This is a genomic window from Paenarthrobacter sp. TE4293 (genome assembly GCF_050435325.1).
Taxonomy (GTDB): Bacteria; Actinomycetota; Actinomycetes; order Actinomycetales; family Micrococcaceae; genus Arthrobacter; species Arthrobacter nitroguajacolicus_C.
In genome coordinates this window covers 1-55,227 of record NZ_JBNJRY010000011.1, presented here as the reverse complement: position 1 = coordinate 55,227, position 55,227 = coordinate 1, and the positions used below count along the sequence as shown (strand labels likewise).

General features: G+C 65.2%; 56 protein-coding genes (1 of these 56 only partly in view). 38 read left to right on the top strand and 18 right to left on the bottom strand.

The features are described from left to right. Both pgm and QF015_RS19500 read right to left on the bottom strand, forming a co-directional pair. On the bottom strand, nt 1–1,138 hold the 5' portion of the coding sequence (pgm, locus tag QF015_RS19505) for a phosphoglucomutase (alpha-D-glucose-1,6-bisphosphate-dependent) (RefSeq protein WP_429390476.1). The gene continues 524 nt to the left of window position 1, outside the view; 1,138 of the gene's 1,662 nt are visible here — the first part of the coding sequence; the start codon lies at nt 1,136–1,138; its stop codon lies off the left edge, out of view. Between the two features lie 200 nt (nt 1,139–1,338). Further along, nucleotides 1,339–2,094 carry an SDR family NAD(P)-dependent oxidoreductase gene (locus QF015_RS19500; protein WP_310208417.1) on the bottom strand — a complete coding sequence of 252 codons (756 nt, stop codon included), beginning with the start codon at nt 2,092–2,094 and terminating at the stop codon, nt 1,339–1,341. A 218-nt stretch (nt 2,095–2,312) separates the two neighbouring features. Between QF015_RS19500 and QF015_RS19495 the strand changes: the two genes are divergently transcribed. Beyond that, entirely contained in the window at nt 2,313–2,987 is a 675-nt protein-coding gene (locus tag QF015_RS19495) for a DUF4190 domain-containing protein (protein ID WP_429390475.1), read from the top strand. 109 nt (nt 2,988–3,096) lie between these two features. Here the strand turns inward: QF015_RS19495 and QF015_RS19490 are convergent, their stop codons facing one another. The 3 genes from QF015_RS19490 to QF015_RS19480 are packed head-to-tail and all read right to left on the bottom strand — an operon-like array spanning nt 3,097 to nt 6,832. Then, nucleotides 3,097–4,596, bottom strand: a complete 1,500-nt coding sequence (locus QF015_RS19490) for a peptide MFS transporter (protein WP_310208423.1) — start codon at nt 4,594–4,596, stop codon at nt 3,097–3,099. Nucleotides 4,597–4,650: 54 nt separating this feature from the next. Beyond that, a complete protein-coding gene (locus QF015_RS19485; protein ID WP_429390474.1) occupies nt 4,651–6,096 on the bottom strand; it encodes an amidase in 1,446 nt (481 codons plus the stop codon). Continuing rightward, complete coding sequence (locus QF015_RS19480; RefSeq protein ID WP_429390473.1) at nt 6,089–6,832, bottom strand: Type 1 glutamine amidotransferase-like domain-containing protein; 744 nt, start codon at nt 6,830–6,832, stop codon at nt 6,089–6,091. The genes QF015_RS19485 and QF015_RS19480 overlap by 8 nt, the downstream gene beginning before the upstream one ends. Before the next feature lie 171 nt (nt 6,833–7,003). Here QF015_RS19480 and QF015_RS19475 point away from each other — a divergent pair, with 171 nt between their 5' ends. The 3 genes from QF015_RS19475 to QF015_RS19465 all read left to right on the top strand — a co-directional run bounded on the left by QF015_RS19475 (nt 7,004) and on the right by QF015_RS19465 (nt 8,635). Further along, nucleotides 7,004–7,330, top strand: a complete 327-nt coding sequence (locus tag QF015_RS19475; protein ID WP_017198239.1) for a rhodanese-like domain-containing protein — start codon at nt 7,004–7,006, stop codon at nt 7,328–7,330. A 37-nt stretch (nt 7,331–7,367) separates the two neighbouring features. After that, nucleotides 7,368–8,300, top strand: a complete 933-nt coding sequence (gene pheA, locus QF015_RS19470) for a prephenate dehydratase (protein WP_429390472.1) — start codon at nt 7,368–7,370, stop codon at nt 8,298–8,300. A 104-nt stretch (nt 8,301–8,404) separates the two neighbouring features. Further along, complete coding sequence (locus QF015_RS19465) at nt 8,405–8,635, top strand: hypothetical protein (RefSeq protein ID WP_310208434.1); 231 nt, start codon at nt 8,405–8,407, stop codon at nt 8,633–8,635. Here QF015_RS19465 and QF015_RS19460 read toward each other — a convergent pair. Continuing rightward, complete coding sequence (locus QF015_RS19460) at nt 8,632–9,693, bottom strand: diacylglycerol/lipid kinase family protein (protein ID WP_310208435.1); 1,062 nt, start codon at nt 9,691–9,693, stop codon at nt 8,632–8,634. The two genes, QF015_RS19465 and QF015_RS19460, sit on opposite strands and share 4 nt — an antisense overlap. Nucleotides 9,694–9,805: 112 nt before the next feature. Here QF015_RS19460 and serS point away from each other — a divergent pair, with 112 nt between their 5' ends. Continuing rightward, on the top strand, nt 9,806–11,086 hold the full coding sequence (gene serS, locus QF015_RS19455; protein ID WP_310208438.1) for a serine--tRNA ligase: 1,281 nt from the start codon (nt 9,806–9,808) through the stop codon (nt 11,084–11,086). Here the strand turns inward: serS and QF015_RS19450 are convergent. Then, entirely contained in the window at nt 11,083–11,820 is a 738-nt protein-coding gene (locus QF015_RS19450; RefSeq protein WP_429390471.1) for a class I SAM-dependent methyltransferase, read from the bottom strand. The two genes, serS and QF015_RS19450, sit on opposite strands and share 4 nt — an antisense overlap. 216 nt (nt 11,821–12,036) lie before the next feature. Between QF015_RS19450 and helR the strand changes: the two genes are divergently transcribed. The 4 genes from helR to QF015_RS19430 all read left to right on the top strand — a co-directional run bounded on the left by helR (nt 12,037) and on the right by QF015_RS19430 (nt 16,580). Beyond that, entirely contained in the window at nt 12,037–14,235 is a 2,199-nt protein-coding gene (gene helR, locus QF015_RS19445) for an RNA polymerase recycling motor ATPase HelR (protein WP_429390470.1), read from the top strand. Nucleotides 14,236–14,328: 93 nt separating this feature from the next. Beyond that, the gene (locus tag QF015_RS19440) at nt 14,329–15,174 is read left to right on the top strand and encodes an HAD family hydrolase (RefSeq protein WP_310208446.1); all 846 of its coding nucleotides are present in this window, start codon (nt 14,329–14,331) and stop codon (nt 15,172–15,174) included. 60 nt (nt 15,175–15,234) lie between these two features. After that, complete coding sequence (locus QF015_RS19435; RefSeq protein ID WP_310208448.1) at nt 15,235–16,107, top strand: helix-turn-helix domain-containing protein; 873 nt, start codon at nt 15,235–15,237, stop codon at nt 16,105–16,107. Nucleotides 16,108–16,184: 77 nt separating this feature from the next. Further along, the gene (locus QF015_RS19430) at nt 16,185–16,580 is read left to right on the top strand and encodes a DUF1761 domain-containing protein (protein WP_310208451.1); all 396 of its coding nucleotides are present in this window, start codon (nt 16,185–16,187) and stop codon (nt 16,578–16,580) included. A gap of 37 nt (nt 16,581–16,617) precedes the next feature. Here the strand turns inward: QF015_RS19430 and QF015_RS19425 are convergent, their stop codons facing one another. Continuing rightward, the gene (locus tag QF015_RS19425) at nt 16,618–17,358 is read right to left on the bottom strand and encodes a GAF and ANTAR domain-containing protein (protein WP_310208454.1); all 741 of its coding nucleotides are present in this window, start codon (nt 17,356–17,358) and stop codon (nt 16,618–16,620) included. Between the two features lie 140 nt (nt 17,359–17,498). Here QF015_RS19425 and QF015_RS19420 point away from each other — a divergent pair, with 140 nt between their 5' ends. Next, entirely contained in the window at nt 17,499–18,275 is a 777-nt protein-coding gene (locus QF015_RS19420) for a sigma-70 family RNA polymerase sigma factor (protein WP_310208457.1), read from the top strand. Between the two features lie 6 nt (nt 18,276–18,281). Here the strand turns inward: QF015_RS19420 and QF015_RS19415 are convergent, their stop codons facing one another. After that, nucleotides 18,282–19,232 (bottom strand): glycosyltransferase family 9 protein, encoded by a 951-nt coding sequence (locus QF015_RS19415; RefSeq protein WP_429390469.1) that lies wholly within the window; start codon nt 19,230–19,232, stop codon nt 18,282–18,284. Nucleotides 19,233–19,318: 86 nt separating this feature from the next. On the opposite strand from QF015_RS19415, the gene QF015_RS19410 reads away from it, so the two are divergent. From QF015_RS19410 to QF015_RS19380, 7 genes are all read left to right on the top strand, one after another. Beyond that, nucleotides 19,319–19,873: a D-glycero-alpha-D-manno-heptose-1,7-bisphosphate 7-phosphatase gene (locus QF015_RS19410; protein WP_310208464.1), complete on the top strand. Its 555-nt coding sequence runs from the start codon at nt 19,319–19,321 to the stop codon at nt 19,871–19,873. After that, nucleotides 19,870–20,958: a glycosyltransferase family 9 protein gene (locus QF015_RS19405; RefSeq protein ID WP_310208466.1), complete on the top strand. Its 1,089-nt coding sequence runs from the start codon at nt 19,870–19,872 to the stop codon at nt 20,956–20,958. Before QF015_RS19410 ends, QF015_RS19405 begins: the two co-directional genes overlap by 4 nt. Beyond that, nucleotides 20,955–22,040, top strand: a complete 1,086-nt coding sequence (locus QF015_RS19400) for a glycosyltransferase (protein WP_429390468.1) — start codon at nt 20,955–20,957, stop codon at nt 22,038–22,040. The genes QF015_RS19405 and QF015_RS19400 overlap by 4 nt, the downstream gene beginning before the upstream one ends. Continuing rightward, nucleotides 22,037–23,305, top strand: a complete 1,269-nt coding sequence (locus QF015_RS19395; protein WP_310208471.1) for a glycosyltransferase — start codon at nt 22,037–22,039, stop codon at nt 23,303–23,305. Before QF015_RS19400 ends, QF015_RS19395 begins: the two co-directional genes overlap by 4 nt. Before the next feature lie 110 nt (nt 23,306–23,415). Beyond that, nucleotides 23,416–24,039 carry a D-sedoheptulose-7-phosphate isomerase gene (locus QF015_RS19390; RefSeq protein WP_429390532.1) on the top strand — a complete coding sequence of 208 codons (624 nt, stop codon included), beginning with the start codon at nt 23,416–23,418 and terminating at the stop codon, nt 24,037–24,039. Next, nucleotides 24,036–25,460, top strand: coding sequence for a PfkB family carbohydrate kinase (locus QF015_RS19385; protein WP_429390467.1), 1,425 nt, complete (start codon nt 24,036–24,038; stop codon nt 25,458–25,460). The genes QF015_RS19390 and QF015_RS19385 overlap by 4 nt, the downstream gene beginning before the upstream one ends. 31 nt (nt 25,461–25,491) lie before the next feature. Next, nucleotides 25,492–26,187, top strand: a complete 696-nt coding sequence (locus QF015_RS19380; RefSeq protein ID WP_310208478.1) for an SDR family oxidoreductase — start codon at nt 25,492–25,494, stop codon at nt 26,185–26,187. Here QF015_RS19380 and QF015_RS19375 read toward each other — a convergent pair. After that, on the bottom strand, nt 26,153–27,328 hold the full coding sequence (locus tag QF015_RS19375; RefSeq protein ID WP_429390466.1) for a glycosyltransferase family 9 protein: 1,176 nt from the start codon (nt 27,326–27,328) through the stop codon (nt 26,153–26,155). The two genes, QF015_RS19380 and QF015_RS19375, sit on opposite strands and share 35 nt — an antisense overlap. A 112-nt stretch (nt 27,329–27,440) precedes the next feature. On the opposite strand from QF015_RS19375, the gene rfaE2 reads away from it, so the two are divergent. Together rfaE2 and QF015_RS19365 are read left to right on the top strand one after the other, a co-directional pair. Further along, nucleotides 27,441–29,009, top strand: a complete 1,569-nt coding sequence (rfaE2, locus tag QF015_RS19370; RefSeq protein ID WP_429390465.1) for a D-glycero-beta-D-manno-heptose 1-phosphate adenylyltransferase — start codon at nt 27,441–27,443, stop codon at nt 29,007–29,009. A 9-nt stretch (nt 29,010–29,018) separates the two neighbouring features. Continuing rightward, on the top strand, nt 29,019–30,053 hold the full coding sequence (locus QF015_RS19365) for an NAD-dependent epimerase/dehydratase family protein (RefSeq protein WP_310208487.1): 1,035 nt from the start codon (nt 29,019–29,021) through the stop codon (nt 30,051–30,053). Nucleotides 30,054–30,056: 3 nt separating this feature from the next. Here the strand turns inward: QF015_RS19365 and QF015_RS19360 are convergent, their stop codons facing one another. Continuing rightward, complete coding sequence (locus QF015_RS19360) at nt 30,057–31,139, bottom strand: FUSC family protein (protein WP_310208490.1); 1,083 nt, start codon at nt 31,137–31,139, stop codon at nt 30,057–30,059. Nucleotides 31,140–31,324: 185 nt separating this feature from the next. Between QF015_RS19360 and QF015_RS19355 the strand changes: the two genes are divergently transcribed. Genes QF015_RS19355 through QF015_RS19345 form a run of 3 tightly spaced genes read left to right on the top strand, consistent with a single transcriptional unit; the run spans nt 31,325 to nt 33,278 of the window. Next, the gene (locus QF015_RS19355) at nt 31,325–32,257 is read left to right on the top strand and encodes a hypothetical protein (RefSeq protein ID WP_310208492.1); all 933 of its coding nucleotides are present in this window, start codon (nt 31,325–31,327) and stop codon (nt 32,255–32,257) included. After that, a complete protein-coding gene (locus tag QF015_RS19350) occupies nt 32,254–32,685 on the top strand; it encodes a phage holin family protein (RefSeq protein WP_310208495.1) in 432 nt (143 codons plus the stop codon). The genes QF015_RS19355 and QF015_RS19350 overlap by 4 nt, the downstream gene beginning before the upstream one ends. Next, nucleotides 32,682–33,278, top strand: coding sequence for a DUF3618 domain-containing protein (locus QF015_RS19345; protein ID WP_310208499.1), 597 nt, complete (start codon nt 32,682–32,684; stop codon nt 33,276–33,278). The genes QF015_RS19350 and QF015_RS19345 overlap by 4 nt, the downstream gene beginning before the upstream one ends. 68 nt (nt 33,279–33,346) lie before the next feature. Here QF015_RS19345 and QF015_RS19340 read toward each other — a convergent pair whose 3' ends face one another. From QF015_RS19340 to QF015_RS19310, 7 genes are all read right to left on the bottom strand, one after another. Next, nucleotides 33,347–33,844, bottom strand: a complete 498-nt coding sequence (locus QF015_RS19340; protein ID WP_310208501.1) for a phage tail protein — start codon at nt 33,842–33,844, stop codon at nt 33,347–33,349. Between the two features lie 121 nt (nt 33,845–33,965). Further along, a complete protein-coding gene (locus tag QF015_RS19335) occupies nt 33,966–34,565 on the bottom strand; it encodes a hypothetical protein (RefSeq protein WP_310208504.1) in 600 nt (199 codons plus the stop codon). Nucleotides 34,566–34,636: 71 nt separating this feature from the next. After that, nucleotides 34,637–35,272 carry a hypothetical protein gene (locus tag QF015_RS19330; protein WP_429390464.1) on the bottom strand — a complete coding sequence of 212 codons (636 nt, stop codon included), beginning with the start codon at nt 35,270–35,272 and terminating at the stop codon, nt 34,637–34,639. Further along, nucleotides 35,259–35,894, bottom strand: coding sequence for a hypothetical protein (locus tag QF015_RS19325; protein WP_310208509.1), 636 nt, complete (start codon nt 35,892–35,894; stop codon nt 35,259–35,261). The genes QF015_RS19330 and QF015_RS19325 overlap by 14 nt, the downstream gene beginning before the upstream one ends. Before the next feature lie 46 nt (nt 35,895–35,940). Next, nucleotides 35,941–36,747 carry a hypothetical protein gene (locus tag QF015_RS19320; RefSeq protein WP_310208511.1) on the bottom strand — a complete coding sequence of 269 codons (807 nt, stop codon included), beginning with the start codon at nt 36,745–36,747 and terminating at the stop codon, nt 35,941–35,943. Next, a complete protein-coding gene (locus tag QF015_RS19315) occupies nt 36,744–37,724 on the bottom strand; it encodes a hypothetical protein (protein ID WP_310208516.1) in 981 nt (326 codons plus the stop codon). The genes QF015_RS19320 and QF015_RS19315 overlap by 4 nt, the downstream gene beginning before the upstream one ends. Nucleotides 37,725–37,925: 201 nt before the next feature. Next, complete coding sequence (locus QF015_RS19310; RefSeq protein ID WP_024818962.1) at nt 37,926–38,414, bottom strand: inorganic diphosphatase; 489 nt, start codon at nt 38,412–38,414, stop codon at nt 37,926–37,928. Between the two features lie 212 nt (nt 38,415–38,626). On the opposite strand from QF015_RS19310, the gene dacB reads away from it, so the two are divergent. From dacB to QF015_RS19230, 16 genes are all read left to right on the top strand, one after another. Next, entirely contained in the window at nt 38,627–40,069 is a 1,443-nt protein-coding gene (dacB, locus tag QF015_RS19305) for a D-alanyl-D-alanine carboxypeptidase/D-alanyl-D-alanine endopeptidase (RefSeq protein WP_429390531.1), read from the top strand. Nucleotides 40,070–40,130: 61 nt separating this feature from the next. Then, nucleotides 40,131–41,252 carry a zinc-dependent metalloprotease gene (locus tag QF015_RS19300; protein ID WP_310208519.1) on the top strand — a complete coding sequence of 374 codons (1,122 nt, stop codon included), beginning with the start codon at nt 40,131–40,133 and terminating at the stop codon, nt 41,250–41,252. Nucleotides 41,253–41,344: 92 nt separating this feature from the next. Beyond that, nucleotides 41,345–42,415 (top strand): tRNA lysidine(34) synthetase TilS, encoded by a 1,071-nt coding sequence (tilS, locus tag QF015_RS19295; RefSeq protein WP_429390530.1) that lies wholly within the window; start codon nt 41,345–41,347, stop codon nt 42,413–42,415. A 31-nt stretch (nt 42,416–42,446) separates the two neighbouring features. Further along, nucleotides 42,447–42,998, top strand: a complete 552-nt coding sequence (hpt, locus tag QF015_RS19290; RefSeq protein WP_011772910.1) for a hypoxanthine phosphoribosyltransferase — start codon at nt 42,447–42,449, stop codon at nt 42,996–42,998. Nucleotides 42,999–43,157: 159 nt separating this feature from the next. After that, on the top strand, nt 43,158–43,988 hold the full coding sequence (locus QF015_RS19285; RefSeq protein WP_429390463.1) for a hypothetical protein: 831 nt from the start codon (nt 43,158–43,160) through the stop codon (nt 43,986–43,988). Nucleotides 43,989–44,228: 240 nt separating this feature from the next. Then, complete coding sequence (ftsH, locus tag QF015_RS19280; RefSeq protein WP_310208526.1) at nt 44,229–46,298, top strand: ATP-dependent zinc metalloprotease FtsH; 2,070 nt, start codon at nt 44,229–44,231, stop codon at nt 46,296–46,298. Nucleotides 46,299–46,308: 10 nt separating this feature from the next. Beyond that, complete coding sequence (folE, locus tag QF015_RS19275) at nt 46,309–46,944, top strand: GTP cyclohydrolase I FolE (RefSeq protein ID WP_310208530.1); 636 nt, start codon at nt 46,309–46,311, stop codon at nt 46,942–46,944. Between the two features lie 5 nt (nt 46,945–46,949). Next, nucleotides 46,950–47,855 carry a dihydropteroate synthase gene (gene folP, locus QF015_RS19270; protein WP_429390462.1) on the top strand — a complete coding sequence of 302 codons (906 nt, stop codon included), beginning with the start codon at nt 46,950–46,952 and terminating at the stop codon, nt 47,853–47,855. A 12-nt stretch (nt 47,856–47,867) separates the two neighbouring features. Next, nucleotides 47,868–48,230: a dihydroneopterin aldolase gene (folB, locus tag QF015_RS19265; protein WP_310208537.1), complete on the top strand. Its 363-nt coding sequence runs from the start codon at nt 47,868–47,870 to the stop codon at nt 48,228–48,230. Beyond that, on the top strand, nt 48,224–48,763 hold the full coding sequence (folK, locus tag QF015_RS19260; RefSeq protein ID WP_310208615.1) for a 2-amino-4-hydroxy-6-hydroxymethyldihydropteridine diphosphokinase: 540 nt from the start codon (nt 48,224–48,226) through the stop codon (nt 48,761–48,763). The genes folB and folK overlap by 7 nt, the downstream gene beginning before the upstream one ends. 2 nt (nt 48,764–48,765) lie before the next feature. Continuing rightward, the gene (locus QF015_RS19255) at nt 48,766–49,287 is read left to right on the top strand and encodes a DUF3180 domain-containing protein (RefSeq protein ID WP_310208540.1); all 522 of its coding nucleotides are present in this window, start codon (nt 48,766–48,768) and stop codon (nt 49,285–49,287) included. Then, nucleotides 49,268–49,780, top strand: coding sequence for a PH domain-containing protein (locus tag QF015_RS19250; RefSeq protein ID WP_310208544.1), 513 nt, complete (start codon nt 49,268–49,270; stop codon nt 49,778–49,780). Before QF015_RS19255 ends, QF015_RS19250 begins: the two co-directional genes overlap by 20 nt. Continuing rightward, the gene (locus QF015_RS19245) at nt 49,777–51,369 is read left to right on the top strand and encodes a PH domain-containing protein (protein WP_429390461.1); all 1,593 of its coding nucleotides are present in this window, start codon (nt 49,777–49,779) and stop codon (nt 51,367–51,369) included. Before QF015_RS19250 ends, QF015_RS19245 begins: the two co-directional genes overlap by 4 nt. Further along, the gene (locus QF015_RS19240; protein WP_310208551.1) at nt 51,362–52,270 is read left to right on the top strand and encodes a Rossmann-like and DUF2520 domain-containing protein; all 909 of its coding nucleotides are present in this window, start codon (nt 51,362–51,364) and stop codon (nt 52,268–52,270) included. The genes QF015_RS19245 and QF015_RS19240 overlap by 8 nt, the downstream gene beginning before the upstream one ends. 5 nt (nt 52,271–52,275) lie before the next feature. Next, entirely contained in the window at nt 52,276–53,178 is a 903-nt protein-coding gene (gene panC, locus QF015_RS19235) for a pantoate--beta-alanine ligase (protein ID WP_310208553.1), read from the top strand. Nucleotides 53,179–53,284: 106 nt separating this feature from the next. Further along, nucleotides 53,285–54,787 carry a DHA2 family efflux MFS transporter permease subunit gene (locus QF015_RS19230; protein WP_429390460.1) on the top strand — a complete coding sequence of 501 codons (1,503 nt, stop codon included), beginning with the start codon at nt 53,285–53,287 and terminating at the stop codon, nt 54,785–54,787. Nucleotides 54,788–55,227: the final 440 nt, after the last annotated feature.

Genomic DNA, 55,227 nt, shown 5'->3' with positions numbered 1-55,227 from the left:
CGGGAACCTCAACCAGCTTGCGGCCAAGGCCTGCAGCAACACGGTCGATGATGGAGGACGAAACCAGCGTCTTGCCCACTACGGACCCAGGGTTCCAGCCATCACGGTTCCGGTACAGGTAATCGATGGCGACGGCGAGGTAGTGGTTCGGGTTCATCAGGCCGCCGTCCGGGGTGACAATGCCGTGGCGGTCGGCGTCGGCGTCGTTGCCTGTGGCGACATCGTAGGCAGCCGTACCATCGGCGCCCACCGACATCCGCTTGATGAGGGACGCCATGGCCGACGGCGACGAGCAGTCCATGCGGATCTTCTCGTCCCAGTCGAGGGTCATGAAGGCCCACTGCGGATCAACGGTGGGGTTGACCACGGTCAGGTTGAGCTGGTGGCGCTCGCCGATTTCGCCCCAGTAGTCCACGGATGCCCCACCCATGGGGTCGGCTCCGATGCGGACACCGGCGTTGCGGATGGCGTCGAGGTTCAGGACCGACGGGAGGTCGTCCACGTAGCTGCTGAGGAAGTCGAACTTCCCGGTGGTCTCGGCGTTCAGGGCGTCGTTCAACGGGATGCGCTTGACGCCGCGGAGGCCATTTTCCAGGAGTTGGTTGGCGCGGTCGGCAATCCATCCGGTGGCATCCGTGTCGGCCGGGCCGCCGTGCGGAGGGTTGTACTTGAAGCCGCCGTCGCCGGGAGGGTTATGGCTGGGGGTGACCACGATGCCGTCGGCCTGGGGAGTGCCCGGCGCGGCTTCGTTGTTGTACTTGAGGATCGCGTGGCTCAAGGCCGGCGTTGGAGTGTAGCCGTGGCGTGCGTCCACCAGTACAGTCACACCGTTGGCGGCGAGCACCTCCAAAGCGGAGTTCTGCGCCGGCTCGCTGAGGGCGTGGGTGTCACGGCCGATGAACAGCGGCCCGGTAATGCCCTGGCGTCCACGGTATTCAACGATTGCCTGCGTGATCGCGAGGATGTGCGGCTCGTTGAAGGACGCCTTCAAGCTGGATCCGCGGTGTCCTGACGTTCCAAACGCCACGCGTTGGGCGGGATCGCCCAAGTCCGGAGCTACGTCGAAATACGCGTCCAGCAGGGCTGTGATGTCAACAAGGTCCTGGGGAAGGGCAACTGTGCCCGCTCGGCTAGCCATGGGGTCCAGCATGCCAGACCATAAGGCCTGCTGACAGGAAATGTCCGCGATCCGGCCCCTGTGACGTCGAATCCCGGCGAACCAGCCCGCGATGACGCCGCGGTTCACCGGGAGTTCAGCGGCAGGTGATAGCCGAAAAACGCCCCCTCCCGGTCCAGGAACCGGGACGGAGCGAATTCATTCCCACCAGGTGCCGGGACCTAGACGGCAGTGTAGCCACCATCAACCAGCACGTACGAGCCTGTCATGAAGCTGGCCTTGTCGGAGAGGAGGAACGTGGTGACGTTCGCGATCTCATCGGCCTTGCCCAGCCGGCCCAGGGAGTGCTTGGCCTCAAGCCCGTTGATGACTTCCTTTGGTGCTGCGGCGAGCAGAGGGGTATCGATGTAGCCGGGTCCGATCGCGTTGACGCGGAGACCTTGCGCACCATATTCGGCCGCGGCGTTCTTGGTCAGGCCAACGACGCCATGCTTGGCGGCCGTATACGCGGCGTTGCCGGGAGCGGCAACAGCGCCATGGATCGAAGCCATGTTCACGATGGCACCTTCGGAGGCGCCGGCGGCCAGGATGGCCGGAATTTGATAGCGCATGCCGTAAAGGACACCGCTCAGGTTGATGGCGATGACGCGGTCCCAGTCGTCAATGTCGACTTCTCCCACGGGAGCGCTTGCCCCGCCGATGCCCGCGTTGTTCACGGCGTAGTTGAGGGCGCCGTACGTCTCCACGGCAAAGTCGACCGCCTTCTTGCTGTCCTCGGCCACGGCAGTGTTGGCCTGGAACGGAACTGCAGTGCCGCCGTCGGCCTTGATGTCGTTGGCCACGCGGGTGGCGGCGTCGAGGTTGACGTCAGCAACCACGACGTTGACGCCGTTCTTTGCGAGGTCCTTGCTGATCGCTTCCCCGAGCCCGGATCCGCCGCCCGTGACGAGCGCGGTCTTGCCTTCGAAGTTACCCATGATTCCTCCTTCGCGGGACGGATCCCGCCGATTTCTTTGGTGAGCGCTGTTTAAGTCGCTACATACATAAACCGAGTGGGACTCGGAAAAATTCCATGCTTATGCATGAATCTTCCGTGATGGGTCCCAGTCCCCATGTCCGCAGCCGCGCGCTACCTTCTATGGCACCCCGGACGGCGGTAGTGTTGGGATCAAAGACCACTTTCAGGGGGATTCCTATGTCAGATCAGCCATCCAAGGGCAACGAGGACAAGCCTGCGGGCTACGAACCGCCGCAGTATGTCCCGCCCGCGCAGTTCAGCCCACCCGAGTCGGCCGCGCCGGTCCAAAGCGCACCCGAGCCCGGAGCACCCGAGCAGGGCGCCAACGCCACCCAGCCGCTCCCGCCCTGTGAGCAAGGCACGCACGGGCACGACGCCTACACGCAGAATGCCCAAGGCCAGAACGACTTCTCCACGCAGCCGCAGCCGCCCACCAGCCAGGGTTCCTACACGCCGGGCGACTACAGCCAGCAGCCGCCGTCGCCGTACGGCCAGCCGCCCAGCCCGTACCAGCAGCAGGCGTTCAACCAGCAGCCCTATGGCCAGCAGCCATACGGCCAGCCCAACCCCTATGGCCAGCCGGCGTACTACGCCATGCAGGCGGAGCCCAAGGGCCTGAGTATCGCCAGCATGTGCTGTGGCATTGCGATCTACGTTGGCTTCGGCTTCTTCATCCTCCCGCAGATCGCCGCCGTGATTCTGGGCCACCTCGCCCTCAAGCGCGAACCCGCAGGCAAGGGGATGGCCATCGCCGGCCTGGTGATGGGGTACCTCGGCGTAGCGCTGACGTTGATCTTCGGCATCATCTTCTTCGCTGCGATCGGCGCCTCAAGAAGCAGCTACAACTACTAAGCAACCGCGTACGACGGCGACCCTTGCCTTCGGTGGGAATCCCACCGAAGGCAAGGGTCGCCGTCGTTTGCGTGGCGCCAGGCGCCTGGTTCGGCGTCAGCCGGGGCTGTTAGCGAACGCCGCCCATCAGCTTCTTGATCGCGGGCGATGCCGCAGCGAGGCCAACGGCCAGGACCACAGCCACGCCGCCGATTCCCAGGAAGTACGGGAGCTCGTCCTTGGGGTTGTACAGACCCGCGAGAATGCCCGCCAGGGTGGTGCCGAGGGAGACCGACAGGAAGAACAGGGCCACCATCTGGGTGTGGAAGGCCTTCGGGGCCAGCTTGGTGCTCACGGACAGGCCGATGGGGGACAGGAACAGTTCGGCCAGGGTGAACATGAACAGGATTCCCACCAGTGCCAGCAGCGGGGTCTTGCCTTCACCGGCCAGCGGGATGAACGCGAGGAAGGCCAGGCCCATGATGAACAGGCCGGCGGAGAACTTCAGCGGCGAACTCGGCTGCTTCGGGCCGAGCTTGGTCCACAGTGCGGCCATGACGCCGGCGAAGATGATGATGAACACCGGGTTGATGGACTGGACCCAGGCTGCGGGCATCTCCCAGCCGAACAGGTTGCGGTCCAGCTTTTCCTGGGAGTACACGGCGATGAACGTGAACTGCTGCTGGAACAGTGCCCAGAACCCGGCTGAAGCGATGAACAAGGGGATGAAAGCGACCACGCGCTTGCGCTCCACGCCAGTGACCAGCGGGCTGCGGAAGATCAGGAACAAGTAGATCACCGCGGCGCCGATGGCGGCATATGCCATGCTTCGGGCCAGGTTGTTGGCATTGACGATCCCCGTGCCGAGCAGGACGCCAATGACGATCAGGATGGCCAGGAAGATCAGGCCGTACTTGGTGCGGTCCTTCGCCGGAAGCGGGTTGGGAACGCGGTGCGCTTCCTCGGGGAGCCTTTTGCGGCCCAGCGAGTAGATGACCAGGCCGATGGCCATGCCCACAGCTGCGGCACCAAAGCCGATGTGGAAACCGTAGCTCGTCTGCAACCATCCAGTGACCAGCGGGCCGATGAGCCCACCGATGTTGATGCCCATGTAGAAGATGGAGAAGCCGGCGTCGCGGCGCTCGTCCTTCTCGCCGTAGAGGGTACCCACCAGGGCAGTCGCATTGGCCTTCAGGCCGCCTGAGCCGATGCCTACCAACACGAGGCCTGCGATCAGGCCTGGAATACCCGGCAGGAGCGCCAGTGCGATGTGGCCGGCCATGATCATGATGGCCGAGCCGAACAGGACCTTTTCGGAGCCGAACAGACGGTCGGCGAGCCAGGCGCCGAGGATCGTCGACAGGTAAACGCCGCCACCGTACGCGCCCACCAAGCCAGCGGCGAGCCCCTGGTCGATGGAGAGGCCGCCCTGCTCGGCGGTGAAGTACATGTAGTAGAGCAGGATTCCCTGCATGCCGTAGAAGGAGAATCGCTCCCACATTTCCACGGAGAAGAGGCTGGCCAACATCTTTGGGTGGCCGAAGAATGACGTATCGCCCGCTGGCTTGGCGGACTCAGCCGTGGTTTGAGGTGTGCTCATTTTCTTAATGCTGGCACTGACTGCGGGCATTGTCACATCGATGAATGCCCGGGGCAACCACTTTCCATATGTTAGACGGGCGGCTTAACGATCAAAGGAGACGTCCAGAGCCGCCGCCAATTGCAGAAGCTGCAGCTCAGAGCCTGCCCGCCCAATGAGTTGGATTCCCATCGGCAACCCTGCGGCAGTCGTGTGGACGGGAATACTGATCGCCGGAAGGCCGCACACGTTCACCATGGACGACCACGGGGCGTACTCGCACTGCCTCTTGTAGTCCTCGTCGGCGTCGCCGGCCCACTCGCTCGGCCACTGTTCCCCGCTGTGCCCGCCGCCCGTGAACCAGCCGATCGGCCGCGGCGTCTGCGCCAGCGTCGGCATGAGGATCACGTCCCAGGCGGAGTACTGCGTGACGGTGTCGTGCTCGAACTGGCGCAGGAAATGCAAGGCTTCGTTGACCTTCAGCGCGCTGCGCTGTTGTGCCCGACGCCGGAATGTCCGGGTGAGCGGGGTCAGCAGCGCCTCCCGCTGGGGTGCTATCCGGGCGCTCCCGACGCCGGCAGTCCAGGCCGTTGTGAACGCTTCGGGATAGCGGTTGTCGTAGCGGATCCCGGCCTCGGTCACGCTGTGGCCGGCCTTTTCGAGCAGGTTGGTCCCCAGCGTGAGGGCATCCAGCGCTTCTTCTTCGATCTGGAACGGGTACGCACCCGCCCAGGGGCTGTCCAGGCTGAGGCCGATTCGCAGGGGTTCCGGCGCCCGTCCGACATGGGTGAGGTAACCGCCGTCGGGCGCTTCATTCCGCGGGACCAGCGCGTCCATGAGCAGGGCCGCATCCGCAGCGGTCCGCGACAGGGGACCGGCAACCACCAGCTTGGCGGCGTCACCCGCGCCCGCACCCGACGGCACCACGCCCCGCCCCGGCTTCAGGCCGACCAGCCCACAGGCGCCGGCCGGAATCCGGATGGAGCCGCCGCCGTCGGTCCCTGGTGCGAACGGAACCAGGCCCGCAGCAACTGCGGCTGCGCTGCCGCCCGACGAGCCGCCGGAGCTTCGACCCAGGGAATAGGGATTGCGCGACGGCGGTGCGACGCGGTTTTCGCTGTACGCCGTGAGTCCGAACTCTGGAACCTGCGTCTTGCCCAGTGAGATGACACCGTGGGCCTTCAACGTCGCGGCGAGGGCGCCATCCTCCTGCGCCGCCTTGTGCTCCAAGGCCGCACTGCCGTGGGTAGTGGGCACGCCGGCAACGTCGGTGAGGTCCTTGAAGGCGGTGGGCATGCCGTGGAGGACGGGAAGTTCATCCAGGCGTCCCTCCCGGTTCAGCTTGGCGTGCAGCCCGTCCGCGGCTGCCGCGTCCTGCAGGGCCTGTTCCGCGGTGATCGTGACGAATGCGCCCAGCTGCTTGTTCCCGGCCTCGATCACGGACAGGAAGTGGGCGGTGGTCTCCCTGGCAGAGAGTTCGCCCGAAGCCAAGGCGTCACGGAGCTCAACTGCCGTCAACCGTGAAAGGTGGTGGAGGGAAGGATCAACCAAGGAAACGCGACTCCAACCGTTCTTCCACGGCTACAGCGTCCACGCTCTCGCCGGCGCCCGCCGTCACCCGGAAAGCAGCCTTGTTCTTCACCTCGGAGACCACCTCCACAAGTTCCGTGCCCCGGTACACCAGGCCGACGCCGTCGTCCGTGCAGTGCGTCTCGCCCAGCGTGCCGTTGGCGACCAGCTGATGGATGGCGGGCGCCCTACGCAGTTCTGAGTCGTAATGGACCCCGTTGCCGTAGGGGAGGAAGCCTAGGGCATTGGTGACGGGCCTCAGCTCCGGGCCGAAGGAATCGGTCACCCCGCCCTGATACCAGCAGATGGAGCCCGCGGAGACCCCGGCCAGCACCACGCCGCCCTCCCATGCCTTCCGCAAGATGCTGTCCAAGCCATGGGCGCGCCAGACGGCCAGCAGGTTCACCACGGAACCGCCATTGACCCACACCACGTCCTGCGCCAGGAGGTGGGCTTCCGGGTCCTCGATGTTGGGCATGGTGAAAAGGTTGAGATGGCTGAAGTCAAAGCCCGCTATGCGTGCGGCCTGGTCCATTTCCGCGGCCCACCAGCGCTGATCGCCGGACGCGGTGCCAACGTGTGTCACGCGGGGCGCGCGGCCGGTCACCCCTGACAATTCCACTGCGTAGTGCATCAGGTGGTTGAACTCGATCCTGGTGCGCTCGCCGGGCTTGTAGCCGCCGGATGTCGCCATAATGGTGGGTTGCCCAGCAGCCATGGGGTACTCCTATCGGGCCGACGGTGGGGGAGTGCTTGGGTCCCAGTCTTAGTGTCCCTGCGTCGGGAAGCAAGCGCGGGCTTCCCCTGAAGCTGCGGTGCCACCAAGTTACGGTGCCACGCCGCGGGGACTAGGCTGGATCCTGGACTTAATCGATGGGAAGGGACCGCCATGAGCGACTTCGATACCGTGCCTGTGGGCGACATTCCGGCCGACGCCAGCATTCTGGACGTCCGCGAGGACTACGAGTGGGTGGCCGGCCATGCCGAAGGTGCGCGCCATATCCCCATGGACCAGCTGCCGGCACGCCTGGACGAGCTTGATCCGGACGACGACCTCTTTGTCATCTGCCGCACCGGAGGCCGCTCCTTCCGCGCGGTCCAGTGGCTGGTGGGCCAGGGATATTCGGCAGTGAACGTAGCCGGCGGCATGGACATGTGGTTCGAGGCAGGAAAGCCGATGGTGTCGGACAACGGCCTGAAGCCCGTAGTCCTGTAGCTCAGCTTCCACGCAGATAACCGAGTAGGAATATTCGATGTCAGCAGTTACGTACACGTTCCTCGGCCCTGAGGGCACCTTCACCGAGGCTGCCCTCATGCAGGTTCCCGGTGCTGCTGACGCCACCAGGATTCCGTGCACCAACGTCAACACTGCGCTGGACAGGGTCCGGGTGGGCGAGGCCGACGCCGCCATGGTTCCCATCGAGAACTCGGTGGAGGGCGGGGTTACTGCCACGCTGGATGCCATCGCCACCGGGCAGGAACTCCGGATCATCCGTGAGGCCCTGGTTCCCATCACGTTCGTGCTCGTGGCGAGGCCCGGCGTCGGACTTTCCGACATCACACGCATCTCGACCCACGGGCACGCGTGGGCGCAATGCCGGCTGTGGGTGGACGAGCACCTCCCTGACGCCGATTACGTTCCGGGGTCGTCGACGGCGGCATCCGCCATGGGGCTGCTGGAGGACGATGCTCCCTATGATGCCGCCATCTGTGCACCGCTGATCGCCGCCGAACAACCCGGCCTGAACATCCTGGCCGAGAATATCGGCGACAACCCCGACGCCGTGACCCGGTTCATCCTGGTAAGTCGGCCCGGAGTTCTCCCGGACCGAACCGGCGCAGACAAAACCACTGTCGTGGTCCCGCTGCCTGAAGACCACCCCGGCGCGCTCATGGAAATCCTGGACCAGTTCGCGTCCCGCGGCGTGAACCTGAGCCGCATCGAATCGCGGCCCACCGGACAATACCTGGGCCACTACTTCTTCAGCATCGACGCCGACGGCCACGCCACGGATTCGCGGGTAGCCGACGCCCTTGCGGGCCTCCACCGGATCAGCCCTGCCACACGGTTCCTTGGCTCCTACGCCCGCGCCGACAAACAGCCGGCCGTGGTTGCCCCGCATACATCGGACGCCGCTTTCGCCTCGGCGCACGCGTGGGTTGATTCGATTCTCAAGGGCGTTTAGCGCTGTCCACAGGGAGAAACCCCTGCCCTTTCGCAGTGATGCTTCTGTGCGTATGCTTGCCTGATCCATAAACGATGGATGAATGCCAAACGAAGGGAGCGGTCATGACTGTCCACAGCGATGACAAAGACGGCCAGGGCATGATCGTCAATCCCAAGCCCTCAAGTGAAAACAAAGATGACTGGGACGGCGACGATGCTGATCGTGCGGATCGCCTGCGTTTCGAAGAAGAGCAAGCCATGATCAAGGAGCAGTCCGAAGCCCGTGCTGCCGCCAAAGCAGCGGCTGAAGAAGCTGAGAAGAACGCGGCCCAACCCGAAAAGGGCGCTGTCTAGGCGGTTTTGGCCTTCGGTACGCGGACCAGCAAGGACCCCGGCGCCACCTGCACGGTGACCGTCGTCGCCTCACCTGACGGGTCGCCGTCGAGCTGTGTTGCCATCGGTTCCTGGCTTCGGATGACGACTTTGCCTGAGCGGTAGAAGCTCATCATTGGCAGGTTGGCGTTGTGCTTGAAGAGGACCTTGGTGTACATGGCGAGCCAGCCGAAAGCGCTGCGGGGACTCATGACCACAATGTCCAACATGCCGTCGTCGATCATGGCCTGGGGGATGAAGTCGATGCCCCCGGGGATAAGTCCGCAGTTGGCAAAGAGCACGCTGCGGATCTTCCTGGCCTGCTCCGGTTGGTTATCCATGGTGATGGTGACGCGCTTGCGGCGGCCGGGGAGGTGGCGGACGCCGGCCTCGGTGTAGGCGAGCCAGCCGACGGTTTTCTTGAGGTCTTCCTTGGTATCGCCAACTACCTCTGCGTCCAGGCCCATGCCGGCGATGACAAGGAAAGTGTGCTCGGCAGACTCGCCCGTTATTTCGTTGTCGATGCCCATGGTGGCGGTGTCGATGAAGCGTTGGTGGCCGAACAGGGCGATCTGGATGCAGTCGGCGAGGTCCGTGACGTCAAGATCCACGTTGCGTGCCAGGAGGTTTCCGGTTCCCAAGGGAACGAGGCCCATCGCCACGTTCTTGTGCGCCAGGCACTCAGCCACGACGCGCACTGTACCGTCGCCCCCGCACGCCAGTACGACGTCGGCACCGTAGGCCAAAGCCTGGCGCGACTGCCCGTACCCGGGATCGTCCACGGTGGTTTCGAAAAATTTGGGGGTATCCCATCCAGCGAGGTCGCAGGCGTCAATGATGGCCTGCCGGGCTACGTCCGCGTTGTTCTTCACCGGGTTGAGGATGACTGCCACGCGCTGGTCCCCGGCGCCGGGCTTGTGGGTTTCCTCCCGAACCGCGCTCCTGATGTGCCGGGCTTTCAATCGGCGCACACCCCACCAACTGGAGACGGCAAACGCCACGCCCCCAGCGAGAATCACGTACAGGATCCAGTCGCTCATGGTGCTCCAACACTATCCTCCTGGGCAGCAGGCTAATGCCGGGTGGGCTGGGCTGCGGGGCTTTGGCGTCGGCAGCACCGGGAAATCGCGGGCGATTCGATACTCTTGTCTGGTGATCGACGTAAAAGACCTCAGCGAAAATCCGGACAAGTTCCGTGCCAGCCAGCGCGCCCGTGGCGCCGACGAGTCCGTTGTGGACGCGATCATCTCTGCTGACTCCGATCGCCGTGCTGCGCTGATCCGTCATGAAAGCCTCCGCGCCGAGCAGAACGCCTTCGGCAAGAAGGTGGCGCAAGCCAAGGGCGAGGAGAAGCAGGCGCTGCTGGCTGAGGTCAAGGAGCTGGCCAACTCGGTCAAGGCCGCTTCCGCTGAAGCCAACGCCGCCCAGGCGAAGCAGGAAGAGCTGCTGCGCGTTATCCCCAACCTTGTGGTGGACGGCGTCCCCGAGGGTGGCGAGGACGACTACGTGGTGGTCAAGACCGTGGGTACCCCGCGCGAGTTCAAGGATTTTGAGCCGAAGGACCACCTGGAAATCGGCGAACTGATCGGTGCGATCGATATGGAACGCGGCGCCAAGGTTTCCGGCTCGCGCTTCTACTTCCTCCGCGGAGTAGGTGCCCGCCTGGAGATGGCGCTGCTGCAGATGGCCATGGAACAGGCGATCGATGCCGGCTTCATTCCCATGATCACCCCCACTTTGGTGCGTCCCGAGACGATGCAGGGCACCGGTTTCGACGTCAAGCACGACGCCGAAATCTACCGTCTCGCTGAAGACGACCTTTACCTTGTGGGAACCTCGGAGGTTGCCCTCGCCGGCTACCACGCGGACGAGATCCTGGACCTTTCTGCCGGTCCCATCCGGTACGCCGGCCAGAGCTCCTGCTACCGCCGGGAGGCGGGTTCGCACGGCAAGGACACCCGCGGCATCATCCGCGTGCACCAGTTCAACAAGGTGGAGATGTTCATCTACACCACGGTTGAAGAAGCAGCCGCTGAGCACGAACGCCTCCTCGCCTGGGAAGAGGAGATGCTGGCCAAGTGCGAGCTTCCCTACCGTGTGATCGACACAGCCGCCGGCGACCTCGGCATGTCCGCGGCCCGCAAGTTCGACTGCGAAGCCTGGGTTCCGACGCAGAACGCCTACCGCGAGCTGACGTCGACCTCCAACTGCACCACGTTCCAAGCCCGCCGCCTCAACATCCGCGAACGTGTGATCAACGATGAAGGCGTTGCCAAGGGAACCCGCGCCGTGGCCACCCTGAACGGCACCCTGGCCACGACGCGCTGGATCGTTGCCATCCTCGAGCACCACCAGAACCCGGACGGCTCCGTCAACGTTCCCAAGGCACTGCAGAAGTACCTTGGCGGCCTTGAGGTTCTGCCGGTTCTTTAGCGGGGCTTGCGGGCAAGCACGATCAGTTCGCCTTGCCCGCTGCCCACGTCCTCGCCGGCCCAGCCACCGTACATGTGGTCCACGGTGAAACCGGCGAGGCGTAGTTCGTCACGCAGCTGTTCCTCCGTGCGGAAGGCCAACGCCGAGGTCTGCGCTTCATGGATGCCCGCGTCAACGACCCGGTGCTCTGTGAGCGTCACGAGCCCGCCGGTCATGGGAGCGCACTCCATCCACGTCTCCACCGCCGTGCCGTCGGGAAGCGTCTGCAGGCGCCGCGTCGCCGTGGGCGTCCAGTTTTCCCACGCTCGTGCAGAGGGGTCGCGGGTATCGAACGCCAAACGACCGCCGACTGCCAGTGCTCGGTGAACGTCGGCAAGCGTTCGCGACCAGTCGCCGTCGTCGGTGATCGCTTGAGCGACGTGCGCCGTCATGATCGCGACGTCAAATGTTTGTTCAGGGATCTGCGCGGACGTGCCGTCGATCCACGTCACGTCTTCTGCGCCAGGTTTCCGCCGGGCGGCCATCAGAGAGTTGGCGTCGGGGTCGATGCCGACAACGCGATGACCCGCGGCTGCAACGGCCAGGGTCATTCGGCCTGTGCCGCAGCCCAGATCCAGTACCCGGCTGGCTGGCTGCTCATTCACGAACGCCAGGAAGAAGTCGTCATCCGCAGCCCATTGGTTCGCGGCATCGTAGAGGGCTGCCAGCTGCGCGCCGGTCATCTGTGGAGACATCCGCCCACCCTACAAGTCCGGGCTGAGTTCAGCGGGAACTGCGCACGAACTGCGCACAAAATGGGCACAAAATGGGCACAAAATGGGCAAAAAAAGGAAGGGAATGATCCCTTCCATCTTCAATTTATAACGCACAGGGGGGCTTGCGGCAAGGCCCCCCAGGTGCCGAACAATTGATCCACGAACCCCACAGCCAAAGGAAAAGGGAGTCGTGTGATGCCCGAAATCAGCCCAACCAAAACCAGTGCCTTCGCTTTGCCTGAGCACCTCGCCCGCAAGGCTGATCCGACGCTGATCGGCAGCGACGAGCAGCAATTCGAAGCCATCGCCGCGAATCTCGCCGGATCAATCACGGAGCTGTCAGCCCGTCTTGATGCCACGCGGAAGCAGCCTGGTGGCCGTGGGCAGGCTGCCCTGGACCGGGACCAGGAGATCCACCGGCTGACGGCGCGCCTGCGGGCCCTGCGCCGCTTCGGGCTGGACCTTTGCCTGGGCCGGATGGTCACCACTGACAACGAGCCCGTCTATGTGGGAAGGCTGGGACTCAATGACAGCCAAGGACGCAGGCTTTTGATCGATTGGCGCTCGCCTGCGGCCGAGCCCTTCTTCGGAGCGACGCATGCGAACCCCATGGGTTTGCTGAGCCGCCGCAGATACCGCTGGACGCGGGGCCGGATCAGTGATTATTGGGACGAGGTGTTCACAGCCGACGGCTTGGAAGGGAACGCTGCGTTGGACGACCAGTCTGCGTTTATCGCCAGTCTGGGCGGCAGCCGGTCGGCTCGGATGCGGGATGTGCTGGGGACCATCCAGGCCGACCAGGACAGGATCATCCGCGCGGGCTCACGCGGGGCCCTGGTGGTCGACGGCGGCCCGGGCACCGGAAAGACGGTGGTCGCGTTGCACCGCACGGCATACTTGCTTTATTCGGATCCCCGGCTGAACCACCGCGGCAACCACCGAAAGAGTGATGTCCTGTTCATCGGCCCCCATCAGCCGTACCTCAATTACGTCGCTGACGTTCTCCCAAGTTTGGGTGAGGAGGGAGTGCAGACCTCCACGTTGAGGGACCTCGTCCCCGAAGGCGCCGCCGCCGTCGTCGAAAGTGATCCCGACGTGGTCCGGCTCAAGTCGGCTGTTGAGATGGTGAAAGCGATTGAGGTCGCCGTGAAATTCTACGAGGAGCCACCAGCCGAGGGTATGGAGGTGGAGACGCCCTATGCGGACGTGTGGCTCGGCAGCGACGATTGGGCGGAGGCTTTCGATGCCGCAGAGCCCGGCGCTCCGCACAACGAAGCCCGCGAGGACGTGTGGGAGGCACTGCTCGGAATTCTCGCGGACAAGTTGGACGGGTACGACGTTCCGGAGAGCCTTCTCCGCCGGGCTTGCATCCACAACGCGGAGTTGCGCGAAGCGTTCGCCAAGGCATGGCCGTTGCTCGATTATTCGGCGTTGGTGGCGGACCTCTGGCGGGTGCCGGCGTACCTGCGTCTCTGCGCACCGTGGCTGCAGCCCGACGAGGTAGCCGCGCTGCAGCGCGGGAACCCCGAAGCATGGACGACGGCGGATCTGCCACTTTTGGACGCAGCCCGCCACCGGCTGGGGGATCCCGGGGCGTCACAACCCAGGAGGAAGCAGCAGGCAACGCTGGCCGCTGAACGGGAGCTCATGGACCGTGTGGTGGAGGACCTGATAGCAGCGGATGACTCCGAAAACCTGGAAATGTACATGCTGCGTGGCGATGACATGCGGGACAAGCTCGTGGACCGGGATGCGCTCCCTGTCATCGATCCGGACGTCCTTGCCGGTCCGTTCGCGCACATTGTGGTGGACGAGGCCCAAGAGCTGAGCGACGCTGAATGGCACATGCTGCTGCTCCGCTGTCCTTCGCGGAGTTTCACGGTGGTAGGGGACCGTGCACAAGCCAGGCACGGGTTCGCCGAGCCGTGGGAGGAACGCCTGGAACGTGTGGGCTTGGGCAACGTGACGCTGGCGGGCCTCAGTATCAACTACCGCACGCCGGAAGAGGTCATGGCCGAAGCTGAGCCTGTGATCAGGGCAGTGCTGCCGGACGCCAACGTGCCCACTTCGGTGCGCAGCAGTGGCATTCCCGTCGTCCACGGAGAAGCGAAGGAACTCGCCTCCATCCTGGATAGCTGGCTCGCCGGCAACCCGGAGGGCACGGCCTGCGTCATCGGCCGGCCGGACGCGATCGCAACGAGGCCCGCGCTGGAAAGGGTCAGCTGGCTCACCCCGGAATTGTCCAAGGGCTTGGAGTTCGACCTCGTGATCCTGCTGGACCCGGAGGAGTTCAACGCGCGTGGTGAAGGCAATGGCATCGAAGGGGCCGTGGACCGCTATGTCGCCATGACCCGGTCCACTCGGGAACTGGTCATCCTGCGCAGCACCACCTGATCAGCCCGCCAGGATGACTGTTCACCGTCCGTTAAGCCGCCGCTGTGGCGCCGGTCCTAGTTCAGCGTCGGAGGTGTCTGCTCTACTGTATGCATGACTATTTTGACTGATACTCCAGTTGCTGGCATCGATGACCAGCCAAACAACAACAACAATCTCATGGTCGCCTTGGACGTTGACGGCACCCTGGTCGACCACGATGGCCACATGTCACCGGCCGTTCGCTCCGCTGCGCAAGCCGTGGTTGCCAGCGGCCATGACGTCATGATCGCCACCGGCAGGTCCCTCAACGCAACCCTCCCGATCATCGAGCAGATCGGCCTCGAGCGGGGCTACGCGGTGTGCTGCAATGGCGGCGTGACACTGCGCCTGGATCCCGCTCTGGACAAGGGCTACGAGATCATTCACAAGGCCACGTTCGATCCTGCGCCGGCCCTGAGGGCGCTGCGGGAGCGGCTGCCCAACGCCAAGTACGCACTGGAGGACGAGGACGGCAACTTCCTCTCCACCGAGCGCTTCCAGGATGCCAGCTTCGGCGTGGAGTCCATTGGCGTCGATTTCCAGACCATGTTGGATGCTACAGCGGTCCGCGTGGTGGTCTTCAGCAGCGAGAACACCTCGGATGAATTCAATGAAGCCATCAACCACATCGGTCTTTCCGGCGTGACGTACTCGGTGGGCTGGACAGCCTGGCTGGATATCGCGGCTGAGGGCGTCACCAAGGCCAGCGCCCTTGAGGCCCTGCGCCGGAAGCTTGGTACGGACCAGGCCAACACCGTGGCAGTAGGCGATGGTCGCAACGACATTGAGATGCTCACCTGGGCCGGCCGCGGCGTGGCCATGGGCCAGGCCCCCGACGAGGTGCTCGCCGTTGCGGATGAGGTCACCGCGTCAGTGCTCGACGACGGCGCCGCCTTGGTTTTGCGCGGCCTGCTGTAACAGCCACACGCCACAGGCAGGCAGCACCGCAGGATTCGCGGTGCTGCCTAGACTGGGGCTGTGTTCTACGAAGAGTGCCCGGCGCCTCCCGGGCTGCAGCCGTTTGTCACCGAGCTGTGGTTCGTCCGCGCCCGGCCGCAGGCCCGGTACGAGAAGATTCTCCCCGGACCGTCGGCACACCTGATTCTGAACCTGTCGGATCCTTATCGTCTGATCCGCCCGCCGGAAACCGGCATTGACACCACTCCGCCGGAAAATGGCAGTGAGCGCCGGAGCAGCTCCACCGACGTTTCCATCGGCTTTTACGCGGGTCTGCAGCGCAGTTACGTCATCAGTGAAAACCCGGACCAGCTTTTCAACGTCGGTGCCCGCCTGACTCCCTACGGCCTCGCGGCGTTCACCAGCCGGCCGCCGTCGGAATTTCAGAACCGGGTAGTGGACGCCGAGGGCATTTTTCCGGGCTTTTCGGAACTGCGCCCGCAGCTGATTGACGCCGAACCCCACCAGGCCTTCGCAGCCTTGACAGCGTTCCTGCAAGGGCAGCTCAGGGCGGGTTACACAGCGGATCTCCGGACAGTGCAGGCCGTGCAAACCCTTGCCAAGGATGACGTTGAAATCAGCGTGCTGGCAGCAGAACTGGGTTTCAGTGCGTCGACGCTGGAGCGGATCATGATGCGGGATTGTGGAACCACCGCCAAGGCATACTCGGATGTGTGCCGGTTCAACAGGCTGGTGAACCAAGCGGCAGCCCTTCCCGCAGGTTCCGTGCCGGGCAGTGAGCTCCTGCACTTGGCCGACTACTACGACCAGCCGCACCTGATCCGGTCCTTCCGGCGGTTCAGCGGTTTCACGCCGTCGGAGTACCTTCAGGTGGTGCAGAGTTACGGCGCGGAGTACGCCACGTTTGTCCCCTTGGCGGAAGTCTCCAGCTAGCCTGCGGGTTTTTTACAAGACCACAGCCAGGGCCCGGGCTTACCCTCCCATCAGGAACAGCGTTGGAGAGGACACCCATGGACGTTCAGATCAACTGGCTGGCGGTGCTGGTGGCCGCCGTGGCAACGTTCGTCGTCGGCGGATTGTGGTACTCGCTCCTGTTCGCCAAACCGTGGCAGAGGGCGGCCGGGGTCAGCGATGAGCAGTTGAGGACCGGTACGGCGCGCGTCTTTGTGGGTTCGTTCATCCTTGCAGTGGTGATGGCCGTCTTCCTGGCTGCTTTTATTGGCCGGGGAGGGTCCGCGTTCGGGACCCTGGCCGGCTTGGCCGCGGGCGTGGGGTGGGTGGCAACGGCCATGGGCGTCAACTACTTGTTCGAGCGGCGCAGCCTGACGCTGTTTGCCATCAACGGCAGCTACAACGTGGTCGCCTTCACGGCGATGGGCGCCATCATCGGCGCGATGCAGGGCTAGCGCGCCGCCGCAACGGCGTCTGCTTGAAGACCAGCACCTACTTGAAGACCGTCTGGATCGGCCCTCCGCCGGCGGAGTCAACGATGGCTTGGGCCACCACCCTCAGCTTGACGTTCCGGTTGCTGGACGCCTTTTTGATGAGTTCAATGGCCTCTTCCTGGGTGCACCGGTTCTGGGCGATGATGATGCCGGTGGCGACGTCGATCACGGTCCGTGATTCCATGGCTGCCCGCAGGTTCGCGGCGGTTTGGCTGTGCTGTGCGATCAGGACAGCCAGGCGCAGGCCCTTGGATGCCTGCTGAACGTAGTCGTTGGCCCGCTGCACGGCTGCTTGGTCGAAGGCGTTCGGTTTCTCGGAGTAGAGGTTCAGCCCTGCCCTGGCGGAGTCATCGGTCAGGGGGAAAGGCACGGCAAGAACCGAACGGATGCCATTCTCGGTGACGATCTTGTTGTACTCCGGCCAGGTGTTGTCCTTGGCGAAGTCGGGGATGTGTACCTGGGTGCCTTGCCGGCAAGAGTGCAGGCAGGGTCCGTCCGCAAAGTTGTATTGAAGCTCGTCCAGCATCAACGCGCGCTCACCACTGCTGGCCACTGTGCTGGCCGACCGCGGTCTCAGCAGGGTGATGCCGCAATAGACCTCGTTGGCAGGGCTGCTGAATATGGCGGCAGAGTGTCGGGCCAACTCGGCGAGAAACGCTTCGACGTCCGGCGTATCAAGCAAGAGATCTTGAATGTCCCCGGTCACTTCGAGCGATTCGGTGCGTTGCGCGTCTTCCATCTGGATCTCCGATCCCTGGTTAAGGATTCGTTTCGAGCCTAACCCCGCAGACCCGTTGAAAGCTAATAGTAAGTGTGCTTCTCTTTTTAAGGAGTCTTGCCGTGGGCTCACCAATCACCCGGTCAGAGGATTGAAGCACCATGGGACAGACCCACCAACTCGACCTCCGCAGCAGGACCGCCGCATGCAAACCGGAAGGGAGCATTCGGCAGAGTTTCCAGGACAGCCTTGTCCTGGACCATCTCAATCTGGCCAAGTCCATCGCAGCCAGGTATTCCGCCCACACCCACGACCTCGACGACGTCAGGCAGGTCGCGTACATGGGCCTGATCAAGGCATCGCGCGGCTATGACGAGTCCAAAGGCGTCAGTTTCCCCGCCTACGCCGCTCCGACCATCGCCGGTGAGGTCAAGAGGTACCTTCGCGACCATTGCTGGGTTGTCCGCCCGCCGCGGACCATCCAGGACGTCCGGCGCCAAGTGTTGGCGCGGACGGAGGAAATGACCCAAACCCTGCAGCGGACACCCACGCCGGAGGAAGTGGCCGAGGATCTCTGCTTGGAGCCCTGCCAGGTGCGCGAAGCGTTGATGGCAGGTACCAGCAAGCGCCCGGATTCCCTGGATGCTCCCGCATCCGATGGCCGCGACGGCCTGCAAGGCACCCTTTCCGCATTCGGCTGCCCCACCGAGCGGCTCGAGGACGTGCTTGCGCTCCGCAACGCCATACGCGACCTGAGCCCGGAAGACCGCCACCTTCTCTACAGGCGCTACTACCGGGAAGAAACCCAGACCACCATCGCGGAGGCTCTGGGGATGTCCCAAATGCAGGTATCGCGCAAGCTTTCCAAGATCCTGGTCTCACTCCAAACCCAGTTGCTGGACGAAGAAGCCCTCCTGCAGGACGGGACGGCCCCCTGATAAGAGCTAGCAGCCAAGCCGCTCCGCAGCTTCCAGAACGTCGCGGACACTGACGGCTAAAAGCGCCGGATCAGGATCGGCGGAAAAGACGTCGCCACGGCGGAGTTCGACGGCGGTAAGCACCACGTGCGGTCCCGGCGGCGGCCCCCATTCTTCGGCGGGCGCGGGCCCGAACAGCACCACCGACGGACGCCCATAAGCCGACGCCAGATGCGCCGCGCCGGTGTCGGCGGAGATCACCAGCCGGGCTTCCGCTATGGTGGCCGCGAACTCGGCGAGACCCTGGCGCCCGGCCAGCAACCCGTCGTCGAGGTTTGCTCCTTGGAGTTTGGCCGAGGCGGCAGTCTCCTCGGCGCGGGCACGCTCGGACGAGCCTCCGGTCAGGACTACCTGGTGGCCGGTCGCCGCCAGGTGGGCGGCAACGTCCGCGAACCTCTCCACCGGCCACAACCTGCTGCCGTAGGCGGCACCCACATGGATGACGGTGGCACCGGGACGCGGCGATCGGACGGCGGGAGGGTTCAACCGGTAGTCCAGGGGATCGGCTTCGACGCCGTGCCAGGTGAGCAGCCGCGTCCATCGCTCGCGTTCCGGGATGCCAGTGATCCATGCAGGCCCATCGATACCGGGCGACCCATGAGCAATGACTCTGTTGGCCTGTAATTCCTCGATCCGCAAGCGGCTTTCGGGGCCGTTGCCGTGCAGGTTCACGGCGATGTCCACGGCTCCGCGCGGCACGGTCAAAGGATCGTCGAGTCCCGGAGTGGGCAGGTGGTGGATACCGCCCACCAGCTCCAGGGCTTCGGCAATCCACCCAGGCGCGGCGTACAGGATCCGGTGTTCGGGGAAAGCCCGGCGCAGGCCGCGAAGGGCAGGAACTGCGACCAGCAGGTCTCCGAGCTTCAAGGCGCGCAGGGCCAGTACCAAGGGTTGATCGGTATGTTCAGCTGTGTCCACGGTGGCCTCCCGCTAGGAGTCTAGCGGCACGAAACTTCTCACTGCCGCACTGTTTAGCGTCCGGAGAACTGGGGAACGTTGCGGGTATGGGAGGAACCGTAACGTTGAAGGCGGTCCTGTTTGACCGCGATGGAACGCTCGTCGTTGACGTGCCCTACAACGGCGATCCGCAGCTGGTGCGGCCCATGGACGGCGCGTTGGAGGCCCTGCAGAAAGTACGCCGGGCCGGCCTTGCCACCGGGGTAGCCAGCAACCAGTCGGGCGTCGCGCGCGGACTGCTGACGCTGGACCAAGTCAGCGCGGTCAACCACCGCGTGGAGCAGTTGCTGGGGCCGTTCGATGTGTGGGAGGTCTGCCCTCATGGGCCGGCAGACGGTTGCACGTGCCGCAAGCCCGCACCCGGCTTGATTCTCGGAGCATGCAGCACCCTGGGACTGGCACCGGCCCAAGTGGCCTATGTTGGCGATATCGGTGCGGACATGGAAGCGGCCGCAGCGGCAGGTGCGCGGGCCGTGATGGTGCCGACCCACGTGACGCGGCAAGAGGAAATTGACGCTGCCGAGGTGGTGGCCGAGGACCTGGTCCACGCGGTGGAGCTTCTTCTCAACGAGGAAAGAGTACGACAGGAAGCCGCTGTATGAGCCGCGTCCTGGTGGCCCGCTTGGACAGCATGGGCGACGTCCTCTTGTCAGGACCGGCCCTGCGCGCGGTCGCGAACGGAGACCGAGCCGACGGAAGCCGGCCCAACGACGTCGTACTGCTCTGTGGTCCCGAGGGGACAAGCGCTGCGGAGATGCTGCCCGGAGTTACCGAGGTCTACACGTGGGCTTGCCCGTGGATCGTCAACCCGGCGCCGCCGGCGAGCGAAAACATGACCCGCCGCCTGATCGACTTTGTCCGCAGCTCCCGCATTACCGAAGCGGTCATCCTCACGTCCTTCCATCAATCCCCCCTTCCGCTGGCACTGCTCCTGCGCTTGGCCGGCGTCACCAAGATCACGGGTGCGTCAACGGACTACGCGGGCTCTCTCCTGGACGTCCGGCTCAAACCCGGCGAGGACTTCCCGGAGGACCAGCCCGAAGTGGTCCGTGCCCTCACCATCGCCGAGGCCGGCGGGTATGTCCTGGCCAACGGCGACGACGGCAAACTGCGCATCACGCCGGGGCCGGACCCGGACCGGGTGGCCGATGAACTCGCCGGGCAGGGCCCGTACATCGTGGTCCATCCGGGGGCCGCAGCCCCCGCCAGGGCCTGGCCCGCGCTTCACCACGCGGCCACGGTGGAACTGCTTGAAGCGTACGGGCACCGGGTGGTGGTCACGGGTGGGCCCGGGGAGACGTCCCTCACGGCAACTGTGGCAGGCCCATCGGCCAGGAACCTGGGTGGTGGAACCAACCTCCGGACGCTGGCAGCGGTACTTGCCGGTGCCGCCGTCGTGGTAACCGGAAACACGGGTCCCGCCCATCTGGCGGCAGCGGTGGGGACGCCGGTGGTCTGCCTGTTCGCCCCGGTTGTTCCGGCCATCCGCTGGGCACCTTACGGCGTCCCGTTGGAGCTTCTCGGTGACCAGGAAGCAGGCTGCCGGAACACCCGGGCCCGTGTTTGTCCTGTTCCTGGCCATCCCTGCCTGAGCACGGTCACGCCGGAACAGGTTGTCGAAGCTGTCGAAAGGCTCTTGGGAGGCGTCTCCTCCTTGTCCACCCGTCGAAAGGTTTGGAAACCATGAGAATCTTGGTGTGGCACGTCCACGGCGGATGGATGGAGGCGTTCGTCCGCGGCCGGCATGAATACTTGCTTCCAACGTCGTCCGACGGCGGTGCCTGGGGTTTGGGACGCGGTGGCCGTGCGTGGCCTGCCGCCGCGCAGGAAGTGGACCTGGACACCCTGGACCCGGACAGCGTCGATGCCGTAGTCCTCCAGCGGCCGGAGGAGATCGCAGCTGTCGCCCGAACACTGGGGCGCAGGCCGGGAATCGACCTTCCGGCCGTCTACGTCGAGCACAACACCCCCAAGGGCGATGTCCCCTTTTCCCTGCATCCTTTGGCTGACCAGGGCACCATCCCGGTGGTCCACGTGACGCATTTCAACCAGCTCTTCTGGGACACAGGCTCAGCGACCACCACGGTGATCGAGCACGGCATTCCCGATCCCGGACACCTGTACACCGGTGAACTGGAAGAGATGGGCGTGGTGGTCAACGAACCTGTCCGGCGTGGACGTGTCACCGGAACCGACCTCCTGCCAGGCTTCGCCGGAGTAGGTCCGTTGCGGGTGTTTGGCATGGGGACGGAAGCCTTGCCCGGGGCGCTGAACCTCAGTGGCTACGGCCTCAGCGAGGAACGGCTGCATATTGCCGGGGACGTGCAGGCACCAAAACTGCACCAGGAACTGTCCCGCTGCCGCTTGTACCTGCATCCGCTGCGGTGGACCTCGCTGGGGTTGGCGCTGCTGGAAGCGATGCATCTGGGCATGCCCGTCCTTGCCCTGGCCACCACCGAGGCAGGCCGCGCCATCCCGCACGGTGCGGGCCTGGTCTCCAACGACGTCGACGATCTCCAGAGGTTCGCCCGGCGGCTGCTGGACGATCCCGATGATGCCTATGCGATGGGGATCATCGCACGCGAAGCCGCCCTGCAGCGCTACGGACTCGGCACGTTCCTGAGGGCCTGGGATGAACTCCTGGCCGACCTGCCCCAGGGCGCACGCGGTGGCAGCCGTCAACAACCCGGCACGGCAGACGCGCGCCAGACCCCGGATGCCAGCCATGACACAGAGACCCGCCAGGACACAGAGAGGACGCACCCATGAAAATCTCCATGGTCTCCGAACATGCCAGCCCGCTGGCTGCGCTGGGAGGCGTTGACGCCGGCGGACAGAACGTCCACGTGGCCGCGCTGTCATCCAGCCTGGCCGAGCGCGGGCATCAAGTCACTGTGTACACGCGTCGTGACGATCCGGACCTTCCCGCAAAGGTGCAGGTCGGCCCGGCACTGACCGTGGTTCACGTCGATGCTGGTCCGGCCCGGCGTATCCCCAAGGACCAGTTGCTGCCGTACATGGGTGAACTGGCGGACGGGATCTGTGCTGACTGGGCCACGCAGCTCCCCGACGTGGTCCATGCGCACTTTTGGATGTCCGGCCTCGCTGCCATCCAGGCTTCCCGGCGCGCCGGAGCTTCCGACCCCGTGCCGGTCGTCCAGACCTTCCACGCCCTGGGTTCCGTGAAGCGCCGCCACCAAGGGGCGGCAGACACCAGCCCGCCGGCCAGGGAATGGCTGGAACCCTGGGTGGGCCGCACAGCTGACTGGATCATCGCAACGTGCCCCGATGAGGTCTTCGAGCTCAAGGCCCTGGGCATCAGCCGGTCAAAAATCTCCATTGCCCCCTGCGGCGTGGACCTCACCCTGTTTCCCGGAACGTCCGACGCCGAACCGAAGTCCCGGACGCATCGCATCCTGAGCGTGGGACGCCTTGTGCAACGGAAAGGTGTGGACCTGGTCATCCAGGCCCTCCCGCTCCTCGCGGAGGCGGGCTTCAACGACGTCGAGTTGTTGATCGTCGGTGGTTCCGGCGATGCCCTGACACTCGAGGAAGACCCCGAAGCCCAGCGGCTCCACGCACTGGCCAAGGAACTCGGTGTGGAGGACAAAGTGACCATGCGCGGGCAGGTACCCCGCGATGCGATGCCCGGCATTTTCCGCAGCTCCGATGCCGTGGTCTGCGCCCCGTGGTACGAGCCGTTCGGCATTGTGCCGCTGGAAGCGATGGCCTGCGGAGTGCCCGTGGTGGCCGCCGCCGTGGGCGGACTCCGGGAGACCGTCGTCGATCAGAAAACAGGGCTCCACGTCCCGCCGCGTGATCCGGAGGCGCTCGCCGAAGCGCTCGGAAAGCTGCTGGGGGACCCGGACCTGCGCGCCGAGATGGGACGTGCCGGATCGCGCCGGGCACGCTCCCGCTATTCCTGGGAACGCATCGCCGCGGACACGGAAAAGGCCTATCGGTCCGTCCTGTCGGCCGGACTGTCACGGCAAGCCGGCGAACGCCTGGAACCCTTGGAAGGAACGGCGCTGTGAACATCAAAGGCGTGATCATCAACGGCCGTGCGGCAAGCGGGTCCGCCGTCCCGGCCCAAGTCCCGCCCGGAGTTCCGCCGACAGTGCCGGACACCGTTCCGGCGCGCTGGATTCCGGACGCTGGCGACCCCGCCCACACCACCGCGGTGAACACCCACCTGGACAATGTCCTCCCTGCCTTGGAGTCACTGCGCGCACAGTCCGGCCGCCTGTCCTCGTGGGGAACCGAACTGGCCACCAGGCTCCTGTCCGGCCAACGCCTGCTGGCCGCGGGCAACGGCGGCTCCGCTGCGGAAGCGCAGCACCTGACAGCCGAACTCGTGGGCAGGTTCGACGAGGAACGTGCGCCCTTCTCCGCCATTTCGCTGCACGCCGAGTCCTCCGCCGTCACCGCACTGTCCAACGACTACGGCTACGAGGAAGTCTTCGCCCGGCAAGTCAGGGCCCATGGCCGTTCCGGTGACGTGCTCATCCTTTTGTCCACCAGTGGCCGGAGTCCCAACCTGCTCAAAGCAGTCCGTGCAGCGCGGGAACGCGGCATCGCTACCTGGGCCCTCACGGGCGCCGGCCCCAACCCCCTTGCCGAGGCCTGCGATCAAGCCGTCACCGTCGACGCCATCCCGGCCAACGCGCAGGAAGGCCACCTCATTGCCGTCCACGCCGTATGCCGCGCTTTTGACGCCGAGGTCGCCCGGCGCGCAGGTTCAGGCCCCTGTGGAGGAGGCCAACCATGAGGATCACGGTGGTAGGAGACGTCCTCCTCGACGTCGACATCAACGGGTCCGCCACCCGGCTCAGCCCCGATGCGCCCGTGCCGGTGGTGGACGTAGGTGAGATCCGCCGTCGAGCCGGTGGCGCCGGACTGGTGGCTACCGTGCTGGCCCGGGACGGCCACAGCGTTTCGCTGGTCACCGCACTATCGGACGACGACGGCGCCAATCACCTCAGGCGCGCCCTGTCCGGGGTGTCCGTGCTCGCTGGAGCCCCGCTCGCCCCCACGCCCACCAAGACCCGGGTGCGGATCGGGACACATCCGATGGTCCGGTTCGACGAAGGGTGCGCTCCCGCTCCCGTTCCCTTGAGCACAGGGGAGATGCTCGCTGCCATTGCTTCGGCGGAAGCCATTGTGGTGGCTGACTACGGCCGGGGGATCACGGCCAACACCGATATCCGCGTCGCGATCGCCGAGGCAGTACGCCGCGTCCCCGTGGTGTGGGACCCGCATCCGGCCGGCTCCGAGCCTGTGGAGGGGGTCGCCGTCGTGACGCCCAACCTCGCCGAGGCCCTGGCGGCGGCGAAAGCGGCCGGGCTGGAAGCAACGCCAACGGAGGGTGGGAAAGCCGGAGCGTTCCTGCTGGAGAAGTGGCAGAGCAAAGCCGTGCTGGTCACCAGGGGAGAGGACGGTGCCCTCCTGTTCACGGCGGACACCGCGGTACAGGACATCCCGGCCCCCTCCACCAACGTCAGTGATCCATGCGGCGCCGGTGATCGCCTGGCCGGGAGCCTTGCCGTGCACTTGGGCCGCGGGCTCGACCACGCACAGGCAGCAGCCCGGGCCGTGGAGGATGCGTCCGCGTTCCTGGCCCAAGGAGGAGCCGCGGCGTTGGCTGACCCGCCGGAGGTGGGTGACGCAGCAGAGGCGGGGCCCGTCGTCGAGCTTAAAGGACTGGAACTGGTGGGCCTCCAAGACAGTGATCTTGACCCGGACGGCATCCAGTTGGCCAAGGCCGTGCGGGCCAGCGGCGGGACCGTCGTGGCCACCGGGGGCTGTTTCGACCTCCTGCACGCCGGGCACGCCAGGACCCTTGCAGCGGCGCGCAGCATGGGCGACTGCCTCATTGTCTGCCTGAACTCCGATGAATCCGTCCGGCGGCTGAAGGGCATGCACCGGCCGATCGTCAGCGCGGAGGACCGGGCCGAGCTGCTGCTGGCGCTCGAATGCGTCGATGCCGTGGTGCTCTTCGGCGAGGACACCCCCGAGTCCTGCCTGGCTGAAATCCGGCCCGATATCTGGGTCAAGGGCGGCGACTACGCCCCTGAAGACCTGCCGGAGGCCCGCTTGCTTGCGGGCTGGGGAGGGCGCTGCGTGACTGTGCCCTTCCATCCGGCACGCTCCACCAGCGGCTTGGCTGCAGCACTGGCCAAAGTCAGCTGACAATCAGCAGTGATCAACCGAAAGGAACCGCATGAACACGCAAACACCCGGCCGCGTCATCGTTACCGGAGGCGGCTCCGGCCTCGGAGCCGCGATTGTTGAGGCCATCCGCGACGCCGGAGGCACCCCCTTCGTCTTCGACCGCGACGTCAGCAGTGTCTCCGGCGCCAAGGCCCTGGAGGTGGACGTCTCCAACCGCGAAGCCGTGGAAACTGCCATCAAGGAGGCCGCCGACAGCCTGGGCGGCCTGGATGGAGTGGTCACCGCCGCAGGCATCGACCGCTGCGGCAAGCTGGGCGACGTGCCCGCCGAGGAATGGGAAAAGGTCATCGGAGTGAACCTTTTCGGCACCGTTTCGGTGGTCCGCGCGGCGCTGCCATACCTCAAGGAATCCCGCGGCCGGGCCGTCACCATCGCGTCCACGCTGGGGTTGAGGGCCCTGCCGGATGCCACCGCCTACTGCGCCTCGAAGTTCGGTGTCATCGGCTTCAGCCGTGCATTGGCTGCCGAAACCGGCGGCGTGATCGGCGTCACCACCATCATCCCGGGCGGTATGAAGACGCACTTCTTTGACGACAGGGATGAGCAGTACAAGCCGCAGGACGATTCCAAGCTCAACGATCCCGCCAACGTGGCACAGGCAGTGGTGTTCGCTCTCTCGCAGCCGTTCGGCAGCGAAGTCCGCGAGCTCCTTATCTGCCCCGCAGAAGAAGGCTCGTGGCCGTAAGGTCCAGCACGTCCTGAACAACGTCGGCCACGGCGATGCCCTCGATGAGGGTGTCGTCGTGGCCGCAGTGCGGTGCCGTCCAGCCAACTTGGGTGACGTCGGCTCCGCAGCGCGGACAACTGGTCACCCATGACATGTGGATGCGGTGCAGGCTCCGGCCCCGCGGACCGGCGTTCAGGACGTTTCCCACCCAAAAGATCCCGACTGTCGGGGTTCCCAGCGCCTGTGCCAGATGCCGCGGGCCGCTGTCGCTGGCCAGCATTACGGATGCCTCGTCCAGCAACGCCGCCAGGTCCCCGATATCGAGCTCACCGGCCACGGAGCGCACGGCCTCCCTGTGTGCTTCGGGGAGCAGGCGGCCGGCCAGTTCCGTGACCTCCTGCGCCAGGGCCTTCTCCGCGCGGTCACCCACGACCAGCACCTGCGCCCCCTCGCGCGCGACGCCCGCCGCAGCTTCGGCAAAGTACGACGCCGGCCATCGCCGTCGCGGATCGGTGGCACCGGGGTGGACCACCACCAGAGAGGTCCGACGACGGTCCCTGAGGCCCGCAATATTCTGCTGGTGGTCCGGGCCCGGACGCAAGGGAGGTGGGATGATGGCCGGCGCCCCGGCAAGCCCGGCAACCTCCATCCAACGGTCCGGCTCGTTCTGGTAGTAGACGTAGTCAAGCGTGCGTTCCAGTGGCTCCGCATCCTTGGTGCACGTTCCCACGGTGTGCTTGGCGCCCAAGCGCAGCAGGAAAGGATTGGAGAACCGGCCACCGCCGTGCATCTGCACGCCGAGATCGAACTCCCTGGCCTGCATCGCCTCGAAGAATGCCTCCTGTGCCGCCACATCCTCCGCGTCGTCGTCGAAGCGCTCGCCGTTGCGCGGACCATCGTGGACGCCGCGCGCCACCGGAAGCAGCTCCACCAAGTCAACCGGACCTTCGGTCGCAGCCACCACAGCCCTGTGGACCGGTGTGCCCAGGAGCGTGATCGTGGCCTCGGGATAGGCCCGCTTCAGGGCATGAAGGGCCGGGTAGGTGTAAATCAGGTCACCCAACCCGCCGCCCCTGAGGACTGCGATCCGCTTCACGTTGCTGAACTTTTCCAGCACGGGCCCCACGCCGGGAAACAGGTCCATCGGCGAATTCTCCATGGATGGTTCCTTTCGTCAGCGACGAGGAAAATTGCGGCAAGCGGCGTGTGAAGCGCGCGCCGCGGGGTACCTGAGGGGAACAGGAAACTGTCACCCAACCGGAAGGTACCCCATGGCACGCCTCCCCAATCACGAAGGCCTGGCCAATCAAGAAGGACTGGCTGACTGGGTGCCCGGCCGCTTGGCCGAGGAACGCCCTGTGGTGACGGTCATCGGCGATTCCATCCTGGACGGCTGGTGGGAGGGAACCATTGAGCGGTTCTGCCGCGAAGCTCCAGCCCCCGTGGTCCAGGTGCAGCGGCGCGACTTCGCCCCGGGCGGTGCCGCCAACACCGCCATGAACCTCGCCGCCATGGGAGCAGAGGTACGCTTCGTTTCCCTGATTGGAGAGGACCCGGCTGGCCGTACGCTCCTCGGGCAGCTCCGGTCCACGGGTGTGGACGTCTCGCACGTGGTCGCGCACTCCGCGATGACCACCACTACCAAATACCGCGTCAGCAGCGGGGGACAGGTGATGCTCCGCCTGGACGATGCCGCCACGGAAATACCGGACGCGGGCCTTCAGGAGATGGCGGCCGCCGTGCCCGAAGCAATCCGCGGTTCAGCTGCCGTGGTGCTCTGCGATTATGCGGCGGGTGCCTTGGAAGGCCCGGTCCGCAACTCGATCCTCCGCCATTTAGGGCCCCGGGGCGATACGACGGACTCCCCGGACTCCGGCCCGTCGAGGCAGGACACCCTGGTAGTAGTCGACGCGCACCATCCCGGCCGTTGGGCTGAGCTCAGGCCCGACCTGGCCACCCCGAATGCGCAGGAAGCGGCACGGCTTCTTGGCGCGGAGTTTCCCGGCGGTGCCGCCCGGTGCCCCTTCGTGGAAGCCCACGGGGATCAACTGCTCAGCGCCTCAGGTGCGGGCGCCGTCGTCGTGACCTTGGACCGCGAGGGAACGTTGACCATTCGTCGGAAGGCGCCCCAGGACGTGGCCACGCACCGAACGTGGGCCCGGCCGGAAGCGGAGAAACAGGCCTCGGGCGCAGGCGACACCTTCGTAGCGGCCCTGACACTGGCTCGAAGTGCTGGACTGCCGTTGACCACCAGCGTGGACCTGGCCCAAGCAGCAGCGGACGTGGTGGTCCACAGGCCGGGAACCTCGGTGTGCACCACCGAGGAATTGGCGAAGCACCTCCGCGGTTTCGCCGACACGGCCCTGACTGCCACCGAACTGGCCCAGCACGTGGACGAACATCGCCGGGCGGGCCGCAGGATTGTGCTGACCAATGGTTGCTTCGACGTCCTGCACCGCGGCCATACCCGGTACCTCAACCAGGCCAAGCAATTGGGCGACGTCCTGGTGGTGGCACTGAACAGCGACTCTTCAGTGCGGCAACTCAAGGGGCCGGAACGGCCGGTCAACCATGAGGCCGACCGTGCCGCGGTGATTGCAGCCCTCAGTTGCGTGGACCACGTCACGGTGTTTGACACCCCCACCCCCATTCCGCTGATCGAACTCCTCAGACCCGACGTCTACGCCAAGGGTGGCGATTACACTCCGGAGATGCTCCAGGAAACCGAAGCGGTGGAACGCTGCGGCGGCACCGTCACCATCCTGGATTACGTGCCCGAACACTCCACCACAGCCGTACTGGAACGCATCCGCTCCACGGGCGAAACCCCGAAGTCCTAAGGAGGAGCCATGCGAATCGTGGTCACAGGTGCCACCGGCCATGTCGGTACCGAAGTGCTGAAGCGGCTCCAAGCCGCCAGGTCGGGGGACGGAGCCCACCTGGAACTGGTGGGGGTCGTCCGCCGCGAACCGGACCAGGATGCCGCCCCCTATCACGGTGTTGAATGGCACACCCTGGACATCGGCGCCCTGGAGGACCAGCCGGCGTTGGAAACGGCCATGGCCGGGGCGGACGCAGTAGTGCATTTGGCCTGGCTCATCCAGCCGAACCACAACCGTGAGTTGCTTCGCCGGACCAACGTCGCCGGGACGGCCCACGTCCTGGCCGCCGCCCAAAAAGCCGGCGTTGGGCATATCGTGTGCGCGTCCTCGGTGGGAGCCTACTCGCCGGCGCCGAAGGAGCAACGCACCAAGGAGGGCTGGCCCGCGGCGGGTGTCCGCACCTCGCATTACAGCGCGGACAAAGCCGCGCAGGAGAGGATCCTGGACAGTTTCGCCAAGGAGAACCCGGACATCGTGGTGGCCCGTTTGCGCCCTGCCCTCACGTTCAGTGCCGGGGCCGGCAGCGAGGTTGGCCGGTACTTCCTGGGCCGGGTCCTGCCGCGGTTGGTTCCGCGCAGACCGTGGCTGCCCTTGCTGGCCCTCCCCAAGGAACTGGTGTTCCAGGCCGTGCATGCCGAAGACGTCGCCGATGCCTATTGGCGTGTCCTGGAGCGAAAGGCGGAAGGCGCCTTCAACATTGCCGCGGAGCCCGTTATCGATCCCAATGCGCTGGCGTGGATTTTCAGGGCAAGGCGGTTGTTGCCGTTCCCGCTTCCGGTGCTTCGCGCCGTCGTCGAGGTCAGTTGGCGACTCCGGCTCCAGGTGACGGACGGCGGGTGGGTGGACATGGCAGCCAATGCACCCATCATGGATACGTCCCGGGCGCACAGCCTGCTGGGATGGTCGCCGAAGCACTCTTCGCTGGAATCGCTGGCTGAAATGCTGGAGGGAATCGGAGCGGGGAAGGGCCGGAAGGCCTCGCCTCCGCTCGAACCGCGATGATCCCTATTCGGCGGACAACACCACGGTAAGGATCCGCCGGAGGCTCATGGCCACCGAGGCCGGAGCGGTCACCGGCGACTGGTCGGCAGCGGCCCCGGCTACGGCATCGCTGAGTGCCGTGATGCTGTCCTTCGCCTGCGCCAGGCGGCTGGCAAGCTCGCCGGACTCTGCGTCCCGCCAGTGGTCCACTACGGCTGCGGCCGCCTGCAACGCGTCGGCCAGGGACCCCACCACAGCATCTGGGATGACCGTCCCCGCGCCCTCTTCCCAGATGGCACTGGCCAGGACGTCGGTGATGTCCTGGACGTGGAAAGTGAGCCGTTCAAGGGTCCGCAACCCGGCAAGGTCGCCGGGCAGCCGGGACGCCCGACGGCGGGACCGGGGGTTCGCTTTGGCGCTTAGTTCAGCCTGGTGCACCGCAGTGCGGACGGCTGCCGCCGTCAGCGACAGTTCGTCGCTGCGGCTGGCCCACGCCTCGTGATTGGGCGGCCAGGACTCTTCCATGGCCGCGGCCATGTCCTTGAGTTGGCGCGATAACGCGCCCTGATGGCCGGCGATGGCAGGGTCGATGTCGTCAAGGTGCAGGGGCGGAAAGACCAGCCAGTTCACGGCGAAGCCCACGGCGACCCCCAAGGCCATCTGGAGAACGTAGGCAAAGGAGAAGCCTTCCGCGTTCGAGTCTCCGAGCACCAGGACGAACAGGGCTGCCATGGGAATCCATTCGGATGCCGTCCCCAGCCGGGGCAGGCCGCCAATGAGCACACCCAACCCCACCACCAGGGCAACAGCAAAGGCGGTCGGCTCGGCCACGGTGGTGATGGCGAAGGCCATGCCGATCCCCAGGACCAGGCCGCCGAGGCTTTGGAGCCCGTGTTTGGCGGAGTCTGCAACGGTGGGGTGCATGCTCACCAGTGCGCCCAGCGGTGCGTAGTACGGGTAGGCGGCGGCGGGGCCGGGCATGAAGGGCGCGAGATACCACGCCAGTCCGGCCGCGACGGCAGTCTTGGCGGCGAAGAGAAGGCGGTGGCGGGTGACGGTTTTTCGAAGCGCGGGAATCAGCCGTCGCCTGGTGGGCAGTTGGCTCATCAGTCCAACGTTCGCAGGTCCTACCCCCTGCTGTCGAGCGACAGGGGCTGAACGTGAGCAGGGACATCAAATCCTTCGATGAGGTGATTAGATCCCCGGCAACCGGGTACACACCCATTGATAGTAACGATGCTTACTATCCCGGCTGCTGTCCGCAGCCTGCCAACTGTGGAAAGAGAGCGATAATGACTGAGAGCAAATCGCCGCAGGACGGAAGCTTCGCGGCACCAACCACCGGTGCCCATGCTGGCACCGAACCGTTCACGGGAAACTACCTGGACTCGGCCGATGTTGAGACCCAAACTGCCGGCACCACCGGAATCAGCGGAACCCCCACTGGTTCAGGAACGGATTCCGCCAGCTCCGGCAAGGTGGATACCGCCAAGGAGGAAGCCGCAGGAGTGGCTGGCGCGGTAAGCGACGCCGCAGGTGGCGTTGTGGACACCGCAAAGACCGAGGCCGGGCACGTGGCCCACGAGGTCAAGGTCAATGCCCGCCAACTCCTCACGCAGACCAAGGGTGAGCTGGCCGATCAGGCGCAGGCACAGCAGCAGCGTGTTGCCGAGGGCTTGCGGTCCATTTCGGACGAACTCTCCACCATGGCTAACTCCACTGAAAACGGTGGCGTGGCCACGGACCTGGTCCAGCAGGCAGCCCAGCGCTCCTCCTCTGTTGCCCAGTGGTTGGAAGGCCGGGACCCCGGTTCGCTGCTGGAAGAAGTCAAGGGCTTTGCGCGCCGTAAGCCGGGAACCTTCCTGCTGTTGGCTGCTGGAGCCGGTGTCCTCGCAGGTCGTCTCGGCCGGGGTATGGCAGGCGCCGCCTCCGACTCGGCCTCTGCAAGCGGCACTCCGGCCGCCACTGAAACGCCTCGCGCTGTTTACTACCCGACGCAGGGTGGCGCAGTGACTCCTCCGCCAGTGGACCTCCCCGGACCGACGGCTACCACCGCCGGATACGGCTCGGCCACCACCACCGGATACGACGCCGGTACGACCGGCGGCTACGACGGATCCACGCTCCCTTACCCGGAGACCGATGCCGGCGGAGTCAAGGCCCAAGGTGATCCGCTTGCTGGACCGCTTGATCCCGATGACCCACAGTATGGAGGTCCCCGATGAGCAGTCCCGCCGATCTACCCCCCACAGAAGCCCATGTGAAGGCGGAAACCCTTCCCCTTGGCGAGCTCCTCAGCGACCTGACGCGCGACGTTTCCACGTTGATGCGCCAGGAAGTCGAGCTGGCCAAAGCTGAACTGAAGGAGTCCGCCACCAAGGCCGGTAAGGGTGCGGGAATGTTGGGCGGTGCTGCATACGCCGGCCACATCACCGTGCTGTTCCTGTCCATCGCCCTGTGGTGGGCGGTGGGCCAGCTTATCGGCCTGGGATGGTCCGCTCTTGTTGTCGCGGTCATCTGGGGCATCGTCGCTGCGGTTCTGGCTGCCAAGGGCCGTAAGGAACTCAACACCATCAAGGGCATGCCGCAGACCGCTGAGACGGTCAAAGAAATACCCCCCGCTTTGAAACCGAACACTGAGGAGACACGATGACGCAGAACCCCGACGCCCTGCGCGCCGATATCGAAGAAACTCGCCGGCGGCTCAGTACCAATGTTGATGCCGTGGCGGACAAGGTCACGCCTTCGCACATCGTCAATCGCAGGGTGGACAAGATCAAGACCGCCGTGTTTGGCGCCCGCGATGACGTGAGCAACGCTGCAGGCAACGCTGCACACCGGACCGGGGATACCGTCTCCGGTATCGCCGGCAATGTCTCCGATGCCGTCTCCGACCTTGGCGACGCACCCCAGGTCATCACCCGCAAGGCCCAAGGCAGCCCGATCGCGGCGGGCCTGATCGCGTTCGGAGCCGGCTTGCTGGTGTCCTCGCTGTTCCCCGCGTCGGAAAAGGAACGCGAAGCTGCCCAGGCGGTCAAGGACGCAGCCCAGCCCTTGACCGACGAGCTGAGCCACGCCGCCCAGGAAGTTGCAGAGCACTTGCGCGAGCCAGCCCAGGACGCACTGCAGAACGTCAAGGACAGCGCCACGGACGCAGCGGCCACGGTGAAGGAAGAAGGCCAGGCAGCAGCGGCAGACGTTCAGGACCGCGCGGGCACGGCCAAGGACAACATCAGCAACCAGTAGTTACCCGCTGACCCAACTGAGTCGCAGAAGATGCTCTTTTGAACCCTCAAAAGAGCGTTAACTGCGACTCAGTTGGGTGAGGGCTGCGTTTCGGCGGGCGTTGGTGGGTACTCACCCTTGATCACGAAGTAGGAGCCGCGGATCACCCCGGCGAGCTTGGATTTCTGGCGGGCGAACTTGAACTTTGATTCCAACTCGGCGGGGACATCCATCCCGTCGGCCAGCTTCAAACCGACGGCCCTCTTCCCCTCGTCGAGGCTGTACATCACGTTGATCGACAGCCCTGATTCGTAGAATACGTACGCCATGTGAAGGTCTTCGACCTGGAACGCGGTGGCTTCCAGGGGGCGGGATCCGATGACGATGTCGCGTTCTTCCCGGAGAATGCGGCTCACACGGTCCACGACGGCGGGAACCTCTTCCGCCGGGCTGACCGAGAAAACGTGCTTGTATTTGTTGCGGAAATAGCGGGCTTCGTTGGCGCGCAGTCCAGCGGCGGCTTCGGCCACAGGAGAGGATTCCAGGCCGACGGTAGAGACTGTCTCGAAGTCAACGGTGTACGGCATGGGCTCTCCTGGTCAGACGGACAGGCGGACAGGCGGTCAGGCACATCAGACCCGGACGGACCCGGTCTGACGTGGTGGACCCATGCTAACGCGGGCGGAGGCCCCGGCAATGCGTAACGGCTTAGCGGACCTCGAGGATCAAATGCAGCAAACGGGCCGCGGCCGGACGTGCTGCGTGTTCCTCGGCCCATTGCGCGCGGGCCAGCGCCTTGCTGACCGCCTGCGTGGTGATGCCGAGTTCTTGGGCCACGGCCTTTTGCTGGCCGCGGACGCCCGGCGTGAGCAGGTCAAGTACGCGCCATTCCGCCGCGCTGCGATGCTGCACGATGTGGCCCAGCAACCGCAAGACGGCCTCGGCCTCTGAAGCCAGTGCTGTCAGCGGCCCGTCCACCGCTACGGGGATCCGCTCTTTGCCGTTGCGGAGCCGGTCAACAGCCCGGCGCGCATACACCAGGCCGTGGCCCGAGGCGTCCTTCACCAGGTTGGGTAGTGGTTCATTGATGGGGCCCACGCCGATTCCCACGTACCACTGGCTGGAGCGGAGGGCGATCAGCGCAGTCTCCACGGCTTGGTGGCCCGATTCCACGATGCCCTGCACCTCATCCTCAACCGAGCGGTCAAAGTCGAGCCGCGCAGGAATGTGCCGCAGGTCCTTGAGCAGCTGCGGCACAAGGTCGCCGTCGCGGCGACTGTCGCGTTGGTTGATGGTGAGAGTGAACATAGTGGATCACATGCTACCGGCTGGTAGACGGTCTGCAAGGGCCATATCTGCCCTTGCTTGAGTCGGGCTGGTCAGTCGAGGGCCGTTCGCCCGGTCAGCACGACGGCGGGCAGGGCGCCTGCCGCTGCCCGCGCGGCACCAGGCGTTCCGGCGTCATTCATGGCCCCGTGGATGGCAAGTACCAAGGGGGCAGGATCATGGTCCGAGGCGAAGACCCAGAAGGAGTCGCGCGCCTGGAAAACCAAGGCGTTGCGGCCTCCGGCGCCCAGGGAGACCTTCCGGCGTGCCACCAGGCGGCGGTCGGGATCGGTGCCGTCAGCTGTGGTCACGGCTTTGATGGACCCTGGCGCAATGTCGGCCCACGGGATCACCAGGAGGGTACGTTTCTGCGAATACTTGGCAACGATTCCACCATCAAAGACCAGCAAATTCCGGAAGCTGCCCACCAAGGTCATGGACCAGAGCACCACGCCCGTCACCATGCTGGTGAGCACAAAGAATGCGGGGTCGTTGAAGTGCCCGGCTTCCCGGGTGGAACGGATGGGGCTGACAAACTCGGCAATGGTCCCGTAGATGAAACCCGCCGCCAGGCAGGGGAGCAGGACTTTCCAGAAAATGCGCCGCGACGATGCTACGTAACGGAGTCGCCCCAAATGAGGTGCGAGCCTGCGCTCAGTACGGCGAACCAGCCAGTTACGGCCGTGCATCCGGGCGCTGGCCGTAGAGGTTGGGCAGGTCCTGCCGTTCAGCAGCGGCAGCTTGCTCGGCTGCCACGGCTTTGGGATCCGGAACCGGTGCCTGGCCGTGCGCAATCCCCGAGCGGCGGTCAATGGCAGCGAACTTGGGATCCCACGTGTCGTCCCCGCCGCCACTCAAGGCCGAGGCAATGACCATCACGACGAAAAACGGGAAGAAGGACCAGCAGATGGCGCGCCATCCGCCCAACCAGGCACCCGCCGTCGTGCCGTCCTTGATCCGGACGGAGCGCATCCCGGCGGCGGCGTCGCCAACGCTGCCGGCAGTACCCCAGATCATTCCGTAGACGAACAGGCCCACGAACCACAGGACCACGTAGAGGGTCAGCCACAAACCGTCGTTGAAGCCGAGGGCAGAGCCGCTGTTCATCATGGATTCTCGGACAACTGCCGCAATCGCAGCCAGGATGACGTAGCCCACCAGGAAAACCACTGCATCCAGGACCCGGCCCCAGAAGTGGGCGCTTCCGGACGCCTTGACGAAGTACGCGCCGGTGTCGGGATGGCGCCGCACGGGGCGGCCGTTGACAGCGTCAACCAAGCCAGTGCCGGTGGTGTTCTTAGAGGTGCTCATGAGGGGCTTTCAGCTCGACGGCGGTGTGCGGCTTGGGTGCGGACGATCAGGCCAGCCCGGCCAGGCCGCCAAGGACGCGGGCCAACGATGGTGCGGACGTTTCCTGCAGCTCGAACGATACGGAACCGCTCTGCTCCGATGGGATGGTGTCCGTGGAACCTTCGACCCGCGGGGTCAGCACGTGAACGCCTGAGGGGCCGGTGTACACGGTGACCGTGGGGAACTCGTTGGTGTTGGAATTGAAGGCCACCACGTTGCTCGCGGCTTCCGTGTCGGCCAGGGCAGTAGCCGCGTGGGCCTCGAACTGCGCTTCGGTATAAAGGGCCGGTTCCGTGTCGCGGGCGGCGGCCTGTTTCGGGTCCACGAACTCGCTCAGCCGCGGAACCAGCTGATCGCGGGTGACCACGGTGAAGCCGTGCAGGCCGCTTTCGTCCACTTCTTCCAGCAGGACGCCGTCATCGTGAAGGTAGCCGTAAAGCCAGCGCTTGCCGGTGGAGACCGTTCGCTCCACGGAGACAACGCTGCTGCCACTGCGGCGCAACGTCAAGGCGCCCGTGATTTCCTCGGTGGCGTGCAGGCGGGACGGCTCGGTCTCGCCCTCGAAAACCACCGGGTACACGATTTCCTTGGCGAGCAGCCCCCGCAAGGCAACAGCGCACAGGAGTTCTTTGTTGTCCGGCTGCGTCGAAAGCCACGGCAGGGCCACGAGCTGTTCGTGCTGAACGCCGTCCAGGGCCACAACTTCTTCATCGGTCAGCGTGGGCAAAGGAGCCCCGACTGCGCTGGCCTTTGCCAGGACCTTGGCTGCGGCCTCAACGTCCCGCTGGGTCCATTTCATGGTGCTGGTGGTCATCCGAATATCCCTCCGACAAAGTTTCCGACTGACTTGGCGGCGTCACTGACCCCGTCTGCCACCTTACTGCCTACGTCCTTGGCGAATCCTGCCACTTCCTTGGCACCGTCAGCGATGTAGCTGCCGGGGTTGCGGGCGAAGTTGCTGATGGAGTCCCAGTTGTCGGCCACGAGGTTGCCCAGCGCCCAGGCGCCTGCCACGATGCCTGCGCCGATCACGATGGGAGCGCCGATCGGCCCCAGCAGGGCTGCGCCGCCGGCCGTCATGAGCATGATGCTGCCAACGCCGCCAACCACGGACAAGCCGCCGGCGACACGGTCGCCAGTGCCGCGCCAGCCGTCGTGTTCGGGGCTGATCATGTCGCTGATGCCGCCCACAATGTTGAGCGGTGCCGCCAACGCGCCGGCCACGCGGAGGCCCTTGGAGAACTTGCTGGCGTCCTGGAACGCCTGGCTGTAGGGGATGTTGGCCTTGAGGTCGGTGAGGACGTCCGTGACTTTCTCACCGTTCCGCAGCGCGGTCATGGCGTCCCGGACAACAGTCCCGCCGGCCCGCCAGTTGGTGAGGACCTCGCGGGTCTTCACCCACTCCGCGTTGCCGAGCTTGAGGTATTTGTAAGCCGTCCACAGCGGAGCGGCCAATCCCTTGACGCCCATTGCCGTGTCATAGACATCCTTGAGGACGCCGACAGAAGAGCCTGAGCCATCATTGTGGCTGGCGAATTCCTGCTGGTTGGCGTGCTTCTTCAGCTGGCTCGCGTTCTCGCGCAGCATCGTGGCGGCCTTGACCAGGCTCTGCCGGTGCTGGGAGTTCCAGTCGCCCTTGAAGACGGTAGCGTCCCTGCCCTGCCACGCTGTTGTGGAATTGATGGCATTGGACAACTGCGCGCTCTCCAGGTTGATGGCGTCGGCGGCTTTGCCCATCACGCCAGCCAGACTGCGAAGCTGCGCGATGTCCGCGCCGTAGAACCCAGCCATATGAACCCCCTGTGTAAGGCATCGAAAAGTCTCGTCCCAGCCTAAGCGGACCTTCCCAAAGCCGCGATGGGGAGACATGCCCATGTGCGCACCATGGGCAAGGAGAATTTAAAGCACGACGGCGGCCGGTGCGGTTCGCAGGGAACCGCGCCGGCCGCCGTCGGGCGTCAGTGCACCGCACGTGACGCGCAAGGCAAAGCCTTAGTGTGCTGCCGGAACGTAGCGCTTGATGGAAGCTTCCAGCTCGGCTTCGGCAGCGGCGCGGTCGCCCCAGCCCTCGGCCTTGACCCACTTGCCGGGCTCCAGGTCCTTGTAGCGCGTGAAGAAGTGCTCGATTTCCTTGATCAGGAATTCGCTGACGTCGCTGACTTCCTGGATGTGGTCGAAGCGTGCGTCAACGGGGACGCACAGGACCTTGGCGTCTCCGCCGCCGTCGTCGGTCATGTTGAAGACGCCGATGGGGCGGGATTCAACGATGACGCCCGGGTGGAGATCGAAGTCCTGCAGGAGCACCAGTGCGTCCAGCGGGTCGCCGTCTTCGCCCAGGGTGTTCTCGAAGAAGCCGTAGTGCGTGGGGTACTGCATGGAGGTGAACAGGACGCGGTCCAGGCGGACACGGCCGGTTTCGTGGTCAACTTCGTACTTGACGCGCGATCCCTTGGGGATCTCGATGGTCACGTCGTGCTTCATGGAATGCTCCTTGACGGGTGTGGGTGGGGCGTCGCTCCGCCGAAGCGGCCGTCACGGGTGACGGTGCCTCAGGCAGGCTGCTCAGCCCGGGGCTGGCGGCAGGCAAAAGTACAGCCGGTGCCGCCGACTACTATTGAGGATATAGCGAGAGACCCGGGTTTCTTGAACCGGCGGGGACATTTCAGGACTGACAGGACCAAGCAACTTCCATGATGGGCGTTAAAAACGGGGGCGCCCGCAGGGTATCGGCGGCATGGCGGCGCTTGAAGTGGCCGGCCCTGTTGGCCGGTGTCCTGGTGTGCCTCGCGGCCGTTGTAGTGGTCGGAATGGTGCCCGGCCTGCTGACGGTCCCCAAGCCTTCGCCTTCAGTTCCCGCCTGGCAGCAGGAACCTGACCGTTTGGCCGATGCCGGCGGCGTGCTTCCCTTGGACGCCAACGCCCCGATCCCTCTCCCTGCGGAGGTTTCCCGGCTGCTCGATTCCACGCTGAAACCGGCCGGCGGCGGGAGCATCAGCGGCGTGGTGATGGACGCCTCCACCGGCAAAATCCTCTTTGACCGCGAGGCCGCTGCAAACCGGATCCCGGCGTCGAACATGAAGCTGCTGACCGCCGTCGCCGCGTTGAAAGCACTTGGTCCGGAGTCCCGCTTCACTACACGGGTGCTCGCAGGCGACGATCCCTCCGCAGTGGTGCTGACCGGGGGAGGGGACGTGCTGCTGGGCGCTTCCGCGTCCGATCCCGCCGCCGTCATGGGCCGGGCGGGGCTGGCCTCGTTGGCTGCCGACACCGCGGCGTCCTTGGCTGCGGCCGGGGTGAAGGGGCCCATCACGGTGCGCGTTGATGACTCACTCTTCAGCGGCGCGCCCCTTAATCCCGCGTGGAGCCTGGACGACGTCGCCGCCGGGGAAACAGCGCCCTTGTTCTCCCTGGCGATGAACTCCGGTCGCTACAACCCTGACGTTCTTACCGGGCCCAGGCCCCAGGAATCCGCCGTCACCACCGCACAGGCTTTCGCTGGGCAGCTGGCGGCTGCCGGCGTCGCGGTGAGTCCCGGCGTCGAACGTGGCAAGGGCGTCCCCGCCAAAGTGCTGGCCACCGCCGAGTCCGCCACCGTCAGCGAACAAGTGGACCTCATGCTGGAGTCCTCGGACAACTTCCTCGCCGAAGCGCTGGGCCGGATGACCGCCCTGGCGAGCGGTCAAAAAGCCACGTACGACGGCGCCACTGCGGCCGTGCGGCAAAGGCTGGGAGAGCTGGGGATCACCACGGATTCGATACTGTTGGCCGACGTTTCCGGGCTGGCTTTGGACAACCAAGTCAGTGCCCGGCAATTTGCCGAAGTGGTCCGGGCAATCACCAGCGGACCGGACCCCGCCCTGCGGAGCGCGCTGGACGGCTTCCCGGTGGCCGGCCTGACCGGCACCCTGGATGACAGGTATGGGGACGCGGGCACCGCCGAGGGCGCGGGGCTGGTCAGGGCTAAAACCGGGACGCTTAATACGGTGATCGCCTTGAGTGGCTACGTGGTGGACGCCGACGGACGGTTGCTGGTGTTCTCCTTCATCGGCAACGACCTTGACCCCGGCGCCACTGCGAACAAGGTGGCCATGGACCGTTCGGCGTCGGTCTTGGCCTCGTGCGGGTGCCGGGGCTGAATGCTCCGCGTGGAGCGAACTTAAGAGCCCACTGTCAGTCTCGTGTGGTGTGATGGTCCGTATGGTGTCATCTGCCCGCGATTCGTCAGCAGGGGCCCCGTCCCTGATCAATTGGGACCTGGCCGCCTCTACGGCTGCCCGGCTTGCCCCTCCCGGTCCGGAGCTCAGCGCCGGGGAGATTGGCAAGGCGGTGGAAAACCTGCGTTTCAACGCGGATATCTCCGTCCCGCATGTTCACGACATCACCGGACTCGAGGCTGCCCGCGATCTCCGTGATTCGCACGTTTTGGTGGTGGACCGCGCCTCGTGGTCCAAGGCCAATACGCAGAGTTTCTCGGTGATGCTCCAGCCGGCGTTGAAGAAGATGCTGGAGAGCCGCAGCGGAGTGGCCATGACGCCCGCCGCAGCCGCAGCCAGTGGCGCCGTGACCGGTACCCAGCTTGGTGCCGTGCTGGCGTTCCTTTCCAGCAAGGTCCTCGGCCAGTACGACCCCTTTGCAGCCTTGGCACCCGATGCCAACGTGCCTCCGGGCGGACGGCTCCTGCTCGTGGCGCCGAACATCATTTCCGTTGAACGCGAACTCAACGTCCACCCGGACGACTTCCGTCTCTGGGTCTGCCTGCACGAGCAAACGCACCGCGTGCAGTTCGCCGCCGCGCCATGGCTCCGACACCACATGCTCGACGAAATCGAGAAGCTCAGCGGCAACCTCCTGGGCAACATGGATTCCCTGGTTGAACGGGCCGGCGCAGCTGCCAAGTCCCTGCGCGACCGTACTCCCTCCGAGAAAGCCCCGGGCCGCGGCGCCATCCTGGACCTCCTGCAGAACCCTGAGGAAAAGGCGTCCCTGTCCCACATCACGGCCGTCATGAGCCTTCTGGAGGGTCACGCCAATGTGGTGATGGATGCCGTGGACTCGAGCATCGTTCCCTCAGTGAAGACCATCCGGCAGCGTTTCAACGAGCGCGGCAAGGATCGCGGAGTGGTGGAGAAGTTCATCCGCAACATCCTTGGCCTGGACGCGAAAATGCGCCAATACACCGACGGCGCCAAGTTCGTCCGCGAAGTAGTGGCCGTGGCCGGTATGGAAGGCTTCAACCGGGTGTGGGATTCCGCCGAACACCTCCCCACCGAAGAAGAGATCCACAACTCCAGGCTGTGGCTTGAGCGGATGGGGCTTTGAGCGTTCCCTCCGGTTCCACCGTCGGTTCCGCGGGTAAGGGTCGACGGCGCCCCGGGCGTCTGGCGCCCGTCGTTGGCAAGGCGCGGAAGCAGGTGCAGAACGCCCTGGCCTCTGCGGGTTACCCCAAGCGTGTGCTCGTGGCCTGCAGTGGGGGACCTGACTCCCTGGCGCTCGCAGCCATTACCGCCTACTTCGGCCGGCGTGGCCACGTGGATGGTCACCCGGTGTCCGTGGCCGGCGTCGTCGTGGACCATCAGTTGCAGCCCGGTTCTGCGGACGTCGCCTCCCGGACCGCCGCCGTTTTGAGGGACCTGGGATTATCTCCGGTGGAAGTGCGCACCGTGGACGTTGCCGCTACAGGGTTCGGGCCCGAGGCTGCGGCCAGGGACGCCCGTCATGCTGCCTTGGAAGCCGCTGCCGATGACTTTGACTGTGAAGCAATCCTGCTCGGGCACACCTTGGACGACCAGGCCGAGCAGGTTCTGTTGGGCTTGGCCCGGGGCTCCGGGACGCGTTCTTTGGCTGGAATGAGGCCAGCCCGCGGGCGGCTGCTCCGGCCGTTCCTGGGTCTTCGCCGCGCGGAGACCCTCGAAATCTGCGACGTCGAGGAACTCTCGCCCTGGCACGATCCCAGCAACGCGGACCCTGCCTTTGCGAGGTCCCGGACCCGAGTGGACGTGATGCCCGTCCTGGAAGAAAAGCTCGGCCCGGGCGTCGCTGAATCGCTGGCTCGGACCGCTGCAATTTTGCAGCAGGACGCTGACTTCCTGGAAGATCTGGCCAACGAGACCTATCTCTCACTTGTCCATCGGGATGGCGGTGATGCGTGGCTTCCCGAGGATGCCGTTCGTGAGCTGCCCGCAGCGCTCAGGTTTCGTGTCATCGCGAAGGCCGCTGCCGACGTCGGGGGTCAACAACCCGGCTACGGGCGCCTCCAAGCTGCGGAAGCGCTGCTTCGGCGCCAGGGGTCAGCGGGGCCCGTGGAGCTTCCCGGCCACGTCAGTGTCTACCGATTGTCGCTCAGTGATCTGGAGCAGGAGCGGTCCGCTTCCGCGGTTGCTTCAGGTCCCGATGCGACCGGTGATTCGCCCGGCGCCGGTCCCCGCGAAGCCGCGCGCTGTGGGAAGCTAGTATTCCGGCATCAGAAACCGTCCCAACAGTAGCCGCACCCGAGCATCAAAACAGGAGCCATTGGTGGATTCAAACGACGTCCAGGCAGATCTCAAGCACGTTCTTTACACCAAAGAGCAGATCCAAACACGTATCGCGGAACTCGCGGCGCAGATCGACAAGGACTACGAAGGCCGCGACATTTTGATCGTCGGTGTCCTCAAGGGTGCCGTCATGGTCATGGCCGACCTGGCCCGTGCACTGCACAGCCACGTCAGCATGGACTGGATGGCTGTCTCGTCTTACGGCTCCGGTACCCAGTCCTCAGGCGTAGTCCGGATTCTCAAGGACCTCGATACCGACCTCATGGGCAAGGATGTCCTGATCGTTGAGGACATCATCGATTCCGGCCTGACCCTTTCCTGGCTCAAGTCCAACCTCGAGTCCCGCGGCACGGCGAGCGTCGAAATCTGCACAGCCTTCCGCAAGCCGACCGCCGCCAAGGTGGAAATCGACGTCAAGTACGTCGGCTACGACATCCCCAACGAATTTGTCGTCGGTTACGGCCTCGACTACGCCGAGAAGTACCGCAACCTGGACTTCGTCGGCACCCTGGCTCCGCACGTTTACGAGTAAAGCCCTCGTCGCCTTTCGCCGCACCACGTTCCGCCAACGTACCTGTCACCTCTGGGTGCGTTGGGCAGGACGGGTGCGGCGTTCGCGGTTAACGGCTTTATCCTCTCGACGGCGCATTCAAGGGGTGCCCTGCTGGAGCCCCCGGAGCTAGACTGAACCATGACCGGTGCCCCTGCCCGTCTCCTGGCATGGCTCGTCGTCCTGTCGACGTTTCTCACGGCCTGCACTCCTGCGGTAGATGTCAACGGGACAGCTGCCGCCCAGTCCAGTGCGGCCGCGTCGGCCCCGGCAATTGCCGGCGACGTCGCAACTCCTGCGCCCGCCACCGTCCCCACGCGGCCTCCTGCGCCTGCACCGCCGCCCGTTCCTGCACCGCCACCGCCGGTGCCCCAGGCTTTCGCGCTGAACCTCTACCAGGAGGGCGACTTCGTGCCGCAGTACACGTTTGATTGGTGCGTAGCCGCGAGCATCCAGATGGCGCACAACCTCGTTGACGATACGGGCGGCGCTTCATGGGCAGCACCCGCACAGCAAAGCGAGCTGTGGGAGATGGCCCGGGCACGTTCATCGAATTCCTTCAATGGCGCCAACCCCCGGGGGTGGGCGCAGGTACTGACCGAGGTCGGGATGGGCCCCTATTCGGTGGTCAGCATCGCCGGCTACGAGGACACCCTGCAGACGGCGGCGCAGGCCATCGCCGAGACCGGGCGGCCGGTGGGGTTGGTCATGTGGAGTGGGCGCCATGCCTGGGTCATGAGTGGCTTTGAATCAGTGGGGGACCCTGCGCTGTTCCCTGAATTCCAAGTCACCGGAATCCACGTTCTTGATCCGCTCTACCCTTACGGCAGCGGACAATGGGGTCCATCCCCAGCACCTAACAGCCTGCTCACGCCAGAGCAATTGGCCACGCAGTTCGTAGTTCGGGAGCCGCGTCGTTGGAGCACTGACCTGCCCACGGGCTACTTGCTGGTGCTTCCAGTCGCCGCATGAGCTGACGGGGAACCCGTCCATAGGGAGGGGGCGGGCGCCGGGCCGGCAACCAAGAGCAACAAACCCTGTTCCAGCGGTCCCGACGCGAGTATCCTGTGTACGCCCAGAGGGAACTTTTGGACTTTCCGGTGCGTGAATTACTGGGAACGGTGTATAGCTTGAAACTGAAGCAGCACCACTCGCGCGCAGAAGTTGCGCCTTGCAGCACTACCAGGAGGGACGGGGCAAAACCCCGATCAGATGAAAGCTAAGAGTTTCTTCAAGGGCCCGGGCATCTGGATTGTTGTCGTCGTTGGCTTGCTCCTGGTGGCATTCGCGACACTGGCTCCGGGCGGTTCCACGCGCATTGACACCAAGGAAGGCCTCGAACTCCTTTCCCAAAGCGGGAAGGTTGAGCAGGCCAAGATTTTCGACGCCGAGAACCGCGTCGACCTGGTGCTCAAGGACAACCTGAACCTGGATGGCCAGGACAAGGGCAAGAACGTCCAGTTCTTCTACGTCACGGATCGCGGTCCGGACGTGGTGAAGGCTGTCACCAACGCCAACCCGGATAAGGGCTTCACGGACCAGCCGATCGAGAACAACTGGTTCTCCGGCCTGTTCTCGCTGCTCATTCCCGTGCTGCTGCTCGGTGTCCTGTTCTGGTTCCTGCTGTCCCGCATGCAGGGTGGCGGCTCCAAGGTGATGCAGTTCGGCAAGTCCAAGGCCAAGCTGGTCAACAAGGACATGCCACAGGTGACCTTCTCCGACGTCGCCGGTGCTGACGAAGCCGTGGAAGAGCTCCAGGAAATCAAGGAGTTCCTCCAGGAGCCTGCAAAGTTCCAGGCAGTCGGTGCCAAGATCCCCAAGGGCGTGCTGCTGTACGGCCCTCCAGGTACAGGTAAGACGCTGCTGGCGCGCGCTGTCGCTGGTGAAGCCGGCGTTCCCTTCTTCTCCATTTCCGGCTCGGACTTCGTGGAAATGTTCGTTGGTGTTGGCGCGTCCCGTGTCCGCGACCTCTTCGAGCAGGCCAAGGCCAGCTCCCCGGCCATCATTTTCGTGGATGAGATCGACGCCGTCGGTCGTCACCGTGGCGCCGGCATCGGCGGCGGCAATGACGAACGCGAGCAGACGCTGAACCAGCTCCTCGTGGAGATGGACGGCTTCGACGTCAAGACCAACGTCATCCTCATCGCCGCCACCAACCGCCCGGACGTCCTGGACCCCGCGCTCCTGCGCCCGGGCCGTTTCGACCGCCAGATCACCGTCGAAGCCCCGGACATGATCGGCCGCGAACAGATCCTGAACGTCCACGCCAAGGGCAAGCCCATGGCGCAGGGCATCGACCTGAAAGCCGTCGCCAAGAAGACCCCGGGTTACACCGGTGCCGACCTGGCCAACGTCCTGAACGAGGCCGCACTGCTGACTGCCCGTTCCAACGCCAACCTGATCGACGACCGTGCGCTGGACGAGGCAATCGACCGCGTCATGGCCGGCCCGCAGAAGCGCAGCCGTGTCATGAAGGAACTCGAACGCAAGATCACGGCCTACCACGAGGGTGGGCACGCCCTGGTTGCCGCAGCACTGCGCAACTCGGCCCCGGTCACCAAGATCACCATCCTTCCGCGTGGCCGCGCACTCGGCTACACCATGGTGATTCCCGAGGACGACAAGTACTCGGTCACCCGCAACGAACTGTTGGACCAGATGGCTTACGCCATGGGCGGCCGTGTGGCCGAGGAGATCGTGTTCCACGACCCCTCCACCGGTGCCTCCAACGACATCGAGAAGGCCACCTCCACGGCCCGCAAGATGGTCACGCAGTACGGCATGAGCGAACGCGTTGGCGCTGTGAAGCTGGGCCAGGGTGGCGGCGAGCCGTTCCTCGGCCGCGACGCCGCACAGGAGCGCAACTTCTCCGACCAGATCGCCTACGTGGTGGATGAAGAAGTCCGTCGCCTCATTGACCAGGCGCACGACGAGGCCTACGCCATCCTCACGGAAAACCGCGACGTCCTGGATCGCCTGGCACTGGAACTCCTGGAGCGCGAGACCCTGAACCAGCAAGAAATCGCCGAGATCTTCCACGACATCCGGAAGCGCGATTTCCGCGAGATCTGGCTGTCCAAGGAGTCCCGCCCGGTCCAGTCCATCCCGCCGGTGGAAAGCCGCGCCGAAAAGGCTGAACGCGAAGCCCAGGAAGAGGCCAAGAAGGCACGCCTGGACGAGCCGCTGGACGTCGTCGCCCCGCACGCCCAGGGGGTCAGCAGCCAGGACTCCTTCCAGGCACCGCGACCTGACGGCGGCAACGACTCCCCGCATCACGGCTAAGCTATCTGCCGTGACTCATTTCGACGACGACGACGACCTCGCCGCCGCCCACGGTTCTGCCGCGGGCCCCAAGCATGGCCATAAAGTAGATCGCCCGCGCATTGAAGCGGCTGTCCGCGAGATCCTCCTGGCCATCGGTGAAGACCCTGACCGTGGCGGCCTCCTGGACACGCCCAAGCGCGTGGCCAAGGCGTACGCCGAGGTTTTCGCGGGACTCCACCAGCACCCGGCGGATGTCCTTTCCACCACGTTCGACCTCGATCATGAGGAGCTTGTCCTGGTGAAGGACATCCCCTTCTACTCGACGTGCGAGCACCACCTTGTGCCGTTCCACGGAGTGGCACATGTCGGTTACATCCCGTCACATGACGGCAAAGTGACCGGCCTGAGCAAGCTGGCGCGGTTGGTCGACATTTATGCGCGCCGTCCCCAGGTGCAAGAGCGCCTCACCACGCAGATCGTTGAGGCGCTCGTGAAGCACCTCAACCCCCGCGGGGCGATTGTCGTCGTCGAATGTGAACACATGTGCATGTCCATGCGCGGCATCCGCAAGCCCGGCGCAAAGACCGTCACCAGTGCGGTGCGCGGTCAACTCCATGACCCGGCCACCCGCGCCGAGGCCATGAGCCTCATACTCGGAAGGTAATGACAATGGACTCCCTTGCTGCAGCACCCGGAACCGGCCCGGCCACCAGCCCGCTGCCGGTTCTCCGCAAACCGCGTCCGGCGGCCAGGTTCGAGGACCTGCCAACGGACCGCACGCTCGTCATGGGAATCCTCAATGTCACCCCGGATTCCTTCAGCGACGGCGGCACCCACCGCACGCCGGATACGGCCATCGCGCTTGGCTTGCGCATGTTCTATGCCGGCGCGGACATCATCGACGTCGGAGGCGAATCCACGCGCTCAGGCGCCGAACCCGTTTCCCCCGAGGAAGAACAGCGCCGCGTTATCCCGGTGATCCAGGCCTTGGTCAAGGCCGGTGCGCTGGTCAGCATCGATACGATGCACACGTCCACGGCCGCCGCAGCCGTGGAGGCAGGGGCTGCCATCATCAACGATGTCTCCGGCCTGACCATCGAGCCCGGCATGCCCGAGCTCGTGGCCCGGACCAAGGTTCCGTACATCCTCACGCACCGCCGTGGCGACGCCCTGACCATGGACAGCCTGACGGATTACAACAACGTCACCGAGGATGTGGTGGCTGAACTGAGCGGCGTTCGCGACAAGCTGTTCGCCGCCGGCGTTGCCCCGGAGCAGATCATCGTTGATCCCGGCATCGGTTTCTCCAAGAACGAGGACCAGAACTGGGAGATCCTGAAGAACCTGGATCAGCTCTTCGCGTTGGGCCACAAGGTCATGGTGGCTGCTTCCCGCAAGCGGTTCCTCGGTTCGTTGCTCACCGTGGCCGGCAAGTCGGCTGCGCCGCTGGAACGCGACGCAGCCACGGCCGCCATCACCGCTTTGAGCGCCGCCAAGGGCGCCTGGGCTGTCCGCGTCCACGACGTCGGTCCCAGTCTTGACGCCGTCAAGGTCGCCGCCCGTATCGCCCGCTGATTGGACAACGCTGTGGACAGGATCACGCTGACCGGCGTCACCGCCGTCGGTTATCACGGAGTGTTCGATTTCGAGCGCCGTGACGGCCAGCCGTTCGTGGTGGACGCCGTGCTGTACACGGATTTCACCAAGGCTGCCGAGACGGATGATCTTCAGTACACGGCACACTACGGCGAAGTCGCCGAACTGATCACCCAGCACATCGAGGGTGAGCCCTTGAACCTGATCGAGGGCCTCGCTGTCAGGATTGCCGACGGCATCCTCGCCAACTACAGCGTGGCCGCCGTCGACGTCACTGTCCACAAACCCAAGGCCCCCATTGAGGTGCCTTTTGGCGACGTTACCGTCAGCGTGCACCGGGAGCGGTCATCATGACCGGCTACACCAAGGCCATCCTGGCCCTTGGCAGCAACCTGGGGGAGCGCAACGACACCTTGTCTACCGCGGTGGCCGCCTTGGTGGATCCGCCGGATGTGCGCCTCCTGGGAGTTTCACCAGTGGTGCAGACCAAGGCAGTCGGTGGTCCGGAAGGGCAACCGGACTTCCTGAACATGGTCATGGCAGTCGAGACCACGTTGACGCCCTTGGAACTGCTGAAGCACTGCCATGACGTTGAACAGCAGCACCACCGCACCCGTGAGGTTCGTTGGGGACCCAGGACATTGGACGTGGACATTGTCGTGTTCGGTGACCTGGTCAGTGATGATCCCGTCCTCACGCTTCCCCATCCGCGGGCAGCTGAGCGCGCTTTTGTGCTCTACCCGTGGTCCCTGCTGGAACCCCACGCCCGGTTGAACGGCAAGAGCGTGGCTGAACTGGCCGCCGTCGCCGCTGACATGCCGGACCTCCGGCGGTTCGACGGCTACGGCGACGTCGCCGGAGTGCCGGCGACGGGGGCGGTGGAGTAGCGATGAAAGCCATGCGCCCGGTAGTTCTGGTGCTCATCGCCGTCATCGCTGCGGTCATTGGCTGGTTGGCCACGGCCACCACCAACCGCTTCAGCATGCCAACGCCCGTCCTGCCGGTGTCCGCGCTGGTGACCATGGGCGTGATCGCCGGACTCACCCTCATCATGGGCATTCGCGTCCTGCGGTGGCGCAATGGCAAAAAGAAGAACATGCTCAACCCGATCCTGGCGGCCAGGACGCTGATCCTGGCCCAAGCCTGCGCCTATGCCGGGACCCTGCTCCTTGGCTGGCATGCTGGAATTTCCGTGGATCTCCTCCGCGTCGGCGGCCTGCGGAGCGGCGAAGGAATCCTCTGGAACGCCCTGCTGATGGGTGGCGGTGGCGTCGTGATGGTGGTTGTTGGCCTTGTGGTGGAGCGGTTCTGCCGGATCCCGCCTGAGGACCTTGAGGGTGGTACTGCCGGTCCGGAAACCCGTCGCGGCGAAACCAAGGGCGAAGGCGAGTATGCATACCGAGGCGATTGATCCTCCCGGTGTCCAGTGGCTGCGGGTGTCCCCAAAGTACGTCACTGTGCGCTTGGTGGAGTGGGCCATCGGCAACGTCCTGATGCTGGCGGTCCTCAGTTTGCCGCTGGTTTTCGTGCTCCTGGGCTGGTGGCGTTGGCCGCCGCTGTGGCTTGCCATGACTGTTCCCGCCGTGATGCTGGTGCTGGCGGTGTGGCGGCTGGTGCTGATTCCGCGCCAAGTGCGTGCCATCGGGTATGCCGAACGCGACGACGACCTCCTCATTCGCCGCGGCATCTTCTTCCAGCGCACCATGGTGGTTCCCTACGGCAGGATGCAGTACGTGGATGTGGCCGTCGGACCCGTTGAACGTGGACTGGGCCTTTGCACCCTGAAACTGCACACGGCGTCGGCCGGTACCAACGCCCACCTGCCAGGACTTCCCGCCGAGGAAGGCGCACGGCTGCGCGAACAGCTTTCGGCCCGTGGAGAAGCCAGGCTGGCCGGGCTGTGAGCCTGGAGGACAGTGCGGCCGTGAGCCTGCCGGATCATCCGGAAGCAGCCATCGACGGCGACTGGAAACGGGTCCACCCCGCGTCACCTTTCGTTCGCGGCTGGGTGGGGCTTGCCGCCGTCGGGTTCTTCTTTGGCCGTGACGCCTTCGAACGCATGCTGCAGGGCCGCGACTTCCTGGATCCGAACCTCAGCGGCCGGGTGCCGTGGCTTCTGGCAGGCGGTGCCGTGGTGCTGCTCCTGACGGTGGCCGGCTTCATCCTCAGCTGGTACTTCACCCGGTATCAGGTGGCTGAAGGATACGTTCGCGTGAACACGGGATTCCTGTTCAAGCAGCAGCGGCAGGCACGTTTGGACCGTGTCCAGGCCATCGACATCGTGCAACCCCTTTTGGCGCGGATCTTCGGTCTGGCGGAACTCAAGTTTGAAGTGGCCGACGCCGGGGAGTCGGCGGTGCGGCTCGCATACCTTCCGCTCGCCCAGGCAAAGCAGCTGCGCGCCACCATCCTAGGGAGGGCAGCCGGGCTTGTCAGCGAACCCGGGAAGGAAGCGCAAATCCCGGAGGCACCCGAGCATGTGGTGCTGTCCGTGCCTCCGGCGCGGCTCATCGGTTCCCTGCTGCTGAGCGAGCAGACCGTGGGAATCCTGGTGGGTGCCGCCATTGTTGTGGGCACTTCCGTCCTGCTGGAAAACAATGCCATTTTCCTGGCGCTGATCCCCGGCATCCTGGGCATTGGTGCCGCCTACTGGAGCTCGTTCACCAAGGGCTACAACTTCACCGCCGCAATCTCACCTGATGGAATCCGCCTTCGGTATGGTCTCCTGGACACCCAGGCCCAGACGGTACCGCCGGGACGCATCCAGGCCGTAATGGTCACGCAGCCTCCACTGTGGCGGCTCTTCGGTTGGTACCGGATGCACATCAACGTAGCGGGCTATGGAGTGTCTGCCGGCACCGAGGGCGCTTCCCGCACCATGCTGCTGCCCGTGGGCATGAAGCCGGATGTCATGAGGATGTTGTCACTGGTGCTGCCCGATCCGGGAGTCGAGGATCCCGTACAGGTCTTCACGGCCGGCCTGGACGGGTTGGCGCCGGCCCGGCCTGGGTCCGCTCCGACGGATGGCTTCATCACCACTCCTGTAAGGGCACGATGGCTGGCTCCGCTTGGCCGCCGGCGCAACGGATTCTTTGCCACCCGTACTGCGCTGTTGATCCGGTCCGGCCGGTGGTGGCACACGCTGGTCCTTGTTCCGCACCAGCGGACACAGTCCATGGCACTTCACCAGGGCCCTCTGGCGCGCCGCTTCGGGGTGGCCGATCTGGTCCTGCATACCACCGCGGGCCCGGTTTCTCCGCGGGTTTTCCAAGCTGACGCCGCGCAGGCGGTGGAGCTCTTCGACCAGCAGGCGGCCCGGGCCCGTGAAGCGCGGAAACGGCAGACCAGCGAGCAGTGGCTGGCGCAGATAGCGCCGCAGGCCCCCGAGGTTGCGGCTGCGGCCCGGCCCGGCGAAGTGCCCCACTCCGGCGAACCAGCCCGATCGGAACAAACCCAGACATCACCACAACAGGAGGACCGCCACGATGGCTAGGCCAGGACGACTCGGAGTCGGAATTATCGGTGCCGGCAAGGTGGGTGCCGTGTTGGGCGCCGCTTTGCGCGCGGCCGAGCACGCCGTCGTCGGGGTTTCCGCTGTGTCCGAGGCGAGCCGGGAGCGAGCCGAAACCCTGCTGCCAGGTGTCCCGGTCCTGGAAATCCAGGACATCGTGGAGCGTTCGGAACTCGTCCTGTTGGCCGTCCCTGACGACGCACTGGGCGAGTTGGTGGCGGGGCTTGCGAAGCTCGGGGCCTGGCAGCCCGGCCAACTCGTGGCGCATACGTCGGGCCGCTTCGGTGTTGGAATCCTGAACCCTGTCCGTGCCGTGGGGGCGATTCCGCTGGCACTGCACCCGGCCATGACCTTCACGGGCATGAGCCTGGACCTGACCCGGCTCATGGACTGCACGTTCGGTGTCACGGCCGATGCGGCCATGCTGCCGATCGCCCAGGCCTTGGTGGTGGAGATGGGTGCGGAGCCGGTGGTGATTGCCGAGGCCGATCGGACCCTCTATCACGCATCGCTCGCGCACAGCTCCAACCACCTGGTCACCCTGGTGGCCCAGGCGTCGCAGATGCTGCGGGAGATCGGCGTCGAAAGCCCGGAATCCATGCTCGGTCCGCTGCTGCGCGCCACGCTCGAGAACGCCCTTGCCTCCGGCGAATCGGCGTTGACCGGGCCCGTGGCGCGTGGGGACATAGGCACCGTTTCTGCCCATGCCCAGGCCTTGAAAGAGTACGACGGCGGTGCCGGCGGCGATGTCTTGGCGGCTTACCAGGCCATGGCGCGGGCCACCGCCCGCAGGGCGGAAAACCGCGGGCTCCTGCGCCCGGAACAATTGAACGAGATCGACGAGGCGTTGGGTGCCGAACCCAAGACGCCGGAAGGAAACTGAAAAGCATGGCCATCAAACTCGTGAGCACAGCGGCGGAACTGCGTGCCGAAAGCGCGCGTCTTCTGGCATCGAAGCGTGGAAGTTCACAAGGGTTGGTTCCCACGATGGGGGCCCTGCACCCGGGCCACGCCGCACTGGCGCGGACCGCCGTCGCCGGGAATGACGTCGTGGTGGCCACCATCTTCGTGAACCCCCTGCAGTTCGGCGAGGCCGCGGACCTGGACCGCTACCCGCGCACGCTCGACGCCGACATGGCGCTGCTGGATGCCGAAGGCGTTGACATCGTGTTCGCACCGTCAGTTGATGAGGTGTACCCCGGCGGCCAGCCGCTGGTGCGGGTAACATCGGGCCCGCTGGGCGACAAATGGGAAGGCGCCTCGCGCCCCGGCCACTTCGATGGGGCCCTTACCGTGGTGGCCAAGCTGCTGCACTATGGTCTTCCCGGCGGTGCGGCCGCGGACGGCACGACGGCGGCCTACCGGGCTTACTTCGGGCAGAAGGACGCGCAGCAGTTGGCCTTGGTGAAGAGGATGGTCTCGGACCTGAACTTCCCGGTGGACATTGTTCCAGTGCCCATTGTCCGCAGCGAGGACGGCCTGGCGCTTTCGAGCCGCAACAGGTTCCTGTCCGATGAAGAACGTGAAGCCGCGCTGGTGCTGTCACGGGCTCTGCGCCTTATTGAGTCCCGGGCCAACGCGAATGAACCGCTCGACCTGGATTCCGCCGTCGCGCTTGTCGAATCCCAGCCGCTGGTTGAACTGGATTATTTCGACGTCGTGGACCCCGCCACGCTGGAACCGCTCGCGGAGAACTGTAAAGAGACGCCGTTCCGTGGGGAAGGACTGGCGATCATCGCAGCCAAGGTGGGGCCCGTGCGGCTCATCGACAACGCTCCGTTGTTCTCCTAACGTTTGGAATTTACCTGCTGACGGGAATTGGATAGGCGCTTAGACTGTTCTAGTCTTCACCGGCATCGATCGCCGGACACCACATCCAAACCTTTGGGGAATCCTCATGTCTACCGACGTCACGTCCGACGCCAACGGCAAGCCTGAATCCGGCGCTTCCGCTACTGTCGCCTCCGCTGAGGCAGCATCGTCACAGGCGCCGGCGTCACAGGCGCCGGTGTCCGGAAAGATGTCACGGGAATCCGTGACCGTCATTGTCACCCTGCTGGTGGCAACCTTCGTGGTGATCCTCAACGAGACCATCATGAACGTCGCGCTCCAGCGGCTCATGACCGACCTCCAGGTCAGTGCGTCCACGGTGCAGTGGTTGGCCACCGGCTTCATGCTGACCATGGCTGTCGTCATTCCCACCACCGGGTTCATCCTGCAACGGATGAGCACCCGCGGAGCGTTCATGCTCGCGATGGGACTCTTTAGTGGCGGAACGCTCTTGGCCGCTTTGGCGCCGGGATTCCTGGTGCTGTTGCTGGCCCGGATCGTTCAGGCAGGCGGTACCGCCATCATGCTGCCGCTGCTGATGACCACCATCCTGACGCTGGTGCCCATGGCTAAACGCGGCGCCGTCATGGGTAACGTCAGCATTGCGATCTCGGTGGCGCCCGCCATGGGCCCCACCGTCTCCGGCATCATCCTGGACAACTTCTCGTGGCGCTTCATGTTCGTGTTCGTGCTGCCTGTTGCCCTGGCCGCCTTCGCGATCGGCGCCAAGTACCTCACCAACGTGGGAGAGCGCGAAAAGACCACCCTGGACGTAGCTTCCGTGATCCTGACCGTGCCCGCGTTTGGTGGCCTGGTGTATGGCTTGAGCCAGATCGGCGGGGCCGACGCTGGAATTGTCCCAGTCATCGCCTTGGTGGTTGGCCTCATCTGCCTGGCACTGTTCGTCTTCCGGCAGCTGAAGCTCCAGAAGTCCGACGCCCCGCTGCTGGACCTGCGCGCCTTCAAGTTCCGCATGTTCACCGTGTCCACGCTGCTGATGGTTGTCGCCATGATGGCCTTGTTCGGTGGCGTGATCCTCCTGCCGCTGTACCTGCAGAACACCCTGCACCTGCAGCCGCTGGAGACCGGGCTGGCGTTGCTGCCCGGTGGCTTGGCCATGGGCTTGCTGGGTCCCGTCATTGGAAGGATCTTCGACAAAGTTGGTCCCTTGCCGTTGACTGTCTCCGGTTCGGTGCTCATGGTCTTGACGCTCTGGCAGTTCTCACGCCTGGACGAAGGCAGCGCGCTCGGCTGGGTCATCGCACTGCATGTCACCCTCAGCCTGGGCCTGGCCCTGCTGTTTACTCCGGCCTTCACCACCGGGCTCAATCCGCTGCCGCCGCACCTCTATTCGCACGGTTCGGCGATCATCAGCACAGCCCAGCAGGTTTCCGGGGCGGCCGGCACCGCTCTGCTCGTGTCCATCTACGCCGTCGTCTCTGCGTCGTCCGGTCTTGTGGCCGGCATGCAGGCGGCATTCCTGGCCGCGACCGTTATTGCACTCGCTGCCGTGGTGCTCGGCGCCATGATGCGCAAGACCGAAGGAGCCGGAGGACACGGAGGCCACTGACCTCCCCACCCCTCCCGACGCTCTCTCACCTTTGGCCGGTTTGGGCGGGATGCTCTCTCACCTTTGGCCGGTTTGGGCGGGACGCTCTCTCACCTTTGGCCGGTTTGGGTTCAACGCTCTCTCACCTTTGGCCGGTTTGGGTTCAACGCTCTCTCACTTTGGTGGGGGAGCGTTGTTGTTTGAGGGGCGTGGTTTCTGGTGTGGCGTTGGGTCCCTGCGTGGGGGCTGTGAATGGTCGACGGCGGTGGTGGGGTTTGGGGGGTTGGTGTTTCGGTTGTGGGGTGGTTGGTGGTGTGATGGGTTTCACGGGTGGTTGTTGTGGGGGTTTTGGGGTGGTTTGGTGGTTGTGGGGGCTTGTTTTGCTGGTGTTTGCGGGGTTTTTGGGTGGTGTTGGGGTGGATTTGGTGTGGGGGTGGGGCGCGTGTAAAGTTATTCGAGTC

What these genes read in the sequence shown, in the direction of transcription:
- QF015_RS19490 (WP_310208423.1), bottom strand. Translation starts at nt 4,596, where the DNA reads ATGCCCGCAGTCAGTGCCAGCATTAAGAAAATGAGCACACCTCAAACC.
- QF015_RS19360 (WP_310208490.1), bottom strand. Translation starts at nt 31,139, where the DNA reads ATGAGCCAACTGCCCACCAGGCGACGGCTGATTCCCGCGCTTCGAAAA.
- QF015_RS19500 (WP_310208417.1), bottom strand. Translation starts at nt 2,094, where the DNA reads ATGGGTAACTTCGAAGGCAAGACCGCGCTCGTCACGGGCGGCGGATCC.
- QF015_RS19475 (WP_017198239.1), top strand. Translation starts at nt 7,004, where the DNA reads ATGAGCGACTTCGATACCGTGCCTGTGGGCGACATTCCGGCCGACGCC.
- QF015_RS19380 (WP_310208478.1), top strand. Translation starts at nt 25,492, where the DNA reads ATGAACACGCAAACACCCGGCCGCGTCATCGTTACCGGAGGCGGCTCC.
- QF015_RS19425 (WP_310208454.1), bottom strand. Translation starts at nt 17,358, where the DNA reads ATGGAAGACGCGCAACGCACCGAATCGCTCGAAGTGACCGGGGACATT.
- QF015_RS19480 (WP_429390473.1), bottom strand. Translation starts at nt 6,832, where the DNA reads ATGGCTGCTGGGCAACCCACCATTATGGCGACATCCGGCGGCTACAAG.
- QF015_RS19230 (WP_429390460.1), top strand. Translation starts at nt 53,285, where the DNA reads ATGTCTACCGACGTCACGTCCGACGCCAACGGCAAGCCTGAATCCGGC.
- QF015_RS19365 (WP_310208487.1), top strand. Translation starts at nt 29,019, where the DNA reads ATGCGAATCGTGGTCACAGGTGCCACCGGCCATGTCGGTACCGAAGTG.
- QF015_RS19395 (WP_310208471.1), top strand. Translation starts at nt 22,037, where the DNA reads ATGAAAATCTCCATGGTCTCCGAACATGCCAGCCCGCTGGCTGCGCTG.
- QF015_RS19375 (WP_429390466.1), bottom strand. Translation starts at nt 27,328, where the DNA reads ATGGAGAATTCGCCGATGGACCTGTTTCCCGGCGTGGGGCCCGTGCTG.
- QF015_RS19335 (WP_310208504.1), bottom strand. Translation starts at nt 34,565, where the DNA reads ATGTTCACTCTCACCATCAACCAACGCGACAGTCGCCGCGACGGCGAC.
- QF015_RS19350 (WP_310208495.1), top strand. Translation starts at nt 32,254, where the DNA reads ATGAGCAGTCCCGCCGATCTACCCCCCACAGAAGCCCATGTGAAGGCG.
- QF015_RS19420 (WP_310208457.1), top strand. Translation starts at nt 17,499, where the DNA reads ATGGGACAGACCCACCAACTCGACCTCCGCAGCAGGACCGCCGCATGC.
- QF015_RS19255 (WP_310208540.1), top strand. Translation starts at nt 48,766, where the DNA reads ATGAAAGCCATGCGCCCGGTAGTTCTGGTGCTCATCGCCGTCATCGCT.
- QF015_RS19340 (WP_310208501.1), bottom strand. Translation starts at nt 33,844, where the DNA reads ATGCCGTACACCGTTGACTTCGAGACAGTCTCTACCGTCGGCCTGGAA.
- QF015_RS19430 (WP_310208451.1), top strand. Translation starts at nt 16,185, where the DNA reads ATGGACGTTCAGATCAACTGGCTGGCGGTGCTGGTGGCCGCCGTGGCA.
- pheA (WP_429390472.1), top strand. Translation starts at nt 7,368, where the DNA reads ATGTCAGCAGTTACGTACACGTTCCTCGGCCCTGAGGGCACCTTCACC.
- QF015_RS19330 (WP_429390464.1), bottom strand. Translation starts at nt 35,272, where the DNA reads ATGCACGGCCGTAACTGGCTGGTTCGCCGTACTGAGCGCAGGCTCGCA.
- QF015_RS19300 (WP_310208519.1), top strand. Translation starts at nt 40,131, where the DNA reads ATGGTGTCATCTGCCCGCGATTCGTCAGCAGGGGCCCCGTCCCTGATC.
- QF015_RS19345 (WP_310208499.1), top strand. Translation starts at nt 32,682, where the DNA reads ATGACGCAGAACCCCGACGCCCTGCGCGCCGATATCGAAGAAACTCGC.
- ftsH (WP_310208526.1), top strand. Translation starts at nt 44,229, where the DNA reads ATGAAAGCTAAGAGTTTCTTCAAGGGCCCGGGCATCTGGATTGTTGTC.
- QF015_RS19410 (WP_310208464.1), top strand. Translation starts at nt 19,319, where the DNA reads ATGGGAGGAACCGTAACGTTGAAGGCGGTCCTGTTTGACCGCGATGGA.
- helR (WP_429390470.1), top strand. Translation starts at nt 12,037, where the DNA reads ATGCCCGAAATCAGCCCAACCAAAACCAGTGCCTTCGCTTTGCCTGAG.
- QF015_RS19450 (WP_429390471.1), bottom strand. Translation starts at nt 11,820, where the DNA reads ATGTCTCCACAGATGACCGGCGCGCAGCTGGCAGCCCTCTACGATGCC.
- rfaE2 (WP_429390465.1), top strand. Translation starts at nt 27,441, where the DNA reads ATGGCACGCCTCCCCAATCACGAAGGCCTGGCCAATCAAGAAGGACTG.
- QF015_RS19460 (WP_310208435.1), bottom strand. Translation starts at nt 9,693, where the DNA reads ATGAGCGACTGGATCCTGTACGTGATTCTCGCTGGGGGCGTGGCGTTT.
- QF015_RS19250 (WP_310208544.1), top strand. Translation starts at nt 49,268, where the DNA reads ATGCATACCGAGGCGATTGATCCTCCCGGTGTCCAGTGGCTGCGGGTG.
- panC (WP_310208553.1), top strand. Translation starts at nt 52,276, where the DNA reads ATGGCCATCAAACTCGTGAGCACAGCGGCGGAACTGCGTGCCGAAAGC.
- QF015_RS19315 (WP_310208516.1), bottom strand. Translation starts at nt 37,724, where the DNA reads ATGGCTGGGTTCTACGGCGCGGACATCGCGCAGCTTCGCAGTCTGGCT.
- dacB (WP_429390531.1), top strand. Translation starts at nt 38,627, where the DNA reads ATGGGCGTTAAAAACGGGGGCGCCCGCAGGGTATCGGCGGCATGGCGG.
- QF015_RS19400 (WP_429390468.1), top strand. Translation starts at nt 20,955, where the DNA reads ATGAGAATCTTGGTGTGGCACGTCCACGGCGGATGGATGGAGGCGTTC.
- QF015_RS19325 (WP_310208509.1), bottom strand. Translation starts at nt 35,894, where the DNA reads ATGAGCACCTCTAAGAACACCACCGGCACTGGCTTGGTTGACGCTGTC.
- QF015_RS19440 (WP_310208446.1), top strand. Translation starts at nt 14,329, where the DNA reads ATGACTATTTTGACTGATACTCCAGTTGCTGGCATCGATGACCAGCCA.
- QF015_RS19240 (WP_310208551.1), top strand. Translation starts at nt 51,362, where the DNA reads ATGGCTAGGCCAGGACGACTCGGAGTCGGAATTATCGGTGCCGGCAAG.
- QF015_RS19355 (WP_310208492.1), top strand. Translation starts at nt 31,325, where the DNA reads ATGACTGAGAGCAAATCGCCGCAGGACGGAAGCTTCGCGGCACCAACC.
- folP (WP_429390462.1), top strand. Translation starts at nt 46,950, where the DNA reads ATGGACTCCCTTGCTGCAGCACCCGGAACCGGCCCGGCCACCAGCCCG.
- QF015_RS19465 (WP_310208434.1), top strand. Translation starts at nt 8,405, where the DNA reads ATGACTGTCCACAGCGATGACAAAGACGGCCAGGGCATGATCGTCAAT.
- QF015_RS19495 (WP_429390475.1), top strand. Translation starts at nt 2,313, where the DNA reads ATGTCAGATCAGCCATCCAAGGGCAACGAGGACAAGCCTGCGGGCTAC.
- QF015_RS19405 (WP_310208466.1), top strand. Translation starts at nt 19,870, where the DNA reads ATGAGCCGCGTCCTGGTGGCCCGCTTGGACAGCATGGGCGACGTCCTC.
- QF015_RS19385 (WP_429390467.1), top strand. Translation starts at nt 24,036, where the DNA reads ATGAGGATCACGGTGGTAGGAGACGTCCTCCTCGACGTCGACATCAAC.
- QF015_RS19285 (WP_429390463.1), top strand. Translation starts at nt 43,158, where the DNA reads ATGACCGGTGCCCCTGCCCGTCTCCTGGCATGGCTCGTCGTCCTGTCG.
- QF015_RS19320 (WP_310208511.1), bottom strand. Translation starts at nt 36,747, where the DNA reads ATGACCACCAGCACCATGAAATGGACCCAGCGGGACGTTGAGGCCGCA.
- QF015_RS19310 (WP_024818962.1), bottom strand. Translation starts at nt 38,414, where the DNA reads ATGAAGCACGACGTGACCATCGAGATCCCCAAGGGATCGCGCGTCAAG.